The 57,671-nt window shown below is 57.0% G+C and carries 46 protein-coding genes (1 of these 46 running past the window's edge); 32 read left to right on the forward strand and 14 right to left on the reverse strand.

The genetic code is table 11. The features are described 5' to 3' along the window. The first annotated feature begins 180 nt into the window (after positions 1-180). Positions 181-1,524, forward strand: a complete 1,344-nt coding sequence (locus GHN86_RS11280; RefSeq protein ID WP_153381842.1) for an MATE family efflux transporter — start codon at positions 181-183, stop codon at positions 1,522-1,524. Between the two features lie 52 nt (positions 1,525-1,576). Here GHN86_RS11280 and speA read toward each other — a convergent pair whose 3' ends face one another. The 4 genes from speA to GHN86_RS11300 form a co-directional block, all read right to left on the reverse strand. Further along, entirely contained in the window at positions 1,577-3,490 is a 1,914-nt protein-coding gene (gene speA / locus GHN86_RS11285; protein ID WP_122784988.1) for an arginine decarboxylase, read from the reverse strand. A gap of 213 nt (positions 3,491-3,703) precedes the next feature. After that, the gene (locus tag GHN86_RS11290) at positions 3,704-4,075 is read right to left on the reverse strand and encodes a translation initiation factor Sui1 (RefSeq protein WP_323369503.1); all 372 of its coding nucleotides are present in this window, start codon (positions 4,073-4,075) and stop codon (positions 3,704-3,706) included. A gap of 343 nt (positions 4,076-4,418) precedes the next feature. Then, on the reverse strand, positions 4,419-4,964 hold the full coding sequence (locus GHN86_RS11295) for an NUDIX hydrolase (protein ID WP_153381846.1): 546 nt from the start codon (positions 4,962-4,964) through the stop codon (positions 4,419-4,421). 3 nt (positions 4,965-4,967) lie between these two features. Beyond that, positions 4,968-6,035, reverse strand: a complete 1,068-nt coding sequence (locus GHN86_RS11300; RefSeq protein WP_153381848.1) for a DUF2333 family protein — start codon at positions 6,033-6,035, stop codon at positions 4,968-4,970. Between the two features lie 321 nt (positions 6,036-6,356). Here GHN86_RS11300 and GHN86_RS11310 point away from each other — a divergent pair, with 321 nt between their 5' ends. Next, positions 6,357-6,821: a hypothetical protein gene (locus GHN86_RS11310; RefSeq protein ID WP_153381852.1), complete on the forward strand. Its 465-nt coding sequence runs from the start codon at positions 6,357-6,359 to the stop codon at positions 6,819-6,821. Between the two features lie 3 nt (positions 6,822-6,824). Here the strand turns inward: GHN86_RS11310 and GHN86_RS11315 are convergent, their stop codons facing one another. Continuing rightward, positions 6,825-6,962: a hypothetical protein gene (locus GHN86_RS11315; RefSeq protein ID WP_153381854.1), complete on the reverse strand. Its 138-nt coding sequence runs from the start codon at positions 6,960-6,962 to the stop codon at positions 6,825-6,827. Positions 6,963-7,041: 79 nt separating this feature from the next. On the opposite strand from GHN86_RS11315, the gene GHN86_RS11320 reads away from it, so the two are divergent. From GHN86_RS11320 to GHN86_RS11385, 14 genes are all read left to right on the forward strand, one after another. Continuing rightward, positions 7,042-7,575: a hypothetical protein gene (locus GHN86_RS11320; RefSeq protein ID WP_153381856.1), complete on the forward strand. Its 534-nt coding sequence runs from the start codon at positions 7,042-7,044 to the stop codon at positions 7,573-7,575. Between the two features lie 111 nt (positions 7,576-7,686). Then, a complete protein-coding gene (locus tag GHN86_RS11325) occupies positions 7,687-8,214 on the forward strand; it encodes a hypothetical protein (RefSeq protein ID WP_153381858.1) in 528 nt (175 codons plus the stop codon). Between the two features lie 82 nt (positions 8,215-8,296). Next, complete coding sequence (locus tag GHN86_RS11330; protein WP_153381860.1) at positions 8,297-10,075, forward strand: protein-disulfide reductase DsbD; 1,779 nt, start codon at positions 8,297-8,299, stop codon at positions 10,073-10,075. A 130-nt stretch (positions 10,076-10,205) separates the two neighbouring features. Beyond that, positions 10,206-10,661 (forward strand): type II 3-dehydroquinate dehydratase, encoded by a 456-nt coding sequence (gene aroQ, locus GHN86_RS11335; RefSeq protein ID WP_048360251.1) that lies wholly within the window; start codon positions 10,206-10,208, stop codon positions 10,659-10,661. A gap of 25 nt (positions 10,662-10,686) precedes the next feature. After that, positions 10,687-11,148, forward strand: a complete 462-nt coding sequence (accB, locus tag GHN86_RS11340) for an acetyl-CoA carboxylase biotin carboxyl carrier protein (RefSeq protein WP_122784995.1) — start codon at positions 10,687-10,689, stop codon at positions 11,146-11,148. A gap of 17 nt (positions 11,149-11,165) precedes the next feature. Beyond that, positions 11,166-12,524 carry an acetyl-CoA carboxylase biotin carboxylase subunit gene (gene accC / locus GHN86_RS11345; protein ID WP_153381862.1) on the forward strand — a complete coding sequence of 453 codons (1,359 nt, stop codon included), beginning with the start codon at positions 11,166-11,168 and terminating at the stop codon, positions 12,522-12,524. A 282-nt stretch (positions 12,525-12,806) separates the two neighbouring features. After that, positions 12,807-13,685 (forward strand): 50S ribosomal protein L11 methyltransferase, encoded by an 879-nt coding sequence (prmA, locus tag GHN86_RS11350; protein WP_153381864.1) that lies wholly within the window; start codon positions 12,807-12,809, stop codon positions 13,683-13,685. Between the two features lie 30 nt (positions 13,686-13,715). Continuing rightward, entirely contained in the window at positions 13,716-14,945 is a 1,230-nt protein-coding gene (locus GHN86_RS11355; RefSeq protein ID WP_153381866.1) for a DUF3426 domain-containing protein, read from the forward strand. 216 nt (positions 14,946-15,161) lie between these two features. Then, entirely contained in the window at positions 15,162-16,175 is a 1,014-nt protein-coding gene (gene dusB, locus GHN86_RS11360; protein WP_153381868.1) for a tRNA dihydrouridine synthase DusB, read from the forward strand. Further along, complete coding sequence (gene fis / locus GHN86_RS11365; RefSeq protein ID WP_003439210.1) at positions 16,172-16,492, forward strand: DNA-binding transcriptional regulator Fis; 321 nt, start codon at positions 16,172-16,174, stop codon at positions 16,490-16,492. Before dusB ends, fis begins: the two co-directional genes overlap by 4 nt. 81 nt (positions 16,493-16,573) lie before the next feature. After that, positions 16,574-18,181, forward strand: a complete 1,608-nt coding sequence (purH, locus tag GHN86_RS11370) for a bifunctional phosphoribosylaminoimidazolecarboxamide formyltransferase/IMP cyclohydrolase (protein ID WP_153381870.1) — start codon at positions 16,574-16,576, stop codon at positions 18,179-18,181. Between the two features lie 188 nt (positions 18,182-18,369). Then, positions 18,370-19,668 carry a phosphoribosylamine--glycine ligase gene (gene purD / locus GHN86_RS11375; RefSeq protein ID WP_153381872.1) on the forward strand — a complete coding sequence of 433 codons (1,299 nt, stop codon included), beginning with the start codon at positions 18,370-18,372 and terminating at the stop codon, positions 19,666-19,668. 99 nt (positions 19,669-19,767) lie between these two features. Beyond that, positions 19,768-22,545 (forward strand): hybrid sensor histidine kinase/response regulator, encoded by a 2,778-nt coding sequence (locus GHN86_RS11380; protein WP_323369968.1) that lies wholly within the window; start codon positions 19,768-19,770, stop codon positions 22,543-22,545. A gap of 86 nt (positions 22,546-22,631) precedes the next feature. Further along, positions 22,632-23,228: a MarC family protein gene (locus GHN86_RS11385; RefSeq protein ID WP_153381873.1), complete on the forward strand. Its 597-nt coding sequence runs from the start codon at positions 22,632-22,634 to the stop codon at positions 23,226-23,228. 107 nt (positions 23,229-23,335) lie between these two features. On the opposite strand, the gene GHN86_RS11390 is transcribed toward GHN86_RS11385, so the two are convergent. The 8 genes from GHN86_RS11390 to GHN86_RS11425 form a co-directional block, all read right to left on the reverse strand. Continuing rightward, a complete protein-coding gene (locus GHN86_RS11390) occupies positions 23,336-23,947 on the reverse strand; it encodes a hypothetical protein (protein ID WP_153381875.1) in 612 nt (203 codons plus the stop codon). A 26-nt stretch (positions 23,948-23,973) separates the two neighbouring features. After that, positions 23,974-24,705, reverse strand: a complete 732-nt coding sequence (locus tag GHN86_RS11395) for a hypothetical protein (RefSeq protein WP_153381877.1) — start codon at positions 24,703-24,705, stop codon at positions 23,974-23,976. Positions 24,706-24,729: 24 nt separating this feature from the next. Continuing rightward, positions 24,730-25,521: a hypothetical protein gene (locus GHN86_RS11400; RefSeq protein ID WP_153386609.1), complete on the reverse strand. Its 792-nt coding sequence runs from the start codon at positions 25,519-25,521 to the stop codon at positions 24,730-24,732. Between the two features lie 411 nt (positions 25,522-25,932). Beyond that, on the reverse strand, positions 25,933-27,597 hold the full coding sequence (gene cobJ, locus GHN86_RS11405) for a precorrin-3B C(17)-methyltransferase (RefSeq protein WP_153386611.1): 1,665 nt from the start codon (positions 27,595-27,597) through the stop codon (positions 25,933-25,935). Further along, the gene (locus GHN86_RS11410; RefSeq protein ID WP_194286275.1) at positions 27,594-28,328 is read right to left on the reverse strand and encodes a precorrin-2 C(20)-methyltransferase; all 735 of its coding nucleotides are present in this window, start codon (positions 28,326-28,328) and stop codon (positions 27,594-27,596) included. Before GHN86_RS11410 ends, cobJ begins: the two co-directional genes overlap by 4 nt. Further along, positions 28,325-28,951, reverse strand: coding sequence for a precorrin-8X methylmutase (locus GHN86_RS11415; protein WP_153381883.1), 627 nt, complete (start codon positions 28,949-28,951; stop codon positions 28,325-28,327). Before GHN86_RS11415 ends, GHN86_RS11410 begins: the two co-directional genes overlap by 4 nt. Next, positions 28,944-30,254 carry a precorrin-3B synthase gene (gene cobG, locus GHN86_RS11420; RefSeq protein WP_153386634.1) on the reverse strand — a complete coding sequence of 437 codons (1,311 nt, stop codon included), beginning with the start codon at positions 30,252-30,254 and terminating at the stop codon, positions 28,944-28,946. The genes GHN86_RS11415 and cobG overlap by 8 nt, the downstream gene beginning before the upstream one ends. 126 nt (positions 30,255-30,380) lie before the next feature. Beyond that, on the reverse strand, positions 30,381-35,636 hold the full coding sequence (locus GHN86_RS11425; RefSeq protein WP_153386613.1) for a dermonecrotic toxin domain-containing protein: 5,256 nt from the start codon (positions 35,634-35,636) through the stop codon (positions 30,381-30,383). A gap of 193 nt (positions 35,637-35,829) precedes the next feature. Here GHN86_RS11425 and cbiE point away from each other — a divergent pair, with 193 nt between their 5' ends. The 12 genes from cbiE (at position 35,830) to GHN86_RS11485 (ending at position 49,143) form a co-directional block, all read left to right on the forward strand. Then, positions 35,830-37,041: a precorrin-6y C5,15-methyltransferase (decarboxylating) subunit CbiE gene (cbiE, locus tag GHN86_RS11430; RefSeq protein WP_153386615.1), complete on the forward strand. Its 1,212-nt coding sequence runs from the start codon at positions 35,830-35,832 to the stop codon at positions 37,039-37,041. Next, a complete protein-coding gene (locus GHN86_RS11435) occupies positions 37,034-38,131 on the forward strand; it encodes a cobalt-precorrin-5B (C(1))-methyltransferase (protein ID WP_153386617.1) in 1,098 nt (365 codons plus the stop codon). Before cbiE ends, GHN86_RS11435 begins: the two co-directional genes overlap by 8 nt. Continuing rightward, the gene (locus tag GHN86_RS11440; RefSeq protein ID WP_153380751.1) at positions 38,128-38,847 is read left to right on the forward strand and encodes a cobalt-precorrin-6A reductase; all 720 of its coding nucleotides are present in this window, start codon (positions 38,128-38,130) and stop codon (positions 38,845-38,847) included. Before GHN86_RS11435 ends, GHN86_RS11440 begins: the two co-directional genes overlap by 4 nt. 124 nt (positions 38,848-38,971) lie before the next feature. Then, positions 38,972-39,373: a DUF2946 domain-containing protein gene (locus GHN86_RS11445; RefSeq protein ID WP_153380749.1), complete on the forward strand. Its 402-nt coding sequence runs from the start codon at positions 38,972-38,974 to the stop codon at positions 39,371-39,373. A gap of 64 nt (positions 39,374-39,437) precedes the next feature. Further along, positions 39,438-39,917 carry a copper chaperone PCu(A)C gene (locus GHN86_RS11450; RefSeq protein ID WP_397463013.1) on the forward strand — a complete coding sequence of 160 codons (480 nt, stop codon included), beginning with the start codon at positions 39,438-39,440 and terminating at the stop codon, positions 39,915-39,917. 21 nt (positions 39,918-39,938) lie between these two features. Then, entirely contained in the window at positions 39,939-40,334 is a 396-nt protein-coding gene (locus GHN86_RS11455; protein ID WP_194286255.1) for a DUF2946 domain-containing protein, read from the forward strand. 86 nt (positions 40,335-40,420) lie between these two features. Further along, the gene (locus GHN86_RS11460) at positions 40,421-42,478 is read left to right on the forward strand and encodes a TonB-dependent copper receptor (RefSeq protein WP_194286549.1); all 2,058 of its coding nucleotides are present in this window, start codon (positions 40,421-40,423) and stop codon (positions 42,476-42,478) included. A gap of 119 nt (positions 42,479-42,597) precedes the next feature. Next, entirely contained in the window at positions 42,598-43,974 is a 1,377-nt protein-coding gene (locus GHN86_RS11465; protein ID WP_153380743.1) for a PepSY-associated TM helix domain-containing protein, read from the forward strand. Between the two features lie 167 nt (positions 43,975-44,141). Then, positions 44,142-46,268, forward strand: a complete 2,127-nt coding sequence (locus tag GHN86_RS11470; RefSeq protein WP_153380741.1) for a TonB-dependent receptor — start codon at positions 44,142-44,144, stop codon at positions 46,266-46,268. A gap of 132 nt (positions 46,269-46,400) precedes the next feature. Then, positions 46,401-47,189, forward strand: a complete 789-nt coding sequence (locus tag GHN86_RS11475; protein ID WP_153386621.1) for an ABC transporter ATP-binding protein — start codon at positions 46,401-46,403, stop codon at positions 47,187-47,189. Further along, complete coding sequence (locus tag GHN86_RS11480) at positions 47,186-48,136, forward strand: ABC transporter substrate-binding protein (RefSeq protein ID WP_153380738.1); 951 nt, start codon at positions 47,186-47,188, stop codon at positions 48,134-48,136. The genes GHN86_RS11475 and GHN86_RS11480 overlap by 4 nt, the downstream gene beginning before the upstream one ends. Beyond that, complete coding sequence (locus GHN86_RS11485) at positions 48,133-49,143, forward strand: FecCD family ABC transporter permease (RefSeq protein WP_153380736.1); 1,011 nt, start codon at positions 48,133-48,135, stop codon at positions 49,141-49,143. The genes GHN86_RS11480 and GHN86_RS11485 overlap by 4 nt, the downstream gene beginning before the upstream one ends. Here GHN86_RS11485 and GHN86_RS11490 read toward each other — a convergent pair. Continuing rightward, positions 49,140-52,547 carry a DUF4329 domain-containing protein gene (locus GHN86_RS11490; protein ID WP_153386623.1) on the reverse strand — a complete coding sequence of 1,136 codons (3,408 nt, stop codon included), beginning with the start codon at positions 52,545-52,547 and terminating at the stop codon, positions 49,140-49,142. The two genes, GHN86_RS11485 and GHN86_RS11490, sit on opposite strands and share 4 nt — an antisense overlap. Positions 52,548-52,840: 293 nt before the next feature. On the opposite strand from GHN86_RS11490, the gene urtA reads away from it, so the two are divergent. The 4 genes from urtA to urtD all read left to right on the forward strand — a co-directional run. Continuing rightward, entirely contained in the window at positions 52,841-54,106 is a 1,266-nt protein-coding gene (gene urtA / locus GHN86_RS11495) for an urea ABC transporter substrate-binding protein (protein WP_153380732.1), read from the forward strand. Between the two features lie 161 nt (positions 54,107-54,267). After that, complete coding sequence (gene urtB / locus GHN86_RS11500) at positions 54,268-55,770, forward strand: urea ABC transporter permease subunit UrtB (protein WP_153380730.1); 1,503 nt, start codon at positions 54,268-54,270, stop codon at positions 55,768-55,770. After that, a complete protein-coding gene (gene urtC / locus GHN86_RS11505; RefSeq protein WP_153380728.1) occupies positions 55,770-56,849 on the forward strand; it encodes an urea ABC transporter permease subunit UrtC in 1,080 nt (359 codons plus the stop codon). Before urtB ends, urtC begins: the two co-directional genes overlap by 1 nt. Next, positions 56,846-57,671 carry the 5' portion of an urea ABC transporter ATP-binding protein UrtD gene (gene urtD / locus GHN86_RS11510; protein WP_153380727.1) on the forward strand. It continues 23 nt past the right edge of the window, so the window shows 826 of its 849 coding nt (coding positions 1-826); the start codon lies at positions 56,846-56,848; the stop codon falls past the right edge of the window. The genes urtC and urtD overlap by 4 nt, the downstream gene beginning before the upstream one ends.

Consider the following 57,671-nt stretch of genomic DNA (forward strand, 5'->3'; position numbering starts at 1 on the left):
AAGGGCTCAATGTGTCGTATTAAAAAGTGTTCGCTATGTCTCCGAACATTCTGTTCGCGATGTCCCCGGTCCATACACCCCCGGAGGGAGAGGGAGCTGATCGAAGGTGTTGCGCAAATCTGCTTTTGCCTTTAGTGAGGGCTGGCTTGGGCTACAATCGCGCTCCCTCAAGGAGCCTGCATGTCGTCTTCCCTCTTAGCTGACTGGCGCGACCGCCCAACCCATCGCCGCGTGTGGGCGCTGGCCGCCCCCATGATTCTGTCGAATATCTCGGTGCCGCTGGTCGCTCTGGTCGACAGCACTGTCATTGGCCATTTGCCCCACGCCCACCAACTGGGCGCCGTGGCCGTCGGCGCCAGCCTGTATATCTTCCTGGCCTGGATGATGGGCTTTCTGCGCATGGGCACCACTGGCTTTGCCGCGCAGGCCGCCGGGCGGGGTGATGGCACGGCATTACGGCAAATCCTGCTACAAGGTCTGTTACTCGCCGGGGGGCTGTCCCTGCTGCTGGGCGCTATCGCGATACCGTTCAGCGGCGTGGCCCTGAACCTGATGCAACCCTCAGCCGAGCTGCATGAGCTGACCCTGGCGTTCTTCCACACCCGTCTATTTGGTCTGCCCGCCGCGCTGGCCAGCTATGCGCTGGTTGGCTGGTTTCTGGGCACGCAAAACGCCCGTGCACCACTGGCCATTCTGCTGACCACCAACCTGGTGAATATCGCGCTTAACCTGTGGTTTGTGCTCGGACTGGATTGGGGGGTCGTGGGCTCGGCACGGGCGTCGGTGATTGCCGAATGGAGCGGTGCCCTGCTCGGCCTGTACCTTACACGCGGCGCACTGCGCACCTATCCGGGCAAGGTGCGATGGGCGGCGCTGCGTCTGTGGTACAACTGGAAACCGCTGCTGGGGGTTAATCGCGATATTTTTATTCGCAGCCTGCTGCTGCAATCGGTGTTTTTCGCCATCACCCTGCAAGGTGCACGGCTGGGCGACGCGACCGTGGCTGCGAATGCGCTGCTGCTCAACGGCCTTCTGTTGGCCGCCCATGCGCTGGACGGTCTGGCCCACGCAGTCGAAGCCTTATGCGGGCATGCAATCGGCGCCCGTGACCGGGAAGCGTTGCGCCGTTCAATGGTGGTGGCTTGCGGCTGGTCGCTGCTGGCCAGTGTCGCATTTGCCCTGCTGTTCCTGTTCGGCGGGCATCTGTTTGTGCAGATGCAAACCGACATCGCCAGCGTGCGCGAAACCGCCTTCCAGTACTTGCCCTATCTGGCGGTGTTGCCACTGATTGCGGTGTGGAGTTACTTGCTCGACGGCTTGTTTATCGGCGCCACTCGCGCACGGGAAATGCGCAATGCCATGGTCATCAGCGTGGTGATCGCCTTCCCCGTCGCCTGGGCGCTGCACGGCTTCGGCAATCACGGGCTGTGGATAAGTTTTCTGCTGTTTATGGTGCTGCGCAGCGCCACGTTGGGGGTGTATGCGTGGCGCATGCAACGTCGGGATCAATGGTTCACCCCATAAAAAAACGCCGCCCCCTGTTCGGGAAGCGGCGTTTTTTACAGCTACGTGAAAATTACGAAGACAGGTACGAGGAGCGCGTCAGGCCCAGACGCAGGGCGTCCAGATACTGGGTGCGCTCTTTGACGCTGATGTTGGCGCTGGCCACTTTGTCGCGGTAGTGAGTCATCAACTCTTCCGGCGACAAGTGCACGTAACGCAGCATGTCTTCGATGGTGTCGTGGGTCTCGATACCGGCGTGGTACACGCTGCCATCCGGGTTCTGGTAGATGTTCACCGAGTCGGTATCACCGAACAGGTTGTGCATATCACCCAGAATTTCCTGATAGGCGCCCACCAGAAAGATGCCCAGCAGATAGTCTTCGCCTTCGTTCAGACCGTGCACCGGCAGGCTGGTTTCGATGCTTTGCTCGTCGACGTATTGCTTGATCTTGCCGTCGGAGTCGCAGGTAAGGTCTTGCAGCACAGCGCGACGCAGCGGTTCTTCGTTCAGACGGTGCAGCGGCAGAATTGGCAATACCTGACCAATGGCCCAGGTGTCCGGCAGGCTCTGGAATACCGAGAAGTTGCAGATGTACTTGTCGGCCAGCTTGTCGTTGAGCTCGTCCAGCACTTGACGGTGCGAACGCTGACGCGCTTTCAACGAGTTGTGCAGGCGACGGCACACGGCGAAATAGCACTGCTCGGCCAAGGCTTTTTCGGCCAGATTGATTTTGCCGTCTGCGTACTGGGCAGCGATGTCGCTCATGTAGTGCGTGGCACGCCAGTAAGTTTCGGTGACCATCTCAATGTCGGTCGGACCCAGCAGGTCAACCAGCCATTGCACGGTTTCCGGCAAGCTTTCCTTGTTCTGGATCTCGGGCACGTCGTCGTTGTGTTTCTCAACGTCGGTCACTTGCACCACCAGCATGGCGTGGTGCGCCGTCAGCGAACGGCCGCTTTCAGAGAAAATGTGCGGATGCGGCAAGCTTTGCGCATCACAGAATTCTTTGAGCATGCCGACCACGACGCCAGCGTAGTCGTCCATGTCGTAGTTGATCGAGCTGGCGTTGCGCGAGTGGGTACCGTCGTAGTCGACGCCCAGGCCACCGCCCACGTCGATATGGTCAACCGGCAGGCCCAGGTTACGCAGTTCGCCGTAGTAACGAATCGCTTCCTTGAAACCGTGCTGGTAGTCCGCCAGGTTGGCGATCTGCGAGCCCATATGAAAGTGCAGCAGGCGGATGCCCTGATCCAGACCAGCCGCGCGGAAGCGCTCGACCACTGACAACAACTGCGCAGCAGACAGACCGAACTTGGATTTCTCACCGCCGGTGTCAGCCCACTTGCTCGACGCCAACGACGACAGGCGCACGCGCAGGCCGACCTGTGGCTTGACCTTGAGGGAGGCCGCTTCTTCGATCACGAGGTCCACTTCGGACTCTTTCTCGATCACGATGAACACGTTGTGACCCAGCTTTTGGCCCATCAACGCCAGGCGGATGAATTCACGATCCTTGTAACCGTTGCAGACGATAGTGCCGCCTTTCGGGGCCAACGCCAGCACGGCCAGCAGCTCAGGCTTGGAGCCGGCTTCAAGACCAATCGAAACGTCCTTGGTGGCGATGATGTTTTCGATCACCGCTTCTTGCTGGTTCACCTTGATCGGGTAAAGCGCGGTGTACTGGCTCTGGTATTCCAGACGCTCGATATTGGCATCGAAAGCGCCGGTCAGCTGGCGTACACGGTCTTGCAAAATATCGGGAAAACGCACCAGCAATGGCAAGGACAAGCCACTTTTGCGCAGTTCGTCGACTTGCTCGTACAGATCAATGGGCGAGCTGTTCGGGCCGTTCGGACGGACTTCTACGCGACCGGCTTCATTGATCGCGAAATACCCGGCCCCCCAATGGCGAATCCCATAAACACTGCGGCTGTCCGCAACTGTCCATTGGCTGCCATCGTCTTTGCGTGTGCGTCGTACGGACATCGAAGTCCCCTATATAAGTCAAAAAGCCCAACCTGAGCGCAGGTTGGCGCAGTCTAAAGCGTGAAAGTGACGATTCGTCTGTGCAGGGTAGACCGCTGCAACAGCACGGAGTTTAGAAACCCGTCAGAACAGGTTCTGTGAAAACCATGGCGAGCCGTGCCTAAGGCCCTTCAGGGCAACGGTACAGCTCAACGGTGGTCTTCACAGAAGCTGCTAACCGCCAGACTTCCTGGCTTTGAACCCGTGCTTGATCAACTCGCCAAGCAGCAGTTCGACGTGATCACCCTGGATCTCGATAATGCCGTCTTTCAACGCACCGCCCGTACCACAGCGTTTTTTCAACGTGGTGGCCAGCTCTTTGAGCGCGTCTTCAGCTAATGGCACGCCGGTTATCGTCGTGACCGTCTTGCCGCCACGGCCCTTGCTTTCGCGGCGCACGCGAGCAATGCCATCACCGGCAGGGATCTGGGTTTGTTTGCAGGTACAGGCGTCCACCGGCTGACGACAGTCCGGACAGTGACGACCTGCGTCGGTGGAAAATACCAGGCCACCGAGGGCGGCGAAGGATGCGGCTTTTTTGGCCACCGGCAATCCTCATATGGAGGACAAAAAATTGGCCGGTGCAGGACGCGGGAGCGCCACGCTATACCGACCGCGAAGCCCCACTCTGGCAGGGGCAGCGCAACTCGGGCGGGAAAACCGCCCAAGCCTGAAAAAGGTCGCGCAGTGTAACGACAAATTGGCCCCGGCCCAAGAGCCAATTGGCGCCAATTTAAAACGATTCTCTGGCGCCGCACTTTCGTAGCAGCTGCCGCAGGCGGCGTCCGATTGCGCAGCGATCGCAAGAGGGTGCCAACCGGTTTCGCCTGACATAACAGGTTGCCCGAATTGCGACGGCTATGCCGCCGAACGCCGCCTTCGGCAGCTGCTACGCCGTTTCGTGCTTGCGCTCCAGATACCGCTTCAGTGCGGCCAGTGAATCGGGACAAAAATCCTGTTGTTCACTTAAACGCAATGCCTCGGCCACCGGCATGAATAACGCCTGCTGAACCTCTTCAGGTTGAACCTGCAACAGGCCATCCCAAACGGCCGAAAACACCCCGCACCAGAGGTGATTCTGTGGACCTTCGAAGTAAAACCGCTCATGGGCGATCAGCGGCACGCCACTGACCCCCAGTTCTTCGGCCAACTCGCGAGCGGCCGACTCGGCGTAGCTTTCATTCATGCCCACCATGCCGCCCGCCGCGACATCCCAAAAGCCCGGATACAGGGCTTTGCTTAAAGTGCGCTGGTGCACGCACAACTCGCCGGCAGCGTTGAACAACAGAATGAACGTGCCGCGCCCGATCAAGCCTTGCTCGCGCAGCTCATGACGAGGTTTGGTACCGAGCACGCGGTCATCACGATCCACCCAGACCACCTGCTCAACATCCGAGGCCGCACGGTGTGCGGCCTCATTGGCTGATATAGACATCCTTTAGCCTTGTGACAGCAGTTGACGCAAGTCCATGACTGCTGCGTTGGCGCGGGAGATATAGTTGGCCATGACCAGCGAATGATTGGCCAAAACACCATAGCCACTGCCATTGAGAATCATCGGACTCCATACCGGCTCTTGCGCGGCTTCCAGTTCACGAATGATCTGACGGACGCTCACCGTAGCGTTCTTCTTGGCCAGCACATCGGCAAAGTCGACCTCAATGGCCCGCAGCAAGTGCGACAACGCCCACGCCTGACCGCGAGCTTCATAGAACACGTTGTCGATCTGCATCCACGGGGTTTCGACAATCTCTTCGTCAACCACCGGGACTTGACCCGGTTGCAGGCTTTCGGTTTTCAGCGCGCTGTTGAGTTTGACACGCCCAACGCTCGCCGACAGACGCTGCGACAGCGAGCCCAAACGGGTACCCACATCGCCCAGCCAGTTGTTCAGGTTGTCGGCCCGCGCATAGAACAGCGCGTTTTTCTGGCTCGGATCAGACAGTCGCGCCTGATAACGGCTCAGGGAGTTGATGCCTTCCTGATATTCCGATTCGCTGGACGGCAACATCCAGCTCTTGTTGTCAAAGTTGAAACGCGGTTCGGCCTTGGCCAGATCCGCGTCTTCAGCCGATTGTGATTGCGAACGGGCAAAGTCTTTACGCAGTGCGCGGGTCAGGTCACGGACCTGCACCAGCACGCCATATTCCCAGCTCGGAATATTGTCGAGCAGCACACCCGGCGGCATGCGGTCATTGGATAAATACCCACCCGGCTTGTTCAGCAATGTCCCAGCCACTGTTTTCAAGGTTTCGACGGTGGTGAAGCCCGGCACCATTTGCTTGCCTTCTTTCTCGGCAGCCAATTGCGCATTTTGCTGAACCGGGAACAAGTCAGGCTCTTGGCTCCAGTACCACCCCAGGCCCAGGCATACCACCACGTAAATGCCGAGCAAAACGGCGATGGAGCGGCTAAGCAGAATACTCTTGAAATAGCCACGCGGCTGCGCGTGGCTTTCCTTGACCGACTCGCGGGCACTGCCCTCACGTTTCTTCCAGTCCAGCATGGCCATATCCTTTCAATATCAGGTTCAACAATTCGACCACAACCCTACCCCATCGTGCTGCCTGTAGGTGCACGTTTTTCTGTCAATCCGGGCTTGACTGCCAAATGCAGACAGCCATCGACACTAAATGATGGGCCATCCGTAAATTTCAAGTCGGCAGCCCACCTGTGACGTTCAACTATGTAAAGGCCGGGTTTATTTCCTTTTATTCTTTCAGGACTGGGCCAACCGTTAGTTCTGACAGTTGGCAACAATTTGCTTCCTATATCTAATACACCTGCCGCATAGACAATTCTCCCTCTCATTGAAATAGGAATAATCATGAAGACAATCATAGCTCTGGCATTAGTTGCCTTTTCCTCGCTGTCCTTCGGGGCTACATTAACTATTGATAACCAATCCACACACACGTATGTGATGATTCCAAAAAAGATCTATCCGGCCTGCGTTACGCATCCCGCTTCCGATTGTACCCTGCCGCCCCAAAAGAAAACTGAATACACCCTTCCGGACCTTTATAACCTGGAGACTTTCCAACTTGTTTCAACCCCTGATCCGGATTCGGGAAAATTCACGCTTAACGGCAGCGCTAGTTACTCGTACCGTAATGAGGAATGGAAAGGTCAAGTGATCAGCTGCAACACCATAAATAAAGACGCTGTCAGTATTCAAATCGTTATCGAAGATATGTGGGACGCAACCTGCCAAACCAAAGAGGACCATCTTACACGCTTTGTTGACTGGTCGAGCGGCGCCAACATGACAATCACCATCCGCGACCTTTAACAATCAAATCTTCAAACGCTGGGCAGGCAGCGTAATAACGCTGTGCAGGTCTTTCACGCTTGCGCCCAGCGGTGGCCGCGCCGCCACCCATTCACAGTTCGCCGCTTCGCGATACTGGTATATGTGACAGTAGGCAGGCATGAGTTTCTAATCCTTAATAAGTGGGTGCTGGCCTTTAGCCTTAATCGGCACGCCTTACTGATCAAGGACCTGCAAGCTTATGAAAGTGTTTTTTGCATTATCACTACTGGCTTGTTCAACTTTTTGTGGTGCGGCAACGCTGACCATCAACAATCTGTCGACCCGGGCATGGATTTTCATTCCAGACGACCGCATAGATCCGGTATGCCAGCACCACCCTGCTTTTCCTCGAAAGTGCGCGTTGGCCCCATCAGCAATAACTACTTTTGTACTGCAGGAAGAGCCTTATAACAGTGCTATTTTTACGGTAGTGGCCACTCACGCAACGCCCAACAGCCTTATTGATAAAAAGCGCGTCTACCTCACTCGCGCTCATGCTGATGACACCGAACACTACGAGGTTCAGGGCAGCAGCAGCTACAGCTATAAAAACGCTGTCGACACCGAACAGTTTATTTCATGTGACACCGTGAATCGATCCGCGGTCAGCATTGAAGTCATCATAAAAAATCACACCCAAAAACATTGTCAAACGCCGGATGATGAATTCATGGAGTGGGTCGAAAACAGGTTCACTTCCGATATGATGATTACCGTTCGGGATATTAACTAACTTCCCCAACCTGTTATTTATGACAGTAGCCAGTGGCGCGAAACGCGATTAAGTTTGGAAACGTTCACTCCTAAACTGCCGTGACCATCGCAAGCGGGCACTGTTATGAGAATGATCATTTTCATTGTGCCTCTGTTTTTTTCACCGCCAGGCCCTGGCGCCCTACTGCATATTGATAACCAGTCGAATTTTCTGGCCGTCGTGCTGAACAACATCGGCGGCCATCCGTGTACACCCTCCGCTAACACCGCCCCCCCCTGCTTAATCCCTCCACATTCCCACTTTGTTCATGAGTTGGTGGATGATGAGCCAGCCAATGCAACGTTACACATTATTTCAATGCCCTCCACCCAGCCCCCCCCAGGCGAGGCGCTCGATAAATATGCGTTCGAGAGTTTTGCCAATTTCACCTATCGCCCTCTGGGCCCTTTGAAATATGAACAGCTCACCTGCGCCACTCCCGCAAACGAAGGCATCACTATTCGACTGATTCTGGAGGGAGTGACTCAGGTGGACTGTGACACCACTAACACCCGCGGTATTACCTGGATCTATAAACGCAATGACATTCCTTTAAAGTTCATTCTCAATGACGTTCCGACCGTGAAGAACCCGCGTCAACACTCACCGCCCCAGTGACCCGTCCACTCTGACATCCGCGTGTCAGCACAGGCCAAGCCACTCCGTTATCATGGCCGCACGTTTGATATGCGAGATTCCTATGCGCCGCTTGCTCTGCCTCCTGTTTATGCTCTGCACCCTGCCTGCCATGGCGACGGGACTGCTGGACAACCGCCCCAGCTCTACGCTGGGCGCGATCAATAACAGTCGTGACTTCTTGCCAGTGCGCGAAGCGTTCAAGCTCAACCTGATCGAAAGCACACCTGAAACGATCAAACTGCGCTTCGTACCGACTGAGGGTTATTACCTGTATCGGCATCGGTTCGACTTTAAAACCGAACCAGCTGACATCGCGCTAGGCTCTGTGCAGTTGCCCTCCGGCGAAGCGAAACATGACGAGTATTTTGGCGATGTCGAGGTCTACCACAGCATTCTCGATGTCGACATCCCACGCCCGGCCAATGACCCACGACCTTTCACATTGGTTGTTACGTATCAGGGCTGTGCCGACAAAGGCCTGTGCTACCCACCCGAAACAGAGCGCCTGAGTATCAGCGGCACCGTACCGACAGCGGCCTCTGCAGCCAGCGCTGGTGCCCAAACGTCATGGAACTGGCGCGAGCTGGCGTTGTTTTTCCTGGCGGGAATTGGCCTGACATTCACCCCTTGCGTATTGCCCATGCTGCCAATTTTGTCCGGCGTGGTGCTGCGCGGCCAGGTGGGTGGATTGCGCGGATTTAGCCTGTCGCTGGCCTACGTATTGCCCATGGCGGCCTGCTTTGCTCTGCTGGGGGCGTTGATGGGGTTGTTCGGCGCTCAACTCAATCTTCAAGCCCGGCTGCAATCGGCGTGGGTGCTGGTGCCCTTTGCGCTGTTCTTCGCCATTTTCGCGCTGGCCATGTTTGGTGTCTTTGAACTGAAATTGCCTCAGGCCATCAGCAATCGCCTCGACCGTGTCGCCAATCGCACGCAGGGCGGCTCACTCTGGGGTGCGGCCGTGCTCGGTGTAGTGTCCAGCCTGCTGGTTTCGCCGTGCGTGTCCGCCCCGCTGGCCGGAGCATTGCTGTACATCAGCGCCAGTGGCGATGCGGTGGGGGGTGGGCTCAAACTGTTCGCCCTCGGGCTGGGCATGGGCGCCCCGCTGCTGTTGGTCGCAACCGGCGGTGCCGCATGGCTGCCAAAAAGCGGCCCGTGGTTGGTCAGCGTCAAAAACGCAATTGGCGTGCTGCTGCTTGGGCTGGCTATCGGTTTACTCAGCCGCGTTCTACCCGGGCCCGTCACACTCCTGTTGATCGGTGTGCTGGCGGCCGGTGTAAGCCTGTTTCTGGGCACACTCGAGTTCGTCTACAAAGCACCCCGCCAACGCTTGGCCCAATTGTTAGGGCTGTTTTTGCTGGTTTACGCCCTGGCGTGCTGGTTTGGTGCGCTCAGCGGTCAAGGTGATCCGCTCAATCCCCTCGGCCATGTCCAAACCTCTGCTGCAGCCGCGCCCAACAGTACGCGACCCGCCGACCAATGGCTGACCGTGAACACCCAGGACGAACTGGATAGCGCACTGGCTATGGCTAAAAAAGCGGGCAAACCGCTGCTGCTGGACTGGTATGCCGACTGGTGCATCAGCTGCAAAGTGATTGAGCATGAGGTGCTTAATGACCCGAAAGTACTCGACCTGCTCAAGGGGTATCAGTTAGTGCGTTTTGATATGACGGCCAGTAACGCCGAGCAGCGCGCCTTGCTGGATCGCTATCAATTGTTCGGTCCGCCCGCCTTGATGTTTTTTGGCAAAAACGGCGAAGAAAAAAGTGACCAGCGGGTCATTGGCGAGATCAATCCAGAAGACTTCGCCGAACGTGTCGCCAACGCGAATGACCAGATCTAGAGCCCCAGTCATAAACTTTTCGCGAACATCGGTCATCGTGCTGGCTATTGCAGTTAACTGGACAGCCAATCGACTTTTCGGCATAGTCGCCCGTCACTGTTAACTGCACACACATAACAAGGAACAGCAGATGGCGACTTTTCTGGTTCTGCACGGCCCCAACCTGAATCTGCTAGGCACCCGCGAACCGGGGGTCTACGGCGCTACCACCCTGGCGCAAATCAATCAGGATCTGGAGCAGCGGGCCCGCGATGCCGGCCACCATTTGCTCTACCTGCAAAGCAATGCCGAATATGAATTGATTGACCGGGTACATGCTGCGCGCAATGAAGGCGTGGACTTTATTCTGATCAACCCGGCTGCTTTTACCCACACCAGCGTGGCATTACGTGACGCGCTGCTGGCGGTGAGCATCCCATTCATCGAAGTGCATTTGTCTAACGTGCACAAACGCGAACCTTTCCGCCATCACTCCTACTTCTCCGACGTTGCGGTAGGCGTGATCTGCGGCCTTGGCGCCAGCGGTTACCGACTGGCCTTGGAGGCCGCCCTGGAACAGCTTGAACTACAAGCTAAACGCCCCTGACCGACCCATTGGGAGTTGACGATTCATGGATATCCGTAAAGTTAAGAAACTGATCGAACTGCTGGAAGAGTCCGGCATCGACGAGCTGGAAATTAAAGAAGGCGAAGAGTCCGTACGCATCAGCCGTCACAGCAAGACTCCAGCTCAACAGTTCTACGCACCCGCGCCAATGCAACAAGCTCCGGCTGCTGCTCCAGTGGCTGTTGCCCCGGTTGCCACTGTGACCGAAGCGCCTGCTGCACCAAAACTGAACGGTTTTGTGGTCAAGTCGCCAATGGTCGGTACGTTCTACCGCACCCCTTCGCCTACCTCGCCAGCCTTCGTTGAAGTCGGCCAGAGCGTAAAAGTTGGCGACACCATTTGCATCGTTGAAGCGATGAAAATGATGAACCACATCACCGCTGAAAAAGCCGGTGTTATCGAGTCCATCCTGGTAGAAAACGGTCAGCCGGTTGAGTTCGACCAACCGCTGTTCACCATCGTTTGAACCACGGGGAACCCACGATGCTGAAGCCTAAAAAGCTGGAAAAAGTTCTAATCGCGAACCGCGGCGAGATCGCCTTGCGCATCCTGCGGGCCTGTAAGGAACTGGGCATCAAGACCGTCGCGGTGTACTCCACTGCCGACAAGGAACTGATGCACCTGGGTCTGGCAGACGAAACCGTCTGCATCGGCCCGGCACCGGCCAACCTGTCTTACCTGCACATTCCGGCCATCATCGCGGCGGCTGAAGTGACAGGCGCCACGGCGATTCACCCGGGCTACGGCTTTTTGGCTGAAAACGCCGACTTTGCCGAGCAAGTCGAGAAATCCGGCTTTGCCTTCATCGGCCCGAAGGCCGACACCATCCGCCTGATGGGCGACAAGGTTTCGGCCAAGCACGCCATGATCGCGGCGGGCGTTCCGACCGTTCCAGGCTCTGACGGCCCGCTGCCGGAAGACCCTGAAACTGCACTGCGCATTGGCCGTGAAGTTGGCTACCCAGTGATCATCAAAGCCGCTGGCGGCGGTGGTGGTCGTGGCATGCGCGTTGTGAACCGCGAAGAAGACCTGATCGAAGCAGCCAAGCAGACCCGTGAAGAAGCCGGCGCCTGGTTCAGCAACCCGATGGTCTACCTCGAGAAATACCTGACCAACCCGCGTCACGTGGAAGTTCAGGTACTGTCCGATGGTCAGGGGCACGCCATCCACTTGGGCGACCGCGACTGCTCGCTGCAACGTCGTCACCAAAAGGTTCTGGAAGAAGCACCAGCACCGGGTATCGATGAAACAGCCCGTCAGGAAGTTCTGGCGCGCTGCGTTCAAGCCTGTATCGACATCAACTACCGTGGCGCGGGAACGTTTGAGTTCCTGTACGAAAATGGTCGCTTCTACTTCATCGAGATGAACACTCGTGTGCAAGTAGAGCACCCGGTTTCCGAGATGGTCACCGGCATCGACATCCTGAAAGAGATGTTGAGCATTGCGGCAGGCAACACACTGTCCTTTACCCAGGATGACGTGAAAATCCACGGTCACTCGCTAGAGTGCCGGATCAACGCAGAAGACCCGGCAACGTTCATGCCGAGCCCTGGCATGGTCAAGCACTTCCACGCACCGGGTGGTAATGGCGTTCGCGTCGATTCGCACCTGTACAGTGGCTACAAGGTTCCGTCCAACTACGACTCCCTGATCGGCAAGCTGATCACCTGGGGCTCGACCCGTGACGAAGCCATGGCGCGCATGCGCAATGCCCTGGACGAAATCGTGGTCGACGGGATCAAAACCAACATCCCGCTGCATCGCGACCTGGTGAATGACGAAGGCTTCTGCAAAGGCGGCGTCAACATTCACTACCTGGAACACAAACTGGCTAACAAGTAAGTTTGTATTCTGATCAACAAAGCCGCTTTCGAGCGGCTTTGTTGTGTCTGGTGCAGAGCTTTCCCTCACCCCAGCCCTCTCCCCGAGGGAGAGGGAGCAGATTTGCTGTGAACCTGAAAGCGTACACGGTCAAAGTCCCCTCTCCCTCCGGGAGAGGCGTGGTGAGGGGGCCCTTCGCTTTTCATCGTTTTTTGATTACCCCCCATGCCTACGCTCGCGTAAACTGGCGCGCTTCTCGCAGCCCCAGCGGCTGCACACTCTTATTTTTCAAAGGTGCCCGCCATGCCTTGGCTGCAAGTACGCCTCGCCATCAGCCCGGAACAAGCCGAAACCTACGAAGACGCGTTCCTCGAAGTCGGCGCCGTATCGGTTACGTTCATGGATGCCGAAGATCAACCGATCTTTGAACCTGAACTCAACACCACCCCGCTGTGGTCACACACCCATTTGTTGGCCCTGTTCGAAGACGGCACCGAAGCCGACCTCGTGCTGTCCCATCTGGAACTGCTTACCGGCTCGCCACTGCCTGAACATCACGCCGAAGTGATCGAAGATCAAGACTGGGAACGCAGCTGGATGGACAACTTCCACCCCATGCGCTTCGGCCAGCGCCTGTGGATCGTGCCAAGCTGGCACGCGGCACCCGAGCCTGACGCAGTCAATCTGCTGCTCGACCCGGGTCTGGCATTCGGCACCGGCACCCACCCGACCACCGCACTGTGCCTCGAATGGCTGGACGGCCAGGACCTCAAGGACTGCAACGTTCTGGACTTCGGCTGCGGCTCGGGCATTCTGGCCATTGCCGCCCTGTTGCTGGGCGCCAAAGAAGCCGTCGGCACCGACATCGACGTACAAGCGCTGGAGGCTTCGCGCGACAACGCCAACCGTAACGGTATCGACCCGGCGCTGTTCCCGTTGTACTTGCCTGAAGACATGCCGCAGGTTCAGGCCGATGTCGTGGTCGCCAACATCCTCGCCGGCCCACTGGTTTCTCTGGCCCCGCAACTGTCGAGCCTGGTTAAACCTGGCGGACGTCTGGCACTGTCCGGCATTCTCGCCGAGCAAGGCGAAGAAGTGGCCGCAGCCTACGCCAAGGACTTTGACCTCGACCCGATCGCCACTCGCGATGGCTGGGTGCGCATCAGTGGCCGTCGGCGCTAGAATGCACGCCTGCCCAATCCGGATGGCCACATGAGCGATAGCTTCGTTACCCAGTGCCCGCACTGCCAGACCAGTTTCCGCGTCAACCATGCCCAGTTGGGCATGGCACGCGGTGTGGTGCGCTGTGGCTCTTGCCTGCAAGTGTTCAATGCCGCACAGCAACTGCTGAATAAACGCACTGAAACTGAACAGCAACCTGCCATAACGACTCCTGATGTCGCACCGCCCGAGATTGTCGAGCCTGCCGTCAGCGTAAAACCGGTGGACTGGCAAACCGAAGAGATGGACCTCGACCATCTGGATCTGGATGAAGAGCTGGCCAAGCTCGAAGAACTTGAAATCCAGCCGAGCAAAAGCTTCGGCCAACCCCACAAGGTTAAAGACCGCTCGTTCAGCGCCCGCCGCGAACTGCCTGAGGCTGAAGAAAGCCAATGGTCCGAGAGCTTGTACAGCGAATCGGCAGCAGAACGCGCTCAATCGTCAGCATTGGCAACAAGTGCCTTCGACAGTGACGTCGAGCCTCCTCATGCCGGTCGCTCAGAACCCTCATTATCACTGGACATTGATGAGCCGGATGACACGCCGCCTCTCAAGCTAACCGTTGATGATGAGCCGGCAGGCGAACACCTGTCTGCGATTGATGACGAAGACGACGAGCCGCTTAAACCCGCACCCCTCGGCAAAAACAAACGTCAACGCAACGAACCTGGCGTGCGCGATGAAATGCTGCTGGACCTGGCCGACGATCCTTTGCAACTGCAATGGCAAAAACGCCGCGCTCCGTGGGGCAAGCGTCTGCTTTGGGGGCTGCTGATTCTGTTGGCAGCCGCCGCATTGGCCGGGCAGTACGTCGCCTCGCACTTTGAAGAACTGGCCCGACAGGACCAGTACCGACCCATTTTTCAACAACTGTGCCCCCTACTCGGCTGCACAGTACCGTCCAAGGTCGATATTGACCGCATCAAAAGCAGCAATCTGGTGGTGCGCAGCCATCCGGAATTCGCCGGGGCGCTGGTGGTGGATGCAATCCTCTACAACCGCGCGCCTTTCTCCCAGCCTTTCCCGCTGCTGGAGCTACGCTTTGCCGACCTTGACGGCAAGATGATTGCGAGCCGCCGTTTCAAACCCGGCGAATACCTGAGCGGTGACATGGCCAAGACCGAAATGCCGCCGCAAACGCCTATTCATATAGCGTTGGACATCCTCGATCCGGGCCCTAAAGCGGTGAACTACAGCCTGAGTTTTCACTCGCCCGAGTGAGCATGCTGCGCTTTTAGCAGCAAGCCTCAAGCGGCACGTGAGACGCCAAGCGCAAGCCAACAGTGTCTTGAAGCTTGGCACTCGATGCTTGAAGCCGGGTTTAAACCCCATTGTTCAAAAAACATCCAACCCAGCCTTTATCCAGTCATCGAGAGCGGGTATCATGCCAACCCTTTTTCGAACTCTCCAGATTCGGCCCCACAACAGGGAAGTCCTATGTCGGCGGTACGCATCGGCCCATATACATTGCACAACGGATTGATCCTCGCCCCTATGGCGGGTGTCACCGATCAACCCTTTCGTCAGCTTTGCCGACGGATGGGGGCGGGTTTGGTTGTTTCGGAAATGGTCACCAGCGACATGAGTCTCTGGAACAGCCGTAAATCGCGCTTGCGCATGATTCACGACGGTGATCCCGAGCCACGCTCGGTACAGATCGCCGGAGGTGATGCGCAAATGCTGGCAGATGCCGCCAGGGCCAATGTGGAACTGGGCGCACAGATTATTGATATCAACATGGGTTGTCCGGCCAAAAAAGTCTGCAACAAGGCTGCCGGCTCCGCGTTGCTGAAAGACGAAGCTTTGGTGAACGAAATCCTGCTGGCCGTGGTGGCTGCAGTTGATGTACCGGTCACCCTGAAGATCCGTACCGGCTGGGACCGGGACAACAAAAACGGCCTGACGGTAGCAAAAATTGCCGAGCAAGCCGGGATTCAAGCGCTGGCCGTGCACGGTAGAACCCGCGCCGACCTGTACACCGGGGAAGCTGAGTACGACACCATCGCCGCGATCAAGCAGGCCGTGTCAATACCGGTTTTCGCCAACGGCGACATCGATTCACCCCATAAGGCCCTGCACGTGTTGAACGCAACCGGGGCTGACGGACTGTTGATTGGCAGGGCGGCTCAAGGGCGGCCCTGGATTTTCCGCGAAGTCGATCACTTTCTGCGTACCGGGCAATTGCTGCCGGCACCGGAAATGACCGAAGTGGAACGTATTCTGCTAGAGCATCTGACTGCATTGCATACCTTCTATGGGGAGGTATTGGGCGTTCGCATTGCCCGCAAGCATGTCGGTTGGTATCTCGCAACCTTGCCGGGCGCCAAGGAGTTTCGCGCCCACTTCAATCGTTTAGAAGACACGGAAGCACAATGCGCCAACGTTCAGGCGTTTTTCGCCGAACGACACAAGAGCCTGGGGACAGGGGACGAAGGATGGGTGGCCGCATGACGATGATGACCGAGACATTAGTGAGTGGAACAACGCCCGTGAGCGACAACGTCAACTTGAAACAGCACCTCAATACGCCAAGCGAAGAAGGCCAGACCCTTCGCGGGAGTGTCGAAAAGGCGCTGCACAATTATTTCGCCCACCTGGAGGGCGCTGAAGTCACGGACGTGTACAACCTGGTACTTTCCGAAGTCGAGGCTCCCCTGCTCGAATGTGTCATGAACTACGTCAAGGGCAACCAAACCAAAGCCTCAGAACTACTGGGACTTAACCGCGGCACCTTGCGCAAAAAACTCAAACAGTACGATCTGCTGTAAGCATTCAATCAAACCTGAAAGGCGTCCTGGTAAAACGGGCCGCCTTTTTTGCTGACTCCTTTGCTTTTGATGGAAATCGAGATGACCGATCAGACTACCCGCCTGCCGATCCGCCGCGCTTTAATCAGCGTTTCCGACAAAACCGGAATCCTTGAGTTCGCCCGTGAACTGGAAGCCCTCGGCGTCGAGATCCTCTCCACTGGCGGTACGTTCAAGCTGTTGCAAGATAACGGCGTAGCCGCAGTTGAAGTCGCGGATTACACAGGCTTTGCTGAAATGATGGACGGTCGGGTTAAGACCCTGCACCCGAAAATCCACGGCGGTATCCTGGGCCGTCGCGGCATCGACGACGACATCATGAACGAGCACGGCATCAAGCCCATCGACCTGGTAGCGGTTAATCTCTATCCATTCGAAGCGACCATCAGCAAGCCAGGCTGCGACCTGCCGACTGCCATCGAAAACATCGATATCGGCGGGCCGACCATGGTTCGTTCGGCAGCGAAAAACCACAAAGACGTAGCTATCGTTGTGAATGCCAGCGATTACGCCAACGTGCTGGAAAACCTCAAGGCCGGCGGCCTGACCTACGCACAGCGTTTCGACCTGATGCTCAAGGCCTTCGAACACACAGCCGCCTATGACGGCATGATTGCCAACTACCTGGGCACTGTGAATCAAGCGGCAGAAACTCTCAGCACCGAAGATCGCAGCCAGTTCCCGCGCACCTTTAACAGCCAGTTCATCAAGGCTCAGGAAATGCGCTACGGCGAGAACCCGCATCAAAAAGCGGCGTTCTACGTTGAAGCCAGACCTGCCGAAGTCAGCATTGCTACCGCTACCCAGCTGCAAGGCAAAGAACTGTCGTTCAATAACGTGGCCGACACAGACGCTGCGTTGGAATGCGTGAAGAGCTTCGTCAAGCCAGCTTGCGTGATCGTCAAGCATGCCAACCCGTGCGGCGTAGCCGTCAGCCCGGACGCTGAAGGCGGCATTCGCCAGGCGTACGAACTGGCGTACGCCACTGACACCGAGTCGGCCTTTGGCGGCATCATCGCCTTCAACCGTGAGCTGGACGCTGAAACCGCCAAGGCCATCGTCGAACGTCAATTTGTTGAAGTGATCATCGCCCCATCAGTCAGCGAAGAAGCCCGCGCTATCGTGGCCGCCAAAGCCAATGTACGCTTGCTGGCCTGTGGCGAGTGGAGCGCAGAGCGCACCCCGGCCTGGGACTTCAAACGCGTTAATGGCGGTTTGCTGGTCCAAAGCCGTGATATCGAGATGATCGGCAGCGAAGACCTGAAAGTCGTGACCAAACGCGCACCGACCGAGCAGGAAATCAACGACCTGATCTTCGCCTGGAAAGTGGCCAAGTACGTGAAGTCCAACGCCATCGTCTATGCCAAAGGTCGTCAGACCATTGGGGTCGGTGCCGGTCAGATGAGCCGCGTAAACTCGGCCCGTATTGCCGCCATCAAAGCTGAACACGCCGGTCTGCAAGTACAGGGCGCGGTAATGGCATCGGACGCATTCTTCCCGTTCCGTGACGGCATCGACAACGCCGCCAAGGCCGGTATCACTGCGGTGATCCAGCCAGGCGGTTCGATGCGTGACAACGAAGTGATTGCTGCCGCTGACGAAGCCGGTATTGCGATGGTGTTCACCGGAATGCGCCATTTCCGTCACTAACTAGACGACGGCCGTACTGAACCCGGCATCTGCTGCGTTGGAGCCGACCTCGATGATGCTCATTGCCAACAGGCAACTCCGCTCATCAAGGTCGACTCCGCCTTGCAGCTACCGACTTCATTACGACCTCCTGAAGCGCGAAGCGCTTTGGGTTTAAACAGAATTCAGCGTCATCCGAGGTTTTTGAAATGAATGTTTTGATCATTGGCAGCGGTGGCCGTGAACACGCACTGGCCTGGAAAGTAGCCCAAGATCCGCGTGTCGCTAAAGTATTCGTGGCTCCCGGCAACGCCGGTACGGCCACTGAAGCCAAGTGCGAAAACGTCGACATCGACGTTCTGGCCCTTGAACAGCTTGCAGATTTTGCTGAAAAGAACGTGTCACTGACCATCGTTGGGCCTGAAGTGCCGCTGGTTGCTGGCGTCGTTGATCTGTTCCGCTCACGCGGCCTGGATTGCTTCGGTCCTACCGCTGGCGCAGCCCAGCTGGAAGGCTCCAAAGCGTTCACCAAGGATTTTCTGGCGCGTCACAAGATCCCGACCGCTGACTATCAGAACTTCACCGAGATTGAACCGGCCCTGGCTTACTTGCAGAAAGTCGGTGCCCCTATCGTGATCAAGGCTGATGGCCTGGCCGCCGGTAAAGGCGTGATCGTCGCCATGACCCTGGCAGAAGCCGAAGATGCAGTGCGTGACATGCTCGCGGGCAACGCCTTTGGCGAGGCCGGTTCGCGCGTTGTCATCGAAGAGTTCCTCGACGGTGAAGAAGCCAGCTTTATTGTGATGGTCGACGGTAAAAACGTTCTGCCTATGGCCACCAGCCAAGACCACAAACGTGTTGGCGACGGCGATACCGGCCCGAACACCGGCGGCATGGGTGCTTACTCCCCTGCCCCCGTGGTCACTGCTGACGTACACCAGCGCGTGATGGACCTGGTGATTTGGCCAACCGTGCGCGGCATGGCTGAAGAAGGCAACGTCTATACGGGCTTTCTGTACGCAGGCCTGATGATCGACAAAGCCGGCAACCCGAAAGTAATCGAGTTCAACTGCCGTTTCGGCGATCCGGAAACCCAACCGGTCATGCTGCGTCTGCAATCGAGCCTGGTGTTGCTGATTGAGGCCGCTCTGGCTCAAGCACTGGACAAGGTCGAAGCACAATGGGATCCACGCCCAAGCCTGGGTATCGTACTGGCTGCTGGCGGCTATCCTGCTGACTACGCCAAAGGCGATGTAATCCATGGTCTGGACGCGGCCTCAAAGCTGGAAGGCAAAGTGTTCCATGCGGGCACCGCGCTCAATTCGGCAGGTCAAGTTGTAACTGCGGGTGGCCGTGTCTTGTGCGCGACCGCGATGGGCGATACGGTCGAAGCTGCTCAAGAAAAGGCCTACGACCTTGCTAAAGCCATTGATTGGAAGGGTTGCTTCTACCGACACGACATTGGCTACCGAGCCATTGCACGCGAACGTGGCGAAGCTGAGAAATAACCCCCTCATATGGATAGGCAAGGGTTTTCAACTCTTGCCTAAGTATTCCAGCGCCGCGCATAGTGCCCGCCTAGCCTCAATAGACGAAGGGATTTCACCGTGCGCTGGCTAAGGATCGCCATAGGTTTGATAGTCAGTCTTCTGACTGTTTTGCTCTGCTTAATGCCCATGCAGGCTGCTCAAGCCAGTAGTTGGGCAGTCTTCTCGGACCCGGCGGGCGATCTGCAGCTGAGCGACGTCCGCTCAGCACGATTTGCCAATCAGTTCAGCCCCATTGAACTTGAACACCTCACCGCCGCCAAACCTGGCGAGGCTCTGTGGCTAAGGTACAGACTCCAGCCCGACAAGCACGAACAAGTGCTGAGTGTGTTTGCACCTGATCTCTCGCATCTCGACCTGTACGTTCTGGATGATCAAAAAATAATCAGCCAGGTTAACACCGGTAACACGTTGCCCTTGTCCGCAAAACCGCTGTCCAGCAGCGACTACCTGCTGCCGTTACCACAAAGCAGCAAACCTCTGGATCTTTACCTGCGCTTGATCTCTGAACACCAATTGCGCCCGCACATTACCCTCAATACCGCAGTCGAACTTGCGGCCAATCAGGGCATGTCCCTGCTGTACGGAATGTTGCTTGGCTGCGTGGCAATGCTGGTGCTGCATAACCTCATTCGCTTTGCGTTCAGCCGCTCAATGTGCAGCCTGTGGCTCGCACTCTGCGAAGCCTTGCTACTGATCAGTTGCACCTTGTTTTTGAACGTTCTGGGGCCCTGGGTTCCTGAGTGGCTTGGCACCCAACCGTCAGGCGCTTACCTGGCTCTGATACTGACGGCGCCTTGCGGGCTGATGTACACCTACAGCTTTTTCTCGGCCAAGGGCCCGCATGCGCTACACAAACTGTTGTTATTGAACATTTTGATCGTCAGCCTCGGCTCCCTGCTTTTGCTGTTCATCGACACCCTGCCTTTGAACATTGTGACCTACAGCATGATCGGTCTAACCAGCTTGAGCATTCTGCTGGTATCGGCCTATCACTGGCATCAGGGATACCGCCCTGCGCGCCTGTTCGTGGTTGCCATGGTTATATTCAACATTGGCACCCTGATGATGCTGCCTGCATTGCTGGGCCTGACTTTGATCGCCCCGCAAGAACTGATTCTGGTACTGCTGGTGATTGTTTGTATCAGTGGCCTGTTGATGAGCATTGCGTTAAACGAACGCCATTACAGCATCGCCGAAGATCAATTCAGCATTAGCCGCGATCTGGCCGCCAGTAATGCTGAAGTGAACGCCAAAGCCGAGTTTCTGGCCAAGATCAGCCACGAAATCCGCACGCCCATGAACGGTGTGCTCGGGATGACCGAACTCCTGCTGGGGACTCCCCTGTCCGTTAAACAGCGCGACTATGTCCAAACCATCCACAGTGCGGGCAACGAACTACTGACCCTGATCAACGAAATCCTCGACATTTCAAAACTGGAATCAGGACAAATCGAATTAGACGACGTGCAGTTCGATCTCAATGCGCTGATCGAAGACTGCTTGAGTATTTTCCGCACCAAAGCAGAACAGCAGAACATCGAGCTCATCAGTTTCATTCAGCCCCAAGTGCCTCGGGTCATTAGCGGTGACCCCACGCGCTTGCGTCAGACCCTGCTCAGCCTGCTCGAAAGCGCTCTGAAGAAGACCGAAGATGGCGAAATTCTGATCGTCGTCGCGCTGGAGGAACGCTCAGGGCCGCCTCGTCTGCGCATCGCGATACAGGATTCCGGCCAACCTATTGATGAGCGGGAGCGTGAAGCCCTGTTGAATGCTGAACTGCACAGCAAGAACTTTCTGGCCGCCACCCGACTTGGCGGCCATTTGGGGCTGGTTATTGCCCGTCAACTGATCATGCTGATGGGGGGCGAGTTCGGCATCAAGACCGGCCAGAATAAAGGCACCAACCTGTGGCTGACGTTGCCCCTGGACCCACAGCATCTGGAACACCCGACTTCAGATCTGGACAGTCCGCTCAAGGGTGCCAGAGTACTGGTGGTGGACGACAACGACACCTGCCGCAAAGTGCTGGTGCAACAATGCACCGCATGGGGCCTGAATGTTAACGCGGCCGCCTCGGGCAAAGAGGCATTGGCCTTGTTACGCACTAAAGCCCACCTGAGAGACTACTTTGACATTGTGCTGCTGGATCAGAATATGCCTGGCATGACCGGCATGCAACTGGCAGCCAAGATCAAGGAAGACCCGAGCCTGAATCACGACATCTTGCTGGTCATGCTGACAGGCATCAGCAATGCACCCAGCAAGATCATTGCGCGCAATTGCGGCATCAAACGAATTCTGGCCAAGCCAGTAGCGGGCTACACGCTAAAGACCACCCTTGCCGATGAGTTGACTCAGCGCAACAAGGGCAATCCAGCGGCGCAAACTGTCGCCAATGGGCCCGCTGCACCTGTTACGGTCCCTGACGACTTCCGGATTTTAGTGGCCGAAGACAACAGTATTTCAACTAAAGTCATTCGCGGCATGCTGGGCAAGCTAAACCTGCAACCCGATACTGCCAGCAATGGCGAAGAGGCCCTGAGGGCCATGAAAGCCCAACGTTACGATCTGGTCTTAATGGACTGTGAAATGCCCGTGCTGGACGGTTTTTCAGCCACTGAACAAATGCGCGCCTGGGAAGTCAGCAATCAGCGAGTCCGCACGCCTGTGGTCGCGCTCACGGCTCACATTCTGGCCGAACATAAGGAACGGGCTCGTCAGGCAGGCATGGATGGGCACATGTCCAAGCCGGTAGAACTGTCACAATTGCGTGAGTTGGTTGAGTATTGGGTGGCCCAACGTGCGCTGCGTCAGCACAAAGAATCCACTTCCTAGTGTCTGTAGAGAGCGAGGCATAAGGCCGACAGAGTACGTTTGGCCTGATAGACTTTCGTCGCCTTCCTTCAATGTGAGCTCAAACCATGCTCCATGTGTTGTTCAGTGTGTACTTGAAGATGCTGGTGCTTTACAGCCCATTCTTCGTGCTTTCATGTTTTATCAGCCTGACCAGAGGCTACTCGCGTAAAGAGCGTCGGCATCTGGCATGGAAAGTAGCGCTGGCAACGTTAGTCTCCAGTGTATTGCTCTATCTGTTCGGGCGGGTCATTTTCAGCGTATTTGGCATCACCGTGGACGCCTTTCGAATTGGCGCTGGCAGTGTGTTGTTCATTTCAGCGCTGGGCATGGCTCAAGGTAAATCGGCGGTACAAATCGATAACGTCAATCAAGACGTCACCATCGTTCCTCTTACGATCCCGTTGACCGTCGGCCCGGGGACTATTGGTGCACTTCTGGTGATGGGCATTAGCCAGCCACACTGGGACGATAAACTGATGGCGATTATCAGCATTGCCCTCGCGAGCCTGACAGTAGGAGTAGTGCTTTACCTGTCTAACCGTATTGAGCGCATTCTTGGTGAGCAGGGCTTACAAATAGTCAGCCGCTTGATGGGCCTGTTTGTCTGCGCTCTGGCAGCACAAATTATTTTCACCGGGATCAGGGGATATATGGTGCCTTGATCCGCGCCTTGCAGTGTCGAGTCGGCACACCGCGCGCGCAGGGCTTTTAGCCAAAAGACAATGGCCCGCCAGGGCCATTGTTAATTTTTAATTGTTAAAAACACCGTTTAAATGTCAATAACGCTAATCATGTGTGCAGCCGCCTGACGTATTGCCTCGTATACCTGCGCTCGATGCCTGGCATAGATCGTCCTGTTCAACACAAAAGCACCGCCTTTAGCGTTCAAGTACACATCATGAGTACGTCCTCTTGCCCGCACCCTCTGGCAGCTCAGTGCTAAACCGCAAACAAACACGATCACATGCCCTTCTCGTGTCTTCTCACAAGGCACACATTGATAATGACGCGTCTGTGCGTTCTCTACCGGATGACGAAGATAGTTCAACGCGTCCTGCCTGATGGGCATTGCATCAAAAACTTCCCCCAATGACTGTGCGAGCCCTTGAGTGCTCTGGACGCCTGAAATTTCAACGGCATACTCCTCAACCTGACGAATATCGAGAACCAGTAAGGGCCGGTCAACGATATACGATTGCAGATTGAACCCGAGGGTCAGCAACGTACTTTGATAATGCGAAAGCCATGCGAACCCTTCAAACCCGCCGCTATCAGCACGCATCTCGGCATAGAGCAGACAGTCTTGAATATCTTGTTTATCTTCACCCGACAGGCCGCTCACGAATGAGACCCACGTCGCCCCTACTTTTATTGCATCCATGTAATGCTCCACCCTTTAAACGTTATCTATTCCACCGGTAACGCGGTTGAGGGGGAAACACTCCAGGGCATGACCAAGTCCGTCCGTTTATGGGTGAGCTTGTCGTTTATTGTGTCCCTCAAGTGTCTGTACACCGACTCATTGAGGCTATAGGTGTCACCCTGCACATCTACGCTGGTGTCAGGCGCAATAAGAACACTCTGGTTCAAGAAGTCCTCTGTCAGCACGGCGCGTGTAGAAAAACGCAACATCAACGTATGCAATAGCCAGTCTGAGTCGATCAGCGCCAACTTAATACACACCACCGACTCCTCGATAGCGGAGCAGTCGGGTGTTGAATCCTTCACCGGCTGAACACGACGTACAACATGCTCACGCCATACCTTTCGGGCCTTATCTGTGGGGGCAGAGAGTTGAAGATTTGAGGCCATATTTGAGAACGCGACACCAATCCGGAATTCAAATAGTCGGGCACTTTCACTCATCAACACATTGACGACATCCAACGTCTGAGCACCCTGTTGCTCGTTATACGATTGATGGAGTGTCGTCCATGACAAATCTGTCAGTACTGACTCATAAGCGTTTTCTCGCTCGGCGTATTGAGAGGCTAACGGAAATTTGAAACGGGCACTCAATTGCGCCAATAATAACGAACTGACGACGTCAGCTTGCCTCTGCAATGGAATCGCCACATCGGGCAAAGACGCTATGATTATTCCAGCATTAACTCTCATGTTTTCAGGAGCGATAGTCATGCACTAATCCCTTAGAAGCCCGAATTAAATTTCGATTCTTTCGATACGCTTTTTAGTCGTGTATGCCAATTTATCGCTGATGCTCTGACGAACGCCCGCATAGACTTTTTGGTTAAGCGTGGTGTTATTGGCCCCTGCATATAAACGGACGCTGTTACTGCTCCACTCCCAAAAAAGCACCTTGGTTATGCGTTTAGGTGAAGTTATATGGAAGGCCGATTTGATCATTACCACTTCACCATCCACCGTACCAATGCACGGCAAGATTTGAAAGTCGGCGCTCTCATTGCCACTCTCCTCGTTTTCAAACAGCGCCAGCGCTTTGGGGTTTTTTTGCAACGCCTTGAAGACCACGGCAACAATATCAAGCAAGACTTTATTGACGCCGATTACGCTAGATATGATTTCCAGCGCCACTTGATCCATGGTGAACTTTTGCTTTAATCCAGTGACCTCCTTTATAGAGTTATTAGTTGCTCCCCATCCACACAACGTCAGCACATCACTGTAAAAATCAAACCGCTCTTGTCTACGCTTTTTATCAGGAAAGGCCTTGTCCGTTGCCAATTGGGCAAATAACACACAATCCTGTACGTCCTGCTTCTGTTGAGGGGTCAAGCCACCCACAAAGGAAAGTACACTATTACCCGTCACCAACGCACTTTCACCTTTCTCGCTTTGATGAGTGTCTGCTGTACCTCTCAAAGACTGAATCCGCCATTGTGAACGGGTGGTCACATCGGACAGCTCCATACTTTCAATTGCTGCAATTCGTTCTTCATTACTAAGTTCGGCGCCAGTCATTTCAATAGTCATATCAAAACTCCACAGTTTTCGGATCAATATCAGCATCCATCGTCACCCGCCCATTGCGAGTAAAAGAAACACTAGATAATTATTCCGCAACCTTCCACTGCCCTTCTCAATCACTGACAACCATATAAAGTTACAGTTAAAACTTGATCAACCCAATCAAAACAGCCCAATTTTAAAAAAACAGTTACTTATCAACACTGCACTGACAAGATCACACCGCGCGCCAAATATAACTGAATGTATATAAAGAACATGAACATAAATTCTCGCCAAACAATACCCTTCAACCCCACGGGAAAAATTACATTTCTACATGCGAGGAAGATTTATCTGACGAAATTCAAATAAGGATACGGCGAACATTAGCAACTTGGGCTATGAAATGGCCCCATTGCGGAGCCATTCTTTCAATCAGGGTTTTTCACCGTACCAACGCGGCGTGTACACCCAGTCACGGCCATCGGCACGCGGGAAGGTGCAGGTGGTCGATGAACCAATCAATACCATAGTGCGCATATCGACTTGTTCCGGTGTTAACTCACCCAGTGTGGTCACGCGCAACGTCTGGCCCGGACGGCCAATATCGCGCCCCAGCACCACTGGCGTAGACGGCGTGCGGTGCCGGGCGACGATTTCCAGCGCAACACCCAATTGCCACGGACGCGATCGCGAGATGGGGTTGTAGAACGCCAACGCCAGATCCGCTTCTGCGGCCAGATCGAGGCGTTTTTCGATAATGCTCCACGGCTTGAGATTGTCTGACAGCGACATCACACAAAAATCGTGCCCCAACGGCGCACCCGCCTGAGCGGCAGTCGCCAGGGAAGCAGAAACGCCCGGCAGCATTTCCAGATCAACACTGTGCCATTGCGGGTTATCGGATTCATGCAAGGCTTCCAGCACGGCGGCTGCCATAGCGAAAACCCCAGGATCACCCGACGACACCACCACCACCGAACGCCCCATAGCCGCCAGTTCGAAGGCATGTCGCGCCCGCTGCATCTCTTCGCGGTTGTCCGTACAATGCATCACTTGATCATCGCGAAACGGGCCAGCCATGCGCACATAGGTCTCGTAGCCGAGAATGTCATTAGCCCGGGCCAGCTCGGCCTTGACCGCAGGCACCATTAATTCGGCAGCACCGGGGCCAAGGCCAATCACCGCCAGACGGCCCCGGGCACGGCCAATCTGCTGGACATCCACGGGCACGGATGCGACGCCAATGGCAAGGCTGCCACTTGCTTCACGCCATGCCACAGGCAGCTGCTCATCGGCCCCCACAAAACGTAACGGCACACCCAACTCGGCAGCCACTTCACGCAGCGCCACATTGGCCATCAGCGTATCGACGGCCACCACGCACGCTAACGACTGCCAAGCCAGATGCGCCGCCTGCAGAGCCTCGCGAATGGTGGATGCCAAAACAAGCTCGTTGACCTTCACCAACACCGTGCGCGGGTAAATAAGCAGTTCGTTTGCCGCGGGTTCACGGGTCGCACTGCTGACACAAATGGCCAGTCGTGCCTGCGGATTTTCAGGCAACTGTGCACGCGCCAACCACGGCGCATCACCTTCAATGCGTACTGGCTCACCGGCCAGCAGGTCTGAAACAAACCGTTTGCCCACCTCCAGATCGCCGAGAGCATAACCGCTGGGAGGATTGAGCAAACAGGTGCCAAAGCGCAACTCACCACTGGTGGTGATCGCTGGCGTAACTCCCAGTGCTGCGGCAATTTCGCGGGCCAGGTCATTGACCCCACCCAAGCCACCGAGCAAAGACACCACTGCGCTTGCGTCTTCTGCCACGGCCAGAACAGGCGGTTCGGCGCCCTTTTCCAACAGCAACGGGGCCAACGTGCGAATCACAATGCCGGCCGCGCATAACGCGATGATCGGCGTGTCTTGCTGATACAACTGACGCAACGTGGCAGCAAAATCGCTATACGTTTTGTCAGCGCCTTCAACACGGTGCTCAAGCCCATGGATCAACGCGTTTGGATAACGCTGTTGAATACGCTGGGCGGTGATCAGGCTGCCATTGCCCAAAATGACAATGGCCGGCGCAGCACGGCTCATCCTTGCCACCGTTCGCCGGGCACGATAATCAGCGAGAAATACGGCGACGACATGGGTTCAACCTCGTTGAACGGGACGATTTTCTGATTGCTCATGGTGGCGCGTTCCACATACAACGCGCGCTCGGCCAGGCCCAATTCGGTCAGCACTTCGCGCACTTTGTGAAAGTTGCGGCCCAATTTCATGATCACTGCGGCGTCCGCATCGGCCAGACGGCGCTTGAGCTCATCGTGTGGCAAAACACCCGATAGCACCGAAAGGCTCTGGTTGCGATAGACCAAGGGCACACCCAGCACGGAAGCGCCGCCCAGCATTGAGCACACGCCTGGCACGACTTGCGCCTCAAAGCGCTGCGCCAGACGGTCGTGCAAATACATGTAAGAACCGTAAAAGAACGGGTCGCCTTCGCAAATCACCGCCACATCACGCCCGGCCTGTAGGTGTGCCGCCACGTCTTGCGCCGCCTGATCGTAGAAGTCGCTAATGACTTGTTCGTACGACAGCGGTTCGGGCAGCACTTCGGTGGTCACTGGATACACCAGTGGCATCAAGTTCTGTGCGTCCTGCAAATGCGCTTCAATGATGCCGAAAGCGTTGCCTTTTTTGCCTTTGGCAACGAAATACGCCACCACCGGCGATTCACGCAGCAAGCGCAACGCTTTAACGGTAATCAGCTCCGGGTCACCGGGGCCGACACCCAGGCCAATCAAACGTCCTGGCTGGGTCATCATTCGATCTCCGTGGCCAAGGCATTGACGGCGGCAGCCGCCATGGCGCTGCCGCCACGACGACCTTGCATGATCACAAACGGCACACCACGGCTATCAGCCGCCAGCATCGCCTTGGACTCGGCAGCCCCGACAAAGCCTACCGGGAACCCCAGAATCAAGGCCGGTTTCGGCGCCCCTGCGTCGATCATTTCCAGCAGGTAGAACAAGGCCGTTGGCGCATTACCAATCACCACGACACTGCCTTCCAGGTACGGACGCCACAGCTCAAGCGCCACCGCCGAGCGGGTATTGCCCTTGTCCAGTGCCAACTGCGGCACGCCTTCTTCACGCAGGGTACAAATCACCGGGTTGTTGGCCGGCAAGCGTGTGCGGGTGACCCCTTCGCTGACCATCCGCGCATCGCACAAAATGGCAGCACCCGCCGCCAGCGCATCACGCCCAGCTTTGCCTGCACCCGGTGAAAAACGCAGGTCTTCGATAGCGTCCACCATGCCGCAGGCGTGAATCACGCGCACCGCGAGTTTTTCCAGATCTGCCGGAATGCTGTCGAGGTTAGCTTCGGCACGAATAATGGCGAACGAGTTGCGATAGATCTCTTGACCGTCGCGGATGTAATCAATCATCGGTGTTGCTCCGTTGGCGAGCTTCAAGCCAGGCGCCCGCCGCTTCAATAGTAAGGTTGCGCTCACGCAGAACGCCGAAACCGGACTGCTCTGGGGTGCATAAATAAAGGTCGTAGTGACCGGGCGCTACGGCCAGCAAGGTGACCGGCGCCACATGGGCCGCAGCGCAAGAACGCGAGCAGCCGGTCAGATGTACGCAGAGAGGTTGCGACAACAGGGCCGCGAGCTGACGTGCATCCTGCTTGGTGTCCGCCATACCCTTGGCACAAGCGCTGGAGCCCGTGCAGGCGATCATGTGTGCCAACGGGTTGTGCGCCTCACAGAGCAAACCCAGGGTCTGCAAGTGGCGCGTAACCGCAGGCGCATTCGCAGCACGTATATTGGGCAACAACACACTTTGCCACGGAGTAAACCGTAGGGTGCCATCGCCGTAATCGTGGGCGATTTGCGCAAGCCCTCTTAGCATGGCTGCGCTCAACCGCCCCAAAGGTGCGATTGCACCGACAGAGGCCATGCCCGCCTCACGTTGTGGATAAGTCCCCATAGGCAGAGCCTGTGAGCGGGCATCGCGACGCCATCGTGGGACGGGCGTAATGGACACGCTCAGACGCAGCGCCAGCTGTTCGACAAACGCCTCAACCGGCATGGTTTGGAGGAGATGGCGCATGCGAATGTGATCGGGCCGCGCCAGGTCAAGAAATAGCAGCAAGACCGCCAGGACCAACTCATGCCCCTGCTCAATGGGCACTGCCCCTAATGCCGGGCCTTGCGCTGGCGACCCGGCGAGGCCGAAGACCCAATGCATCTTTCCATCGTGTTGCATGGCACTGAGCCACAGGTCGTGATGATGCTCCAGCATCGCCAACGCTTCTGCGCCATCCAGTTGCAGCGCGAACTTTGCCGACAACTCGCTCAAGCGCGCAGTGCCTTCAAGGCTGGCAAGCAACTGACGAGCCAGTGGCCACGTGTCGATCAAGTGGTCACGATCAATGCCGGCAGAGGGACTGAGCATCAGATTGCGCACATCGTCACTGGCCGCGTTAGCCGGGCCAAGCCCGGCAGCCAGCAAGGGCGCGACCATTGCCGCATGGTCAGCAGCAGCGCCGCGAATGCCGCGAATCTGCAAATTGCTTCTATTGGTCGCCTCGATCACACCGCTGCCATAACGCAATGCAGCATCCGCCACGGCGTGCGCCTGTGCGGCTGTTACTGAGCCACCTGCCAATTTGACCCGGCATATCCCACCGTCCATTGCCTGCACGATGCGCAATAACCCCGGGCAAGCCGAGGGGCGCACGGGCATCGTGACAGGCGGTTCAGAGGGTAAGGTCAAAAGTCGATCCAAAGCAGGCAGTGAGCAATTGCAGGTGGCGCATTATGCCTGCTTTGGGCGACTGCATGAAAAGCTTGCCAGACGGAATGACACAGTCTAAGGGGCCATCTGAGGCAATACCGGCTGGATACGCCCCAACAGCATCATCAGCATGACCAGGGTATCGGCATTGGCCAGCATCAGTTCAACGCGTTTGCCCGGGTTATCGGTAAAAACTGTTCGAGCCTCTTCAAGTGTGTTCACTCCAGCAATTGTTTTAACTTTGGCCTTTGCAGGACCGCTGGGAAGATCAGTCCAGAGCAGCGTATCGGGGTCTAGTTGCTGAAACAGATTTGCTCTTGGCACACGGGGCGAATGGCAGCGCTGAACGGTTTCTATCAAGAATTTGAGGTAACGGCCAAAAGGTAGCCTGGTATCCATTAAATCGAGATACGGGAAACCAGGGTTCAAGTAATGAACATCTTCGGTATTCAATACCTGATGAGTCATTTCGTGCAGTAAAAAGCTGGCACGAAGCTGCCGATTGACTGGAAAAGGAGGGTTTGTTTGATGCATGTAAGGATGACTGACCGCGTAGTCACGTTCAAACAGGGTCTTGAAAAAAATATCGGTTAAATAAATGCGCTTTGACGTATCCCAGCGATTGATAAAAGCCGCTGCCTGCGAGCTGAATCGAGAGCGGCATAACACGTATTTACTTGAGGTCACGGGTGACAAATCAGGGTGCAGAAAGCGCGCAAGCATCGCATCCATCTGCTCTGTCAGGGTACTGCGCATGGCGGCGTCAAACTGAACAACATTGAAGAACGTGTTCAACAGCTGCCGGGTTTGCTGATTCTTCGCGCCTGGCTCATCGAGTGCGTGCAGTGCCTGGGTCGCTCGTTCCAGGTAGCCGATCGCCCATGCGTGAGCTTCACGAATCATCAGCGCCCTTTCAGGAAAACGTCGCTCAATACTGTCCATTCCAATGGCTTTGATTTCATAGGTCAGGCTATTGGACACCAACGTTCCGTAGCTCCCGATGGCAGAGTGAACAGGACCGCCACCCAGAAGGGGTTCGTTAATATCCACTTGCCACTGCTGATGGTCGTCAAGTGTGATCAACGGGCCGTCACGGTGTTCATCAAGAAAAATCCGCCAGCGATTGCGCCACGCTTGAATCCGAAATACCTGCGCACCCAACTGCACATACTTCAATTGCGTACGGCTATCGCTGTAAATCCGGGTTTCAGGATCTTGGACAAGATCTACCAACGAGACATCATTGGCCTGAAACGGCGCCAAGGCTTCTTGATGCTCTTGAAGCTGAAGATCGGACAGCGGGTGTGTGACAGAAGAAGGCGCACTTGCGAAACCATTTTCACTCAGCGCAAACCGGCTCTGAAGATTGGTGGCCAGCATCAAGAGGGCCATTGAGAACTGCCATACCGACTCTACCCAATGGCCCTTTTTCGCAGAAGCCTGCCCCTCACTTGCCAGTGCCAGACTCTGCCATACCACGAACGGTATGCTCAGCTTGCCGGGCACAAACATGATGGCTGTGTTAGCCAACAACGAAAGTAAATACTTGAACGACTCCCAGTCAGACTCTGCTGTTGTTTTCGACTGTGATGCTGCCATCTCCAGCAACAGTTGATAGTTGTCCTTGTACAGCGCAAGAAACAGGTTGCCCCGTATGGGGCGGCAGGCCAATGCCACCGGCACAGGGATTTGGGGCAGGTCCAGCAGCGTGGAGTTTACGTAATGCGGCAAATGCGGTTCGACAAAGCCACCGTTCGCGTAAGTTTTTCGTTCGAACTCGGGCAGTCGTTGTAGAACCAGCGCTTGCAAGGCTTCATTGTTCTGCAGGTCTGCCAACAACTGAGCTTCGCTCGGGTACTCCTTCAACGTGAAACGTTCGTTGTACATGACCCACAGCAGATGCGGCCCCACTTCACGCTCCTCGGGTCCGATGACATAAATGCCCGTGGCCAGATCGGGATCACGGCCGGAGTCAGCTATCAATTCCAACGGCCGGATAATGATTGATACTCCGTTGACCGGATCGCGGGCCAAACCATCCGGGCGATTGAGGAGGTGTTTGAGATACCCAAAGACCGTCGCCGTCAGTGAGCCTTCAAGCTTTTCTCTGAGCCCTTGCTCCAGCAGTTGCAGAGTCAACTGCTCGGTAAACTGTCGCTGACGAGCCTCGACTCCTTCATTGCCGGGTGCCAGATGCGTCGTCAGAAGCAACCTGTAGTTGCGGCCAATATCGAGTTTTCTGACCAGCGCCCGGATATAACGGACGTCCAGTGCGACCGGTAACGCCGTGTTAGTCGTTGGACGTAAAAATATCGACCCACCCTCAATGCGGTAAAAACTGTTCAACGCAAATTGAGTGAGTGTCTGAACCTTACGAGACGTGGCTGCGGGCAAAAATGACGGTGTATTACCTAACGCCACAGGCGCTGCCACATAGGTATCGATCACCACTTCAATCGCATCGGGTTGCAGTTCATACGCCGGAAAGTCGCTCGCCAGACGAGCCCGCAATTGGGCCCGAGCATAGTCGGTAATATCCGAAATACCGTGCAGATAGGAACCGTTGTCCTGCACTGCCATTTGATAGCGTTGCAGCAGATTGGCATAAGTGAGCTGGTCTGCTCGGGAGGCGCTTTTTAGCCAGACGGGCAACGCTGCCTCAAACTGCTGGGTGTCCGATGCTTCGCGCTGGCGAGCGAAGTTTATTCCCGCATGCCGCTCCACCAACAAAGTACGGACGCTGTTCTCAAAGCCTGCCGCAGACAGGTTGATGGCACGCGCTTGCGCGCAAATGTAGTCAACGTCAAGCAGCACTGTGTTGATTGCCGCGGTCTGGCACTGGTAGACAAAGTCCTGCTCGAACCGATCAAAATAAAACCATTGGTTTTGCCCTGCCTGCGCCCAATCATGACGGGCATCCAGATAGGCGGACACCAGTAATTGATCCTCGCAACTGACATTGACCAGGAAATCCCAGCGCAAGGTTTTGCTCATGAGTCTCGCTTCAAGCTGCGCTGTGCAGTCGTCCAGTGACTCGAAGCGTTCAAAGCCCGATACGGGTGTCCAGAGAATCGCTCGTCCGGCATTAGCCGACTCAAGCCCACCGCGCTGCGTAATCAACAGACAATGATTGACGCACACGGCACTCAAAGACGGACCCAGTGACAGGAACACCCCATAAACGTCTGGAATAAAGTGATTGATAGCTGGGCGCCGCTGGCTGTGCGGGTATGTCAGCACCGTGGTGATAACGGCTTTGTCGCTAACATCGAGGTGATTACCGCGAAAAGTCAGACGCATGTCTGCACGCAGCATGACTTGTCTGAGCGTCGTCAGGTGATTAGCCAGCGACTCATTGGTCCGTATCGACACATCGCCATAAAAAAATAGCGACACCTGCTGTTTGAACCCCGAAAAGAAATCCACTGCCAGTTGATCAAGGAGCGTCAGCAGCTTTGTTCCACCCAGTGTTTTCAGCGGTTTTATCTCATCGCTTAGCGCAGATTCGAAACCCGTTTCAATCAACGCCGGGTTATCTACTAGAGGTTTAGAAGTCGTCACGCGCTCCAGCAACGCATCGACCAGAGTCAATGTGCGGTTGGGCTCACGGACGATGGAGTGCTGATCCGTGTCGAAGATCTGTACCCGCATCTGTGCCACATTAATGAAGCGCCGCCCCTCTCGATTCAAAGCAATCGATAATTGATTGTGGGCATAGCTGTGCGCAGTGGGCCACCGCATCAGCAGGGCGTTGCGTTGCGCTTCAACGCTGAGCAACTTCAGGCTCAACAATTCGCTCAAGCCATTGGTATAGGGGCTCAGGGGCAAACCATTGCTGCCGGGCACAAAGCGGCTGTTCCATCGCCCTCGACTGTTGAGTAACAGCAAACCATGGTCGATCAGCTCACGCACATCTAGCGCATGATCGAGTGCTGCCAGCACGTCACGGCGCGCCAAGTATTGGTTATACATATAACTAAAGTCACGGGCCTGTTTGAGGCGTATGTCCAGTACACACTGAACAAAAATATCACCTTGCACATTCTCAATACTGAGCCGTGGTTCAGACATGCCGGCTAACAAGGCACGCTGATCCAGAGCGGCATGGCGCGCGATGACCTCAAATGTGGCGGGATTTCTTAACGGGGCCAGTACATAGTCTTTTAGACGCGCACGGGACATTATTTTTTTCAGCCCGATCGGAGCGCCAAACAAAAACCCCTCACGATCCTGCCCCGGAAAATAAATGTACAACAATGCGCACAGAAGCACCTCGCCCGCGTCCGGCTGAAACACCTGCAATCGTACGGCCTGCACTTGACTGGAGGTGCTCGTTGCAGAAACCAGCCGCTGTAAATCGCTGAACTGTTCTGCGCCTAGCTCACCCTCTAAACGGGCTTGCACCATGGCCTGAAAAAAGATGCCCCTTAATCGCGCTACACAATAGTCGTGCGGGCTAAGGCCCGGCGGTTGGGCATCGCGCCAATAATCCGCCAAAGCCTCGTTCATCTGCGCGGGAAACTGCCCTGTTACGGTACTCAACACCCGGGTGAAGCGGTATCGAAGCGCCTCGTTATCGTCTGTTTCCTGCCGAATGAAAGGGCCATAAAACGTGTGTTGATAGTCGGGGGGCAGCTGACCTTTAACGATAAATTCGAGCGCAAGGCTACTCAAGCTGGTGACACTCTCAATCATTTCATGTGAGTTTGCCGCTGGCTTATAACTGCGGACCCGAACGTTGTGCGCATCCAGTGCTTGCCCCTGGAATGCCTGTGCAAGGTGAATCTTCAATTGAGCATCAATGCAAGAGCGCAACGTTGGCACTGCCAAAATACTGGCCAGAGTTTCTTCCTGGCTTTGCAACAGAAAATCATGGATGAGCCGACTGCTTTCAATCACGGGCGAGGATGAATAGCGTTGGGTCATCAAACGAAGCTCGCCGGCTACAGCCATTGCCGGACGAGCATTCGGCGAAACAAAATGCAGCCACTGCACACGACTGAATGGGTCATCCAGTTGTTGTTCAAGGAAATACCGCAAAGCCTCTTCGTCATCAAAACGCTCAAAGCGCCCCCAGGCAGTAAATAAGAAAACCTGAGGCCCTGATGGTTTACGCAGGATAAAAGCACCGATCAAGTGTATCGGGCGAAACCCGTGCCGCGTTACACGCAGGCTGTAAGCCGATTGCCCCGGATCATCGACAATCGCTGTTTTTAACCAGACTGTTTCTTGAACAGTGATGGCACCTGATAACTCAGCAGCCGACAAACGGCTCAGGTAAGTGTTATGCAGTGAATGCGCTGCATAAAAGGGCTGTGCAATAGCGTTCATAACTTGTTCCTGACATGAGACAAGAACCCACGTCGGGTCCCGGCAAATGAACATGAAACTACTGCACCGTCTGCCGCTTAAGGCGCTACATACTTATGACTGACCTGCGCAGGTAATCGCAGCGCGCTATCATGCGCACTGTTTTTGCCTGTAAGCGCGGGCGAATGATTTTACGTCCAGCACGAGGAATGGCATGTCGCCCTGGCTAACAGTTATAGGTATCGGTGAAGACGGTTTCAGCGGTCTGGGTAAAAACGCGCGCCGCGCCTTACTGAGTGCAACGCAAGTAGTGGGCAGTCAGCGCCAGCTGGACCTGCTGCCTGCGTGCATTCGGGCCGAGCGTCGGACATGGCCAAGCCCGTTTTCGCTCGCGCCTGTGCTGGCGTTGCGCGGCGAGCCGGTGTGCGTGCTGGCCAGTGGCGACCCGATGCTGTACGGCGTCGGCGCCAGCCTGGCGCGGGTCGTGGCACCCAGCGAAATGCACGTACTGCCTTCGCCGTCATCCTTCTCGTTGGCCGCTGCACGACTGGGCTGGGCCTTGCAAGACGTGACCACCTTGTCCGTTGTCGCCCGCCCGGTTGCGGCGCTCAATGCACACTTGCACAACGGCGCTCGCTTGCTGGTGCTGAGCAACGACGCCAGCAGCCCGGCAACCATCGCTGCGTTATTGCGTGATCGCGGCTTTGGCCCCAGCCGTATGACCGTGCTGGAACACTTGGGTGGCCCGGCCGAGCGCCGCGTCGAAACCCGCGCAACGGAATGGCACGAGCTGCCCGTGGCCGATCTCAATCTAGTGGCCATAGACTGCCAAGCCGATGCCAGTGCCCAGCCCTTATCGCGCATCGGCGGCCTGCCAGACAGTGCGTTCAGACATGACGGCCAGTTGACCAAACGTGATGTGCGCGCCATCACCCTCGCCCGTCTCGCGCCCTTGCCCGGCCAACTGTTGTGGGATGTGGGCGCGGGCAGCGGCTCGATTGGCATTGAATGGATGCGCGCCTACCCCAACTGCCGCACGCTGGCGATTGAAGCCGACGCCGGGCGTCAGCAATTGATCGAACACAACCGCGATGCCTTGGGCGTTCCCGGTCTGCAATTAATTCGAGGCAAAGCCCCTCAAGCGTTGCAAGGGCTGGAACGTCCGGATGCCATCTTTATCGGCGGCGGAGTCACCTGCGAAGGCGTGCTCGACACCTGTTGGCAACAGCTCAAGCCCGGCGGTCGACTGGTGGCCAATGCTGTGACCCTGCAAAGTGAAATGCTGTTGATGAGCTGGCGCCAACGCCATGGCGGCGAGCTGACACGGGTGCATATCGCTCAGGCGCAGCCACTGGGCGAGTTCGACACCTGGCGCCAGGCGTTGCCCATTACCCTTTTAGACGTGACCAAGCCCCTTGATGCGTGAAGAAACCGCTGAACAACCCGCACCCCTTCGCAGCGGCCTGACCACCGGCAGCTGCGCCACGGCCACCAGCCTGGCGGCGGCGCGCCTGCTACTCAGTGGGGTGTGCCATGACGCGGTTGAAATCACGCTGCCCAAAGGCAAAAAGGTGCAGATGCGCCTGGAGTTCTGCCGCCTGCACGCAACCGGTGCAGAGGCTGGGACAATCAAGGACGCTGGCGACGACCCGGATGTGACCCACGGCGCGCTGCTCTTTTCCCGCGTGCGTTTGCGCCCGGAGCCCGGCGTCGGTTTTGTTGCCGGCCAAGGCGTCGGCACCGTCACCCGGCCGGGGCTGGTGCTGGCCGTGGGCGAACCGGCGATCAACCCGGTGCCGCGCAAGATGATCACTGAACACTTGCTGCAACTGGCCACGGAACACGGCTATAACGGCGGATTCGAGGTCACGGTCAATGTGCAGGATGGCGAAGCGTTGGCACTGAAAACCATGAACCCGCGATTGGGGATACTCGGCGGGTTGTCGATATTGGGCACCAGCGGCATCGTCCGGCCTTTTTCCTGCGCGGCGTATATCGCCTCGATCCATCAGGGCATCGATGTGGCCAAGACCAACGGCTACCTGCATATCGCCGCCTGCACCGGCAATGCCAGCGAAGACACCATGCGCCGGGTCTACAACCTTCCGGAAATTGCCCTGATCGAAATGGGCGACTTTGTGGGTGCGGTGCTCAAGCACCTGCGCAAAGTGCCTGTGGATAAGTTGAGCATTTGCGGCGGTTTCGGAAAGATCAGCAAACTGGCTGCTGGCCATATGGATTTGCACAGTCGGCATTCCAGCATCGATTTGCCACAACTGGCCGAGTGGGCGGCGGCCATTGGCGCAAGCTCCGAGCTGCAAGACGCCATCCGCCAAGCCAACACCAGCCAGCAGGCCTTGGCGATGGCCAGCGCGCAAGGCATTGCACTGGGCGATGCGGTGTGTCAACACGCGCTGGATTTCGCCCGCAGCGTGGTGCCCGCATCGGTGCAGGTTGAAGTCTTTGCCATCGACCGCCAAGGCGGGATTGTCGGCCACGCCGGAGCGTTTGCATGAAACGTATTTTATTGCTCGGCGGCGTGACCGAAGCCTTGGCCATTGCTCGAACGCTTGGCCCGCAGCATGTCTACAGCCTGGCGGGAGTCGGTCGCGTGCCGACCGATCTGCGCTGTAAAGTGCGTGTGGGCGGGTACGGGGGCGCCGAAGGGCTGGCACAGTACATCCGCGAACACGGCATCGACCTGTTGGTGGATGCGACCCACCCGTACGCGGCACAAATCAGCCGCAACGCCGCCCTCGCGGCGCAACTCAGCGGCGTTGCATGCTGGGCGCTACGCCGTCCGGCGTGGCAACCGCAAGCCACTGATGACTGGCGTGAAGTCGCCGACTGGGCGGCGCTGGTCAACGCGCTCAAGCCATTCAATCGTCCCCTGTTTACCTTGGGACGCGAGCCGCTGGAACACCTGCACGAAATTCCCGAAAGCCAGTTCTGGACCTTGCGCGCGCTGGACGTCTACCCCGGCAATGCCCGCTGTGAGGTAATCGGCGCACGCGGCCCGTTTGTGCTCGACGACGAACGTCGCCTCTTCGAAGAACGCAACATTGATGTATTGATCAGCAAAAACAGCGGCAGCAGCGCCACCGAGCCGAAACTGGAAGTGGCCCGCGAGCGGGGCATTGCGGTACTGGTGCTTAAACGACCTGAGCTGCCCAAGGTTGACCGGGAGTTTTATACGCCACACGCGTTGATCAACGAACTGAACAACCGATAGGGGGGGTTCACAAGAACCCATCGGCTATACTTGCGCGACATTTCGCCACACACATGGGCTTTTTACTTACACCGGTCATTCAGGCTAAATAGCCGCCTTGATCGCTCCACTCACGGAATTCGTCATGCCTGGACAACGGTTTGCATTTGCCTGGATCGCCTGCTTTGCAGTGCTGTTCAACATGCTCGCCATGTCGATGATGAACGGCTCGACGGCGCAAACCCGTGAAGGCCCGGTCGAACAATTTATGATGAGCAGCTTCTGCACATCAATGGGCACCAAAATGGTCGCTGTATCGCTGGGCACGTTCGAAGCCGGCGACACGCACAAAGACCCTCACTCAACCATGCAGCACTGTTGGTGCTGTTCAGGTTCAGCGCCTGTAGTGGCTTTGCCGGCGCATGTTCCCAAGCTGTATTTTGCAGCCATGGAACATGGCCATAGCCAGATCCCCGACCACCTCAAACGCCCAACCCCGCGCCAGCAATGGCCGAGCCTCAATCCCCGCGCCTCGCCTCTGGTCTGATTCCTCCTCGCAACCATTTTTGCGTTTTGAATCGTTCTGGAGAATGACCATGTTGAACCTGTCGATGTTCAAGCACGCTGCTCTCGCAGCGGCTTTGCTGATGCCTGCCTGTTTCGCCTATGCCCATCAATACAAAATTGCCGATATTGAGATCGCCCACCCGTGGTCGCAAGAGCTACCGCCTAACGCCCCGACCGTGGCCGCGTATTTCGTGATTCACAATGCTGGCAGTACTGCCGACCGTCTGCTTGGCGTCGATACGCCGATTGCCGAAAGCGCCCAGTTGCACCAGCACCTGATGGAAGGCGATGTCATGAAGATGCAACCGGTGCCCAGTGTGGACATTGCCCCCGGCGCCACTGTGACGTTTGCGCCGATGGCCTACCACGTGATGCTGGTTGGCCTCAAAGATCGCAGCTTGCTGCAGGACGGAAAGCGTTTCCCGATGAACTTGCGCTTTGAAAAAGCGGGCACCGTGATTGTTGACGTCAAGGTGCAAAAGCAACCGCCTGCCGACACGATGGACCATACCCACGCTCACTGACGACCAAAGCGTCTGTAGCTGATGCGCGCTCATCGCGCCAGGCACACCCTGCCGTCCGCTCGCGGCAGTTGGTTGAGCCTGTTCGCCATGCTGATGATCTTTATCGGCCCGCTGATTTCCCAAGCGGTGCCGATGGATCATCACGCGTCCATGAACATGCCAATGGGCATGGACATGCCTGCGCATCACGAACATGCAGCGCCCGACGCCCCAGCGACCGGTCATCACGCACTCTGGGAAAAATGCGGCTATTGCACCCTGCTGTTCAGCTGCCCTGCGCTGCCCGGCACCCCAGCCCTGCCCCTCTATAGCGCACCAACCCATAGCTATTACCTGGCCGCCAACCCACGCTTGGGCCACGCCCGACAACCGGTATTCCCCGGCGCTCGCACCCGCGCGCCGCCTGCATTCCTCTAGCACCGACACAACTCTAAGCCCCCGGTCCATTTGCAGGCTCCTGCCGATGCAGACCGCGTTGTATTCGCTTGAATAGTGGAATGTTTATGTCCCGTTTTACTGCTGCCTCCCGTTTGCCTCACACCCCGACGGCTTGGCCCTTTACCCTCAGCGCTTTGTGCTGCGCGCTACTCAGCCCCGCGACATTGGCCGCCGAACTGAGCCCTACGGTGATTACTGCCATTGCTCCCAGCTCCCCGCTGACCATCGTCACCAACCCTAAAGACCCACGCCAGCCGGTACCAGCCAGCGATGGCGGCGATTACTTGAAGACCATTCCCGGCTTCGCCCTGATCCGTAATGGCGGCACCAACGGCGACCCGGTGTTGCGTGGCATGTTTGGCTCGCGCCTGAACATCCTCACCAATGGCGGCATGATGCTCGGCGCTTGCCCCGGCCGCATGGATGCACCCACGTCCTACATTTCGCCGGAAACCTACGACAAACTCACCGTCATTAAAGGCCCGCAAACAGTGCTATGGGGCCCGGGTGCATCGGCCGGCACTGTCCTGTTCGAGCGTGAACCCGAGCACTTTGGCGAATTGGGCACACGGGTCAATGCCAGCCTGTTGGCCGGTTCCAATGGCCGCTTTGACAAGACCCTCGATGCCGCTGCCGGTGGGCCGTTGGGCTATGTGCGGGTGATTGGCAACACGGCCCATGCCGATGACTACAAAGACGGAAACGGCAACACCGTGCCGTCGCGTTACGACAAATGGAATGGTGATGTCGCACTCGGCTGGACGCCGGATGCTGACACGCTGCTTGAACTCACAGCCGGCAAGGGCGATGGCGAAGCACGCTCGGCCGGTCGTGGCATGGACGGCAGCCAGTACAAGCGCGAAAGCCTGGGCCTGCGCTTTGAAAAATCCAATATCGGCGACGTTCTCGACAAGATCGAAGCGCAGGTCTACTACAACTACGCCGACCATGTGATGGACAACTACACCCTGCGCACCCCGTCGGGCACCGGCATGATGGCCGGCCCCATGGCCAGCAACGTAGACCGTCGCACCATTGGCGCACGCATCAAGGCCACGTGGCTCTGGGCTGACTATCAATTGATCAGCGGCATTGACGCGCAGACCAACGAGCACCGCAAGCGCTCAGGCATGGGCATCGACACCTACAAGGATCAGAACTGGAGTAAAGATGCCGACTTCCACAACTACGGCGCCTTCAGCGAACTGACCTGGTTCGCCGCCGACCGCGACCGCGTGATTGCGGGGGCACGCCTGGACCGTGCATCCGCCAAGGATTACCGGGCCCGGATCGGCTCGGGGATGATGAGCAAGCCCAACCCGACCCTCGACAAAACCCGCGCCGACACCCTGCCCAGCGGCTTTGTGCGATACGAACACGACATGGCCGACAGCCCGACCACACTGTATGCAGGCGTGGGGCACGCCGAACGCTTCCCGGATTATTGGGAGCTGTTTTCACCCACCTCAGGCCCGGCCGGTTCGGTGAACGCGTTCGATGCAATCAAGCCTGAGAAAACCACCCAGCTCGACATGGGCCTGCAATACAAAACTGTGGAAATGGAAGCTTGGGCATCGGCCTACATCGGCGTCGTCCATGACTATATTTTGTTCGACTACGCCCCCGGCTACTCTCAAGCCCAAAACATCAATGCCCGGATCATGGGCGGCGAACTGGGGGCGGCCTACCAACTGACTCCCAACTGGAAAGCCGACGCGACACTGGCTTATGCCTGGGGCAAGAACACCTCAGATGGCAAAGCGCTGCCACAAATGCCGCCGCTGGACACCCGTTTAGGCCTCACCTATAGCGAAGACAACTGGAGTGCAGGCGCACTGTGGCGGGTGGTAGCGCAGCAAGACCGTATTGATCGCAATAAAGGCAACGTGGTGGGCAAAGACTTCGACAAGAGCGCAGGTTTTGGCGTGTTTTCGTTAAACGGGGCTTACCGCATTAACAAAAACCTCAAGGTCAGTGCCGGTGTGGACAATTTGCTGGATAAAAACTATAGCGAGCATTTGAACATGGCGGGCAATGCCGGTTACGGCTACCCGGCCAACGACCCGACGCCCATCAACGAACCGGGCCGTACGTTATGGACAAAGGTTGATGTGAGTTTCTGATAAACCGCTTGCCCTCACCCCAACCCTATCGGCCGCGCACGGCCAGTCCCCTCTCCATCTGGGAGAGGGCTAGGGTGAGGGCCCCCAAACAACACGTACCCACTTGCGGAGCCGCTCACATGAGCCAACCCACACCGTCGTTCTACAACCTGGCCTGGCGCTGGCATTTTTATGCCGGGCTGTTTGTCGCCCCGTTTATGATTCTGCTGGCCATCACCGGCATTATTTACCTGTTCAAACCTCAGCTCGATCCCTTGATGTACGACCACCTGATCAACGTCCAACCCGCTCATCACGCGTTGAGCGCTGATGAACAGCGCAATCTCGTGCAGGCCATTTATCCACAAGCCCACATCAGTCAATACCTGCCACCGATCAACCCCGAACGCAGCGCCCAGTTCGTGCTGCACAACGGTGGCCGCGAACTGAATGTGTTTATCAACCCCTACAGCGGAACCGTACTCGGCCAGCAGGATGCCAAACTCAACCTGCAAGCCGTGGCCCGTGCGCTGCATGGCGAGTTGATGATCGGCACCCTCGGCGACCGGCTGATTGAGCTCGCTGCCGGCTGGGGCGTGGTGTTAGTGGTGTCCGGGATGTACCTGTGGTGGCCGCGCGGGCAAACCGCTGCCGGGATTTTGTGGCCGCGTTTCAGCCGTCGCGGGCGGATACTGTGGCGTGACCTGCACGCGGTGACAGGTTTTTGGGGCGCCGCCCTGCTGCTGTTCATGTTGCTCAGCGGCATGACCTGGACCGGTTTTTGGGGCAAGCAATACGCCAACCTGTGGAACCAGTTCCCGGCAGCCATGTGGAATAACGTTCCCGCCTCCGACGTTGAAGCCCGCAGCCTCAACACGGCGGCCCGCCAGACTGTCTCGTGGGCCATGGAAAATACGCCGATGCCGGTGTCTGGCGCCCACGCCGAACACATGAACCACGGTGCTCACTCAAGCGGCCCGGCCGCGCCCGGTGTAAGCCTGCAACAGGTGTACGAAACCGCCACCGCACGTAAAGTCGAACCCGGCTACAGCATCACCTTGCCGACCACGGCTGAAGGTGTTTTCACCATCGCTGTATTTGCCGACGACCCGCGCAACGACGCCACGCTGCATATTGATCAATACACCGGCGAAGTGCTGACCGATGTGCGCTGGCAGCACTACGGCAATGTGGCCCGCGCCACTGAAATGAGCGTCATGCTGCACGAAGGCAAGCTGTTCGGCTCGCCCAACCAATTCGCGATTTTTCTGGTGTGCCTGATGATTCTGCTGAGTTCGGTCAGCGGCCTGGTGATGTGGTGGAAACGTCGCCCGCATGGTCGCCTGGGCGTGCCGCCATTGCGCCATGATTTGCCCACATGGAAGACAGGCGTGGTCATCATGTTGGCGCTGGCAATCGTCTTTCCATTGGTAGGCGCCTCACTGATTGCCGTCTGGCTACTGGATCGCCTACTGCTGCTGATTCGAGCAAAACGACCAGATGAAGCCCACTCATAATCAAGATGAGACATCCGAGATGCGCATTGCAGAGCCTTGCCTATACTGGCGCGCCAGTATCAGACACAAAATAGTTGTTACAAAATAACAAACCTATTTAAGCTCTGCCCCCCCCGCCGCCAGGAGGCAGCGGGGACACCTCTTGGAATAAGCGACTCACTGCCCCGATGAACACGTACCTGCTTTCCAGCCTCTGCCTGCTGGCGATGAACAGCGCGCACGCGGATGACACCGCCCCCTCACTGATGTTGCCTGCCGCGACCATTACCGCACCCGAAGTCGATGCCGAACAGATCGACCTCAAGACTGCCACCAGCGCAGGCTCACGCCTGAACCTCAACAGCCTCGAAACCCCGGCCAGCGTTGAAAGCCTGACCGGCGCGCAAATCCGCGCGCGCGGCGACCGCAGCGTGCAGAGCGCCGTGACTCGCACCACCGGCATCAGCAATACCGGCACCCCCGGCAATGGCGGTTCGTCCTACTCGGCCCGTGGTTTTGTCGGCGAAGGGTCGGTCATGCAGCTGTATGACGGGGTGCGCATGTACAGCGGCGCAGGCACCGTGACCTTCCCGGTGGACGATTGGTCGGTCGAACGCATCGACGTGCTGCGTGGCCCGGCTTCGGTGCTGTACGGCGAAGGTGCAACCGGCGCGGTGATCAATGTCATTCCCAAGAAACCTTTCACGGGCGAAATCGAAAATCACATTCGCCTTGGCTACGGCTCTTACGACACTCAACAACAGGCGCTGGACAGCGGCGGTTCACTGACCGACACCCTGAGCTACCGGTTGAATATCAATCACACGCAAAGCAATGGCTGGATCGACCACGGCGACTCTGAAAACACCTTTATCAGCGCCGCCCTGCGCTGGCAGGCCAACGATGATCTGGTGTTTACCCTGAGCCACGACTATGGCGACCAGACGCCACAGAACGACTTCGGTGTGCCGCTGATCAATGGCCATTACCACAAGAGCCTGCGCGACAAGAACTACAACGTGCGGGACGCCAAGCTGCACTACAACGACCAGTGGACACGCCTGAACAGCGAGTGGCAGATCAGCGATAACCTCAGCGCCAGCAACGAGCTGTATTACCTCAAAGCTCAGCGCCGTTGGCAAAACGCCGAAAACCATGCGTGGAATGAAGACCGGCAAACCTTGCTGCGCAGTGGTTATTTCAGCATCAAACACGAGCAGGAACAGGTTGGCGACCGTCAGACGTTTACTCTCAACCATGATCTGTTTGGCCTTGATAGCCGAACGCTGGTGGGGGCTGACTACAATCGCATCCACTTCAATCTGCACAGCAACGCGCCTTACAACGATGTTGACCCCAGTGGTCAGCCGATCGATAGGTACCACCCGGATCGGGGCGAATTTGAAAGTGCATCGCCTTATCGTCAGCAGTTCACCAGCACCACTCAACAAGTCTCGCTGTTTGCGGAAAACCGTACGCAACTGAGTGATCGACTGTCGCTGGTGACCGGCGTGCGCCGCGACATCGTGCACATGGATCGCGATGACTACGCGGCCAATGGCGACACTGCGCGCAGTGACCGCAGCCTGTCGGCGAACAGCTGGAAAGTCGGGCTGGTATACGAATTGACCCCGGACATGTCGATCTATGCCCAGCAAGCCACCAGCGTGGATGGCGTAGGCGGTTTGATCAGCCTCGACCAGACGCAGCAAAACTTCGACCTGGCCCGTGCGCGGCAGACCGAGATTGGCTTCAAGCACATGTTTTGGGATCAACGCGGGGAATGGACGCTGGCGGCGTATCACATCGTTAAAAAGGATCTGCTGACCACCGATCCCAACAACTCGAACCTGCAAGTGCAAGTGGGCGAGCAGTCCTCCAACGGACTTGAGGCCAGCCTTGATCTGCAACTGCCAGACCGCTGGCAGTTGCAGGCCAATGCCTCGGTGGTGCGCGCGCAATACGACACCTTTGATGACGAAGGTGTTTCGCGCAACGGCAACCGGCCGACGGATGTTCCGCGCCGTACCGCCAACCTGTGGTTGAGCAAAGCCATCACCGATGACGTCAAGGCCGGAGCCGGAGTGCGTTATGTGGACTCGCGCTATGCCGACATTGCCAACACGGTCGAGTTACCGAGCTACACCGTGGTGGATGCGACGGTGAGCTGGAAAGCTCTACCTAAAACCACGTTGGGGCTGCGTCTTAATAATTTGTTCAACCGCCAGTACGCGGTAAGCCAATACAATGGCGGCCAGCAATGGATCATGGGCGAGCCGCGTTCGTTTTTTGTGACCGCGGATTACAGTTTCTAACCGCCTACCCTCACCCCAACCCTCTCCCAGAGGGAGAGGGCGCTAATCCGCTTTTGCCTTTAGTCCCCTCTCCCTCCGGGAGAGGGTTAGGGGGAGGGGCTTTTGCTTTTAACCATCAATGATCGGACCTTTATGACCCGCCTCACCCTCACACAACTCGCCTGGACGCCCTTGGGCCACGGCCATTGCCATCACCAGTTCCACCTGCGTGATGCCAATCTGCACGTAGCCGCAGGCGAGTTCGTAGGGCTAATCGGGCCAAACGGCAGTGGCAAAACCAGCCTGCTGCGTTGCGCCTACCGTTTCAGCAAACCTGAGTCCGGCGAAGTCCACCTCGACCACCAAAACCTCTGGCAACAATCACCGCGCTGGTGTGCACAGCGCATTGCCGTGGTGCTTCAGGAATTCCCCGACGCCTTTGGCCTGACCGTAGAAGAAGTGGTCGCCATGGGCCGCACCCCGCACAAAGGTCTGTTCGACGGTGACACCGATCCCGACCGCCAACTGGCCAGTAATGCCCTTCGGGACGTTGGCCTGCACGGCTTTGAAGAGCATGCCTTTGCCACGCTCTCAGGCGGTGAAAAACAGCGCGTCATTCTTGCCCGCGCTTTGACCCAGCAACCTGATGTGTTGATCCTCGATGAGCCGACCAATCACCTCGACCCGCGTTATCAGCTGGAACTGCTGCAATTAATTAAACGCCTGAAGATCGGCACCCTGGCCAGCATCCACGACCTTAACCTCGCGGCCGCATTCTGCGACCGTTTGTACGTGATCAATCACGGCAAAATGATTGCCAGCGGCACCCCGCGTGAAGTACTGACCGTCGAACTATTGCGCGATGTCTTCGGCGTTGACGCATTAGTCGACGACCATCCACTCTCTGGCTACCCACGGATTACCTGGATAACTCAACCATGACGCTGATCCGCATCGCACTCTGCCTGGGCGTCTTGCTGGGCGCTCAACTGGCTCACGCGCAAACCACGCATTACCCGCTCACGGTCAAAAGCTGCAACCGCGAGGTCACCTTCACCCAGGCACCCAAGCATGCAGTCAGCCATGACATCAACATGACCCAGATGATGCTCGCCCTGGGCCTCAAGCCACACATGGCCGGTTACAGCGGCATCAGTGGCTGGAAGTCGGTAACGCCTGAGATGAAGGCCATTCTCAACGGTCTGCCGGAGCTGGCCAGCAAATACCCGTCAGTTGAAACCCTGCTCAACGCCAACGTCGATTTCTTCTTCGCCGGGTGGGACTACGGCATGCGCGTGGGCGGCGACCTCACGCCGCAGACCCTGACGCCGCTGGGCATCAACGTATATGAGCTGACCGAGTCGTGTGCGTTCGTGATGAAGCGCCCACCGGCTAGCATGGAAGACACGTACAACGATCTGCGCAACCTGGGCAAGATCTTCGACGTGCAAGACCGCGCCAGCACGTTGATCGCCCAGATGCAGCAGGAAATCGCCACTGTGCAACAGACGTTACCCGCCGCAAAACCTCGGGTATTTTTGTATGACAGCGGCGAAGACCGCGCCATGACCTCGGGCAAACTGGGCATCCCCCACGCGCTGATTGAAGCCGCAGGGGGCAATGATATCCTTAGCGATATTGACGCCAGCTGGACGCGTATCAATTGGGAAACGGTGGTTGAACGCAACCCGCAAGTCATCGTCATCGTTGATTACAGCGAAGTCACTGCCGATCAAAAAAAGCGCTTTCTTGAAACCAATCCTGCCTTGCAATCAATCGACGCCATCCGCAACAAACGCTTTATCGTCATCCCGTATGTGCAAGCCACGCCGGGCATCGATAACGTGCAGGCAATAGAAACACTGGCCAAAGGTTTCCACCCGCAATGATGAATCGCCACTTCCCCTTGCTGCTGACGGGGCTCGGCATCGTATTGCTGGTGTCGTGCGTTGTTTCGCTGGGCTTTGGCCCGGCCCGGATTCCGGTGGACGTGGTGTGGCACATTTTGCTGAACAAATTGTTCGGCATCGGCGAAGCGAACTGGAGCGCGGGGCAGGAACATATTGTGTGGCTGATCCGCGTGCCGCGCATGTTGCTCGGTGCCTTGGTCGGTGCAGGGCTGGCGTTGATTGGCGCAGTGCTGCAAGCCGTGACCCGCAATCCGTTGGCTGACCCGCATCTGCTGGGTGTTACCAGCGGCGCCACGTTGGGCGCGGTGATTGTGGTGCTGTATGTGGGCGAAATTGTCGGCTTGCTGACCTTGCCGATTGCCGCCTTTATCGGTGCGTTATTAAGCATGGTGCTGGTACTGACCATCGCCAACCGCCAAGGCCGACTGGACAGCGACCGGCTGTTGTTATGTGGCGTAGCAGTGTCTTTCGTGATGATGGCCGTGGCCAATACGCTGCTGTTTCTGGGCGATCATCGCGCCAGTTCCGCCGTACTGTTCTGGATGCTCGGCGGGCTGGGGCTGGCACGCTGGGAATTGCTGGCCATCCCCAGCGCCAGCGTGCTGTTGGGGCTGATGTTACTGCTGGGTATGGCCCGCCCGTTGAACGCCCTGATGGCGGGCGAACAGACCGCCGTCACCCTCGGGCTGAACGCGCGCAATGTACGGTTGAAAGTGTTTTTGATCGCCTCACTGATGACCGGCGTGCTGGTGGCCATCAGTGGTTCAATTGGTTTCGTCGGGCTAATGATCCCGCATATCGCTCGCCGCCTTGTGGGCGCTGAACACCGGCGTTTGTTGCCCGTGTCCGCCCTGCTCGGCAGTGTGTTTCTGGTGTGGGTTGATGTCGCCGCCCGCACCTTGATCGCCCCCGAAGACTTGCCCATCGGCGTGGCAACCGCGGCGATTGGCGGGTTGTTTTTTATTGGTTTGATGCGCAAACGTTAAAGCTCGTCTTTATTCTTTCCCGTCGAAGACCGTGCCCACGGCAGCACGAGGCTGACCTTGGCAGACTCAGTGGTCTTCCAGTTTGCAGTCACCCATCCCACTCGCGACCAGTTTTCGCTGGGGCTTACGACGATCAACTCCCCCGCCTTGAGTAATTTGGCGACATACTGGTTTTCAGTTTCAAGACCTTTATCGACCCACTCCTGATTCAAGTATTGGTTTTCCCAATAGTCATACCCCAGAACCAACTGACAAAGGTCGTCTTCGGCTTGTCCGCCGTGGCGCACGTATTTCAACAATGACCCATCATTGCCTGCCGCATAGGCAACGTTGACGGCAAACTCCAGGCGAGGAAGACTTTTGGTCATAAAGCAAATGTCCACCGGCCAAAACACATGATCGACCCAGTTGATCTGGCCGGGTCTGACCACACTGGGCCTCACAGGTTGATGGGCATAATAAACAGCAACTGGACCATAACCCGACGGCAAGGCGGGTAACGGCCGAGACCGGCCAGAACTACGTTCAAACAGCGCGTTGAGGAAAATAGTGTCCTGAGCATTCGCCGGAGCGCCGTTAGTTTCAGGCTCCTGCGGCACGTATAGCATCTGCGCGGATGAATACAATATAGCGCCCACAACATGATGCGCATGGGGGCGGCGCAATAGGCGGTTGCTGTAAAGCGCCGCATCATCGATATGACTGAACACTGGCCCCAGCGCCGGCACAGTCGCACCGGGGCGATTGCTCATGGCGACATCCATGGCAAAGGGCCGCCAGCCAGAAGTCACAAGCCCCAGCGTCGCCCATATGGGGTTGGACAACAGCACTTCCAAATATCCGCTGCTGGCTACCTTGCGCACGTAATCCGGGGTGCGCAGTTTATTGCTGTTCAACAAGGTAAGCATCGACTCATTTGGTCCAAACCCACTGTCCAGATCAAGCACCGCGTTCAAGTTAACGGCCTTGTAACTGAGCAATGCGCCGTTGCGGGTTGATAGATACATCGTCGGATAATCCAGCCGCCCGACGGTCAGATCACGCACCGAACTTGAAAGCACCGCAAGGTTGACCAAATCGGCCGGAGCAATAAAATCCGCAAACACGTCATCGGACACCCGCTCAACCGGATTTTGCGGCGTAGCCATATATACCGAATCACAGGTAAAACCGGCAGGCAGACTGTACGCCTGAGAACCAAAAGGACGAGGGAAAACATCGCTTAGAAATGCTTTCCTGGTACGTAGAGGCTCTGTGGCGATGAACTGCTCTGCGCTTTGGCTTTTGAGGATGACCCCAAACTGTGTGTGTCCACGGCTGCCCATCCGCCCATGGACATAGCGCACCGCATCTTTCGCCTGGCTAAACACCGGGCTCAAGGCCGGTTGCAGGGTGAGCCTGTCCCTTGCGACCGGAGCTTTGGCCGGCACCCATTCGGTCGTTACCTTGCCACGCTCCCCCCATAAGCGGCTGGCTACCACTACGTGCAATTCGCCTGCCCGCGCCACCTGTGCGATGAATTGACTCGGCTTAAGCGAATTGTTGCGCAGCTTTATCTGACTGGAATTGTTGCACACCTGCTCAGGGTGAGCGGCGGGCGGCGCGAGACGCTCCAAGAATCGGGTTTCAAGGTCAGAGCCACTGGGTATGTACTTGAGCAGTGCACCGTCCTGCGCCGAAAAGTACCGCACCTTGCCTCGGCGATCCAAAATAGCGCTGCGCAGCTCATGGGGTGCAAACAGTGTGCGGCTCAATTGCTCCTCATCGGCCTTGCGCCAGAGCTGTTGAGGCCTGATACGACGCGTGTGGTAAACCCCTGCCACTACACAGCCATAAGGGATAAACGATGACTGCTCGGGTGGAAACACCACGGCCGGATCAAAGGTTTCAGTGCGCATGGCTATGGGCTCGGTAACCACGAACAGATTGTCTTGCCGCTTGAGGACCAACCCTCCGTAGGTGAAGTCCACGCGCCGGGCAATCTGCTCATGGGCATAACGCACGGCATCGTCCATCGCAGTAAAAACAGGGCTCAAGGTGCGCCTCATAAAACCGTCAAAGGGCTGCCAGCCAGACCCGATCTGACCTTCTTTCCCCCAGACTTCACTGCCATGCACCACGCTCAGTTCACCGGTGTGGGCCAAGGCGTGGACCAAGGACTCGATCCTTTCAATTCCCATCAACACATTACGCAGCAAGGCGATACCGTCACCCTCACGTGCGGGTAACTTGGCAAACAGGGATTTCTCAACCGGCGAGGACTTGGACACGTACTTCAACAGCGCTCCGTCCCGGGCCAGAATATACAGTGGCAACGCCGTAATACTGCCTGCTGTAGCCAGTTCCCTGGCTTTCAGAATGCCGTTGTCCAGCGCATCGATGTGCAGAAAGTTTTTGTACACCGACGGCTGATCGGTCGGGATCAATGAAGGGTTCCGATATTCTGCATCAGCGGCGTATAACGCAAAAATGGCAAACCCCGACGGTAGTTCAGCTTGGCCGTTACTGTCTAAAGGGAAAGCTCGTGCCACGTTAAAATCCATCTCCCCGGTTACCGGCTGCGAAACGATAAATACCTGACGCGTGGTGCTTTTTAAAATAAAACCATAATGCTGTTCGGTAACGGCCTCAGAACGCAATCTGGCGTACTCGAGCGCCAGTGGTTCGCTGTCCAGCAGTGGCCCACAAGCAGGGCGCTGAACAGTCATGTGCTCGACGACATCTGCCCTGCGGTAGGTTGTAAAGAATTCCGGGGCTAGCTTGCCAACAGTCCCTTTCCAGATGTCAGCCGACTGAACAATATTGACCTGCAGCGTGGCCACAACCTGTTTGAGGAACTGAATCATCTCTGCAAGCAGTTCGTGGTCTTCCTGGGCATGCGCGAGGAAATCATAAAGCTGGCTTTCTCCCGCTGTCGCGCGGGTTTCAACCTTGAGTAAAGAGCCATTGAACCCTGACAAATAATGGACCGAAGTGAAGCTGGCCATGGTCAACACGGCCTGGATATCTTCGGGCAGGAAAAAGTTGGCCAGGAAAAGCACTTCGTCATTGGTTACCCCCATAAAAGACTTTTGCTCAGTTGCCAAATGATGTTGGCGGGAGTTGTAGAAGCCCTGACAGGTATATCCCTGCGGTTGAATGAGCTGACCGCTTGCATTGCTTGAAATGAATTGAGTGACTTTGAACTTTTTACCGACCACTTTTTCAGGTCGTGAAGCGAAATAGCGGCCTTCGGCATTTTTCAGAATCACCCCGGCGTACTCGCAATCACGGTGATCGCCTATGAGCTCATGGGCAAATCGGGCCGCGTCATCGGCGCTGACAAAAGGGGGACTCAACGTCGGCAGGCGACCAATGATATTGGCGGGAAATGATAATTTCGGAATTTCATAAGCAGGTTCCATAAACAGGCGATTCCTTGATTGGGTCTGATCTGCATGTGCACGATTGACTGCAATCTTTGGCCTTACTACCAACCTTCAGGTGTTAATTAATTAACCACTGTGCGACCAGCACCAAAGCAGCGCACGCCGGCGCACCGAATCCCACGTAAGCGCCAAATGAGTGCGCAGGAATGCCCACTCTTCGCGCAAACACACGCGCCAGAGCCTTTTTTGAATCCCGGCACAGCCTTTGCAAAAGTCACTGCATCGTCCGTATCTGCAACTGATAACAATCACGTCCTGGAGACCGCACCATGAAGCGTCGTAGCTTGCTCAAGGCTTTCACACTCTCTGCCTCCATCGCCGCCATGGGCCTGACCTGGACGGTGCAAGCCGCCGAAACCATCAAGGTCGGGATTCTGCACTCGTTGTCCGGGACGATGGCGATTTCCGAAACGTCGCTTAAAGACATGGCGCTGATGACCATTGACGAGATCAATGCCAAAGGCGGGATCAACGGCAAAATGCTCGAAGCGGTGGTCGTCGACCCGGCATCCAACTGGCCGCTGTTTGCAGAAAAGGGCCGCCAGTTGCTGACGCAGGACAAGGTCGCCGTGGTGTTCGGTTGCTGGACTTCGGTGTCGCGTAAATCAGTATTGCCAGTGTTCGAAGAACTCAACGGTTTGTTGTTCTACCCCGTGCAATACGAAGGCGAAGAAATGTCGCCTAACGTGTTCTACACCGGCGCCGCGCCGAACCAGCAAGCGATCCCGGCGGTTGAGTATTTGATGAGCGAAGACGGCGGCAGCGCCAAGCGTTTTGTGTTGTTGGGCACCGACTACGTATACCCGCGCACTACCAATAAAATCCTGCGTGCGTTCCTGCATTCCAAAGGCGTGGCCGACAAGGACATCGAAGAGGTCTACACGCCGTTTGGTCACAGCGATTACCAGACCATCGTCTCCAACATCAAAAAATTCTCGGCCGGTGGCAAAACGGCGGTGATCTCCACCGTCAACGGCGACTCCAACGTGCCGTTCTATAAAGAGCTGGCGAATCAGGGGTTGAAGGCCACTGACGTGCCGGTAATTGCCTTCTCGGTGGGCGAAGAAGAACTGCGCGGCATCGACACAAAGCCGTTGGTGGGCAACCTCGCGGCGTGGAACTACTTCCAGTCGGTGGAAAACCCGGTCAACAAGAAGTTCGTGGATGACTGGAAAGCTTATGCCAAGGCCCACAACCTGCCGGGTGCCGACAAAGCCGTGACCAACGACCCGATGGAAGCCACCTACGTGGGCATTCATATGTGGGCGCAGGCAGCAGAAAAAGCTAAATCGACTGATGTGGACAAAGTACGCGAAGCCATGGCCGGGCAGACGTTTGCGGCACCTTCGGGCTACACCCTGACCATGGACAAGACCAACCATCACCTGCACAAGCCTGTGATGATTGGCGAGATTCAGGATGACGGTCAGTTCAACGTGGTGTGGCAGACCCAGGAGCCGATCCGCGCTCAGCCGTGGAGCCCGTACATTCCGGGCAACGACAAAAAGCCGGATCACGCGGTGAAGAGTAACTAAGGCTGTTAAGAGCCCCTCACCCTAGCCCTCTCCCGGAGGGAGAGGGGACTGATCGATGGCGTTGCGCAGATTTGCTTTTTAGTCCCCTCTCCCTCTGGGAGAGGGTTAGGGTGAGGGCCAGCGCCCTGAAGATCGACCACCTGCCAAACAGGGAATAAGCCATGCCCACTGCCCTTTACCGCCTGATCCTCGGCTGCCTGCTGTTGCTGCCCTTGGTCGCCAACGCCGATGACGCCAGCGACTTCGCAGCGGCGAATAATTCCGCACAAGCTCAGCTTCTCGAAAGTTGGGCTGCACACCCCACGCCCACCCGTGTGGAGTTGATCAATAGCCTGCAGCAAGGCCAGATTATCGTTGACGGTCAAACCAAAACAGTGCGCCTGAACAACCGTTTACGCGGCTTGATCGACACCGCGCTGGCCAGCCATCAACTGCTGGCGGCCGACCCTAAACTGCGCCTGAGCGCAGCGCAGCAATTGCAGAAATCCGCCAAACCGGCGCAACTCAACTTTCTCGACCAGCAACTGGCTGCTGAACACGACAGCGATGTGCACAGCGCATTAAGCCTGGCGCTGGCCAACCTGCAACTGGTCGACCCCGACCCGGCAGTCCGCCTCGCCGCTGTCCGCCTGTTAGGTGAAACCGGCGAACCGCTGGCCCGCACCCGCCTCGAAAACCTGCTGCAACCCGGCGTCGAAACCGATGCCACGGTACACACCGCCGCAGAAACCAGCCTGGCGCAAGTCAAACGCAAACTGCTGATCGGTGACTTGCTGGGGCAAGCCTTCAGCGGTTTGTCACTCGGCTCAATTCTGCTGCTCGCGGCACTCGGACTGGCCATCACCTTCGGCCTGCTCGGCGTGATCAACATGGCCCACGGTGAAATGCTCATGCTGGGCGCCTACTCCACCTATTGCGTGCAGTTGTTGTTCCAGCGCTTCGCCCCCGGCGCCATCGAGTTTTATCCGCTGCTGGCGCTGCCGGTAGCGTTCTTCGTCACCGCCGCTGTTGGCATGTTGCTGGAGCGCACAATCATTCGCCATCTCTACGGTCGCCCACTGGAAACCCTGCTGGCGACCTGGGGCATCAGCCTGATTTTGATCCAGTTGGTGCGTGTGCTGTTCGGCGCGCAAAACGTCGAAGTGGCCAACCCGGTCTGGCTGTCGGGCGGGCTGCAAGTGCTGCCCAATCTGGTACTGCCGTATAACCGCTTGGTGATCATTGTGTTCGCGCTGGCCGTAGTCGCACTCACCTGGCTGCTGCTGAACAAGACCCGTCTGGGCCTCAACGTTCGCGCGGTCACGCAAAATCGCAATATGGCCGCCTGCTGCGGTGTGCCCACCGGGCGTGTGGACATGCTCGCTTTTGGCCTGGGTTCAGGGATTGCCGGGCTTGGCGGCGTGGCCTTGAGTCAAGTCGGCAACGTCGGACCGGAGCTGGGCCAGGGCTACATCATCGACTCCTTCCTCGTGGTCGTGCTGGGCGGCGTCGGTCAACTGGCCGGCACGGTCTACGCCGCTTTCGGGCTGGGCATTGCCAACAAGATTCTTGAACCGCAGATCGGCGCCGTGCTCGGCAAAATCCTGATCCTGGGGCTGATCATTCTGTTTATCCAGAAGCGTCCGCAAGGTCTCTTCGCGTTGAAAGGACGGGTGATCGACTGATGAATCAGCCTCTTATGCTCACTGCCACGCAAAAAGCCGGGCCCACACTCACCGCGCTGGTCGGCGGGCTTGTATTGCTGGTACTGCTGGCCATGCCGCTGCTCTCGCTGCTGCCCGCCGACAGCCCGTTTCAGATCTCGGCCTACACCTTGACGCTGGTGGGCAAAATCCTCTGTTACGCCATTGTCGCGCTGGCGCTGGATCTGGTCTGGGGCTACGCCGGGCTGTTGTCGCTGGGCCACGGCCTGTTCTTCGCGCTGGGCGGCTATGCCATGGGCATGTACCTCATGCGCCAAGCCTCGGGCGATGAACTGCCGGCCTTTATGACCTTCCTGTCGTGGACTGAATTGCCGTGGTACTGGGTCGGAACCGAGCACTTCTGGTGGGCGATGTGTCTGGTGGTGCTGGCGCCGGGCATGCTCGCACTGGTGTTCGGCTTTTTCGCCTTTCGCTCGCGGATCAAAGGCGTGTACTTCTCGATCATGACCCAGGCGCTGACCTTCGCCGGGATGTTGTTGTTCTTCCGCAACGAAACCGGTTTTGGCGGCAACAACGGTTTCACCAACTTTCGCAGCATTCTGGGTTTTGGCATCACTGAACCCGGCACCCGCGCCGTACTGTTTTTTGCCACCGTATTGTTGTTGGTCGCTAGCCTGTTTGTGGGCTGGCGGCTGGCACGCAGCAAGTTCGGTCGCGTGCTGACTGCGCTGCGCGATGCTGAAAACCGCCTGATGTTTTGCGGCTATGACCCACGCGGTTTCAAACTGTTTGTGTGGGTGTTGAGCGCGGTGCTGTGCGGTCTGGCCGGGGCGCTGTATGTGCCACAAGTGGGCATCATCAACCCCGGTGAAATGTCTCCGACCAACTCCATCGAAGCCGCCGTATGGGTGGCCTTGGGCGGGCGCGGTACTTTGATTGGGCCTTTGCTCGGTGCGGGCGTGGTCAACGGCATGAAAAGCTGGTTCACCGTAGCCTTCCCGGAATACTGGCTGTTCTTTCTCGGCGCGCTGTTTATCGTCGTGACCTTATACCTGCCCAAAGGCGTGATTGGCCTGCTGAAAAAGAGAGGCGACCAATGAGAACTCCTGCAACGGCGGACTTTATGCTCGAACCTGTGCTGGACGCAGGCAGCAGCCGCGAGGCCATCGGCCTGGGGCAAGCTGCCGGGCCGGGTCTCAACACCCGCCACGGGACCATCCTGACGCTGGAGGGCATCAGCGTCAGCTTCGATGGTTTCAAAGCGCTGAACAACCTCAACCTGTACATCGCCGTGGGCGAGTTGCGCTGCATCATCGGCCCCAATGGCGCGGGCAAGACCACGATGATGGACGTGATCACCGGCAAAACCCGACCCAGCGAAGGTCAGGCGTGGTTTGGTGAAACCCTCGACTTGCGCCAGATGAGCGAAGTGCAGATTGCTCAGGCCGGGATTGGACGCAAGTTTCAGAAACCCACCGTCTTTGAAGCCTTGAGCGTGTTTGAAAACCTTGAGCTGGCGCAAAAGACCGACAAATCGGTGTGGGCCAGCTTGCGCGCCAAATTGACCGGCGAGCAAACCGACCGCATTGGCGAAGTGCTCGACACCATCCGCCTGACCCACTCAGCGCATCGACCGGCGGGGCTGTTGTCCCACGGGCAAAAACAGTTTCTGGAAATCGGCATGTTGCTGGTCCAGGACCCGCAATTGTTGTTGCTCGATGAACCGGTCGCGGGCATGACCGATGCCGAAACCGAATTCACTGCCGAACTGTTCAAAAGCCTGGCGGGCAAGCATTCGCTGATGGTGGTAGAGCACGACATGGGCTTCGTCGGCTCGATTGCCGACCACGTCACCGTGCTGCACCAAGGCAGCGTTTTGGCCGAAGGTTCGCTGGAGCAGGTGCAGGCGGATGAGCGGGTCA

The sequence above is a fragment of the Pseudomonas helleri genome (genome assembly GCF_009600315.1).
Taxonomy (GTDB): Bacteria; Pseudomonadota; Gammaproteobacteria; order Pseudomonadales; family Pseudomonadaceae; genus Aquipseudomonas; species Aquipseudomonas helleri_A.

Excerpts from the sequence above, each read along its gene's own strand:
- GHN86_RS11280 (WP_153381842.1), top strand. The coding sequence starts at position 181 with ATGTCGTCTTCCCTCTTAGCTGACTGGCGCGACCGCCCAACCCATCGC.
- speA (WP_122784988.1), bottom strand. The coding sequence starts at position 3,490 with ATGTCCGTACGACGCACACGCAAAGACGATGGCAGCCAATGGACAGTT.
- GHN86_RS11295 (WP_153381846.1), bottom strand. The coding sequence starts at position 4,964 with ATGTCTATATCAGCCAATGAGGCCGCACACCGTGCGGCCTCGGATGTT.
- GHN86_RS11300 (WP_153381848.1), bottom strand. The coding sequence starts at position 6,035 with ATGCTGGACTGGAAGAAACGTGAGGGCAGTGCCCGCGAGTCGGTCAAG.
- GHN86_RS11310 (WP_153381852.1), top strand. The coding sequence starts at position 6,357 with ATGAAGACAATCATAGCTCTGGCATTAGTTGCCTTTTCCTCGCTGTCC.
- GHN86_RS11315 (WP_153381854.1), bottom strand. The coding sequence starts at position 6,962 with ATGCCTGCCTACTGTCACATATACCAGTATCGCGAAGCGGCGAACTGT.
- GHN86_RS11320 (WP_153381856.1), top strand. The coding sequence starts at position 7,042 with ATGAAAGTGTTTTTTGCATTATCACTACTGGCTTGTTCAACTTTTTGT.
- GHN86_RS11325 (WP_153381858.1), top strand. The coding sequence starts at position 7,687 with ATGATCATTTTCATTGTGCCTCTGTTTTTTTCACCGCCAGGCCCTGGC.
- GHN86_RS11330 (WP_153381860.1), top strand. The coding sequence starts at position 8,297 with ATGCGCCGCTTGCTCTGCCTCCTGTTTATGCTCTGCACCCTGCCTGCC.
- aroQ (WP_048360251.1), top strand. The coding sequence starts at position 10,206 with ATGGCGACTTTTCTGGTTCTGCACGGCCCCAACCTGAATCTGCTAGGC.
- accB (WP_122784995.1), top strand. The coding sequence starts at position 10,687 with ATGGATATCCGTAAAGTTAAGAAACTGATCGAACTGCTGGAAGAGTCC.
- accC (WP_153381862.1), top strand. The coding sequence starts at position 11,166 with ATGCTGAAGCCTAAAAAGCTGGAAAAAGTTCTAATCGCGAACCGCGGC.
- prmA (WP_153381864.1), top strand. The coding sequence starts at position 12,807 with ATGCCTTGGCTGCAAGTACGCCTCGCCATCAGCCCGGAACAAGCCGAA.
- GHN86_RS11355 (WP_153381866.1), top strand. The coding sequence starts at position 13,716 with ATGAGCGATAGCTTCGTTACCCAGTGCCCGCACTGCCAGACCAGTTTC.
- dusB (WP_153381868.1), top strand. The coding sequence starts at position 15,162 with ATGTCGGCGGTACGCATCGGCCCATATACATTGCACAACGGATTGATC.
- fis (WP_003439210.1), top strand. The coding sequence starts at position 16,172 with ATGACGATGATGACCGAGACATTAGTGAGTGGAACAACGCCCGTGAGC.
- purH (WP_153381870.1), top strand. The coding sequence starts at position 16,574 with ATGACCGATCAGACTACCCGCCTGCCGATCCGCCGCGCTTTAATCAGC.
- purD (WP_153381872.1), top strand. The coding sequence starts at position 18,370 with ATGAATGTTTTGATCATTGGCAGCGGTGGCCGTGAACACGCACTGGCC.
- GHN86_RS11385 (WP_153381873.1), top strand. The coding sequence starts at position 22,632 with ATGCTCCATGTGTTGTTCAGTGTGTACTTGAAGATGCTGGTGCTTTAC.
- GHN86_RS11390 (WP_153381875.1), bottom strand. The coding sequence starts at position 23,947 with ATGGATGCAATAAAAGTAGGGGCGACGTGGGTCTCATTCGTGAGCGGC.
- GHN86_RS11395 (WP_153381877.1), bottom strand. The coding sequence starts at position 24,705 with ATGACTATCGCTCCTGAAAACATGAGAGTTAATGCTGGAATAATCATA.
- GHN86_RS11400 (WP_153386609.1), bottom strand. The coding sequence starts at position 25,521 with ATGACTATTGAAATGACTGGCGCCGAACTTAGTAATGAAGAACGAATT.
- cobJ (WP_153386611.1), bottom strand. The coding sequence starts at position 27,597 with ATGAGCCGTGCTGCGCCGGCCATTGTCATTTTGGGCAATGGCAGCCTG.
- GHN86_RS11410 (WP_194286275.1), bottom strand. The coding sequence starts at position 28,328 with ATGATGACCCAGCCAGGACGTTTGATTGGCCTGGGTGTCGGCCCCGGT.
- GHN86_RS11415 (WP_153381883.1), bottom strand. The coding sequence starts at position 28,951 with ATGATTGATTACATCCGCGACGGTCAAGAGATCTATCGCAACTCGTTC.
- cobG (WP_153386634.1), bottom strand. The coding sequence starts at position 30,254 with ATGCCCGTGCGCCCCTCGGCTTGCCCGGGGTTATTGCGCATCGTGCAG.
- GHN86_RS11425 (WP_153386613.1), bottom strand. The coding sequence starts at position 35,636 with ATGAACGCTATTGCACAGCCCTTTTATGCAGCGCATTCACTGCATAAC.
- cbiE (WP_153386615.1), top strand. The coding sequence starts at position 35,830 with ATGTCGCCCTGGCTAACAGTTATAGGTATCGGTGAAGACGGTTTCAGC.
- GHN86_RS11435 (WP_153386617.1), top strand. The coding sequence starts at position 37,034 with ATGCGTGAAGAAACCGCTGAACAACCCGCACCCCTTCGCAGCGGCCTG.
- GHN86_RS11440 (WP_153380751.1), top strand. The coding sequence starts at position 38,128 with ATGAAACGTATTTTATTGCTCGGCGGCGTGACCGAAGCCTTGGCCATT.
- GHN86_RS11445 (WP_153380749.1), top strand. The coding sequence starts at position 38,972 with ATGCCTGGACAACGGTTTGCATTTGCCTGGATCGCCTGCTTTGCAGTG.
- GHN86_RS11450 (WP_397463013.1), top strand. The coding sequence starts at position 39,438 with ATGTTCAAGCACGCTGCTCTCGCAGCGGCTTTGCTGATGCCTGCCTGT.
- GHN86_RS11455 (WP_194286255.1), top strand. The coding sequence starts at position 39,939 with ATGCGCGCTCATCGCGCCAGGCACACCCTGCCGTCCGCTCGCGGCAGT.
- GHN86_RS11460 (WP_194286549.1), top strand. The coding sequence starts at position 40,421 with ATGTCCCGTTTTACTGCTGCCTCCCGTTTGCCTCACACCCCGACGGCT.
- GHN86_RS11465 (WP_153380743.1), top strand. The coding sequence starts at position 42,598 with ATGAGCCAACCCACACCGTCGTTCTACAACCTGGCCTGGCGCTGGCAT.
- GHN86_RS11470 (WP_153380741.1), top strand. The coding sequence starts at position 44,142 with ATGAACACGTACCTGCTTTCCAGCCTCTGCCTGCTGGCGATGAACAGC.
- GHN86_RS11475 (WP_153386621.1), top strand. The coding sequence starts at position 46,401 with ATGACCCGCCTCACCCTCACACAACTCGCCTGGACGCCCTTGGGCCAC.
- GHN86_RS11480 (WP_153380738.1), top strand. The coding sequence starts at position 47,186 with ATGACGCTGATCCGCATCGCACTCTGCCTGGGCGTCTTGCTGGGCGCT.
- GHN86_RS11485 (WP_153380736.1), top strand. The coding sequence starts at position 48,133 with ATGATGAATCGCCACTTCCCCTTGCTGCTGACGGGGCTCGGCATCGTA.
- GHN86_RS11490 (WP_153386623.1), bottom strand. The coding sequence starts at position 52,547 with ATGGAACCTGCTTATGAAATTCCGAAATTATCATTTCCCGCCAATATC.
- urtA (WP_153380732.1), top strand. The coding sequence starts at position 52,841 with ATGAAGCGTCGTAGCTTGCTCAAGGCTTTCACACTCTCTGCCTCCATC.
- urtB (WP_153380730.1), top strand. The coding sequence starts at position 54,268 with ATGCCCACTGCCCTTTACCGCCTGATCCTCGGCTGCCTGCTGTTGCTG.
- urtC (WP_153380728.1), top strand. The coding sequence starts at position 55,770 with ATGAATCAGCCTCTTATGCTCACTGCCACGCAAAAAGCCGGGCCCACA.